Origin of the sequence: Pseudomonas sp. NPDC086112 (assembly GCF_044746425.1) — a bacterium.
In the GTDB taxonomy this organism is placed as follows: Bacteria; Pseudomonadota; Gammaproteobacteria; order Pseudomonadales; family Pseudomonadaceae; genus Aquipseudomonas.
In genome coordinates this window covers 22,768-80,438 of record NZ_JBIVCD010000023.1, presented here as the reverse complement: position 1 = coordinate 80,438, position 57,671 = coordinate 22,768, and the positions used below count along the sequence as shown (strand labels likewise).

Sequence of the window (57,671 nt, the reverse complement as noted above, 5' to 3'; positions counted from 1 at the left end):
GAAGGCCAGTTGCGTGCCTTGCAGACCGAGCTTGCCTTGTGGCGCTTTGAGCGTGCCGGCGACATCGACCCGACCATTGAGCTGACCGCGCAGTTGCGGCCAGAGCTGGGCCAGACGCGGCAGCTTGATGTCGAGCTGGCCGGTGAGCTTCTGTTGCAGGCTGCCTTTGCCGTTGATGCTGTTGTCGCCGAGGCGAATCTGCAAGGTATTGAGGTTCCACTGCTCGCCGTCGCCATCGGCCTTGGCTTGCAACACCGCCGGTTGCCCGCGCAGCTTGCCTTTCAGGTCCAGGTCGGCGGTCAGGCTGAGTTGTTCATTTTTCATCTCGCCTTTGCTGCGCAATGGCCCAGCCAAGGTGCCCGGCAATTCCGCGAGCCAGTACGCCGGGTTGATTGCCGAGAGGTCCAGCGCCGTATCCCAGGCGATACCGTCGGCGAACTGCAGATTCAGGTGCCCTTCGGCCTTGCCCTGCCCGGCTTCGAGTTTGAATTGCGGCAGGTGGATTTTGGTCAGATCGCCGCTGAACGGGCTGTTCAGACTGAACGCTCCGGCCGGGCCATCCAGTGCGGCTTTGAAGTTACCGATGTAGTTGCCGTCGGTGTAGGAGACCTCACCGTTGAAGCTGCGCAGCGCCACTTGCGGCTCGTCGATCAGCGGATAGAGACGGTGCCACGGGAAATCCAGCCAGTCGATTTTCGCTTCAGCACTCAGGCCTTTGCTCCAGTCCACTTGCCCGGTGAGCTTGAGGCTCTGTTTGTCGTTGGCCGTCAGGTCAAGGCCGGCGATTTGCGCGCCCTTGGCGTCGACCTTGCCTTGCAGCAACAGCGCAACCGGGCCTTGCTCTGCGGGTAACGTGGCTTTGCCGAGCAACTGGTAGCCGTTTTTCAGGTCGCCGTCGCCGGTGAGTTCCAGTTGATTGAGTTGCAGGGTGTCCGGTAGATCGGCGCTGGCCTTGAAGCCGTCAGCGGTGATGCGCACTTTGGCCGGCAAGTTTTCCGCCAGCGGTTGCAGCTCGCCAGTGAGTTGGCCGTTCAGGTAGCCGCTGCTGTCGGCTTTCAGGTTCAGGGTTTTCAGCAGATCGCCGTCGACCTTCAAGGCCAGTGCCCATGGTTCGGTACCCGGCGCTGGCAAGGTCAGTTTGCCTTCAGCAGTCAGCGGCCAGTTACCGCTCGGTTGCAACAGACCAGACAGGTTCAGGCTCAGTTCATCACGCTGCAAATGCACCGAGTCGATCTGCAAACCCTTCTCGGTCCAGTGCGCCGCCAGTTGCAGCCCCTTGAGTTCTTCACTGCCGTTGAACAGCAGGCGGCCGATTTTGACGTCGCCCAATTCGATGGCCAGCGGCAATTTCAAGTCCGGCAGACTGATCGGCCCGCTGCTTTCCTCTTCCACGCCCGGCGGGAATTGCAGGCTGACCTGCTCGGCCTGCAATTGCTCGATGCACAACGTCATGCGCATCAGGCACAGCGGCGACCAGGCGAAAATCGCTTTGTCCAGCTCGACCCGGCTGCTGTCCTGCTGCCACTCCAGATGATCGGCGCTCCACTGCCCCCCCAAACGGCCCTGGAAATTCTCCACGGTCAAACCCGGCACAAACCCGAGCGCCCAGCGACTGCCCGTCGGAGTACCCAGCACGGTGACCAGTGTCAGCACGATCAGCATCAGCAGCGCCGGGATCGCCAGCAGCGTTATTTTCAAACCACGCTTCACAGCTCAGGCCCCATGGAAAAGTGCAATCGAATGCCGCCGTCGTCGTCCATCGCGTGGGCCAGGTCAAGGCGAATCGGCCCCACCGGCGAAACCCAGCGCACACCAATACCGACCCCGGTTTTGAGGTTCGGCAGTTCGAGTGTATTGAAGGAGTTGCCCTGGTCGATGAAGGTAGCGACCCGCCATTTTTCGGCGACCGAGTATTGATACTCGACGCTGCCGGCCACCATGTAGCGGCCACCGATACGGTCGCCATCGGAGTTTTCCGGAGACAGGCTCTGGTAGTCGTAACCGCGCACGCTCTGATCGCCACCGGCGAAGAAGCGCAAGGACGGCGGAACGGATTTGTAGCCGTTGGTGGCGCTGCCGCCGACCTGCACCCGACCGAGCAAGCGGTGTTTGTCGAAGACCGTGGTCAGGCCTTTAACCAGCGCCGTGCCGTAGAGCAAGTTGGTGTCCGAACCCAACCCTTCCTTGGCGACTTTGGTTTCGAATTGCAGGCGATAACCGTTGTGCGGATCGATGCGGTTGTCACTTTTCAGGTACGAATAGCTCACGCCGGGCATCAGCAAGGTGCTGAGCCCCGAATCGTCACCGAGTTGGTATTCCTCACGCTGCCATTTGAGTGATACCACCCGCTGCCAGCCGCTGGGCAACTTGCTGTGCCATTCGGGGCCGAGGGTCAGCAGTTTGCTGAGGGTATCGGTGCCAGCGATTTCTTCATATTGATAACCACCGGCAAAACGCAGTTTGTCGGTCAATGGTGGGTCCAGCGGAACGTCGTAAAACAGCCCGACGTTCTGCCGTGGCGCCGAAATCTCGGCCTCCCAGCCGTAACTATGCCCTTGAGGATTGACCCAATGCCGCGTCCAGTTGGCTTTGACCCGTGGACCGACGTCGGTGGAAAAGCCCAGACCGAGGCCCATGGTCCGTGGCTTGCGGGTTTCCAGTTTGACCGCCACCGGGATCACGTCATCCTTGGACGCGGTCGGCGCCGCGTCGACGCGCACGCCCTCGAAATAACCGCTCGATTGCAGCGCCTGATTGAGTTCGGCGATCAGTTCGGAGTCGTAAGGCGTACCGGCCTTGAACGGCACCATGCGTTGCAGCAGGTCTTCGTCGAACGGCGTGTCGCCTTCAAAACTGACCTTGCCCAGCGCATAGCGTGGGCCGCTGTCGTAGATCAATTCGATGTCGGCGACGCCGGCGCGCGGGTCCACCAAGAGTTTCTGGCGGGTGAAGCGCCCACTGAAAAAGCCGTAGCGTGAGGCCTGGTTCTGGATCAGCCGCTTGGCGTCTTCGTAACGGCCATGGTTCAGCACCGCGCCGGGTTTGAGTAGATCGCTTTTCGGTACTCGAAAGGACTTGAAGGAGGCCGCCGGGCCGTCGATGCGCACCGTGACGTTGCGCAAATGGATCGGCTCACCGGGGTCGATGTTCAGCACCAGGCGCGGCGTCTTGCCGCCCTTCACGTCGCTGTCGATTTGCGGCTGGTAATAACCCAAGGCCTGGGCGGCCTTGCGCGCCTGTTCTTCGGCGCCGCGACTGAAGCGCAGCAAGGCTTCTTCATCGCGATCGCCGAGGCTACCGATATAGCCTTCTATATTGGCCTTCAGTTCATCGTTGGACGGTTTGATCCGCACATCCAATTCACTTTGCGCCAGCGCCGCGCAGCTGGAGATCAGCATCAACACGCCACTGGTAAATCTTCCGGGAAACTTCATAGCGCGGATGCTATCACGAGCTTGGGAGCCTGATAGAGCCTGACCTGCCGCGAAAGTTCTACCCTTATGCCGTTGCTGTTTGTAACACCTGCGGGTTGGCGTGGAAAAACACGTGCTCACGAATCGGTCCTACGGCCACTTCGCCGATTTCCTCGTAGCCCTGACGCTTATAGAACTCCAGATAACGAGGATTCCCGGTGTCGAGGATCACACCCTGTGAGTGCTCATCGACCGCGCACCAGTTATGGACCGCCTGTAGCAATTGTTCGCCGAAGTGCTTGCCCTGGAATTGCGGATGAACCCCCAGCAGCGGCAGGACATGCACCGAGTCAGACGGCACGCACGCCATCACGGCGGCGTGGTAATCGAGGTAGCGGCGGGTGCAGCGAAACCCGGTGCTGAGTACCATCCGCAGACGCCAGGCCCAACTTTCGGTGATGCCCAGGCGGCGTTGTGGCGGTGCGATCAGGGCGATGCCGATCAAGCGGTCATTCACTAGCAGGCCGATGGCTGGCAACTCCTGAAGAAAGTGTTGCTTGACCAGTTCGCGCACCGTGGCCCGTACTCGCTGTTCATAACCGGGGCGTTCGGCTTCGAACAAGTAGCCGAATGTCGGCTCGTGCCGGTACGCCTGATACAACAGGGAGCGTGCTTCGCGGGAATAGCCGCTGTCGAGCATGTGAATATCGGCGATGGCGGTCGAGGTTTCGGGCATAGCGGTAGATCTCCCCTGGGCGCGGCTCAGAAGGCCGCGTTCTTATTGGTACGAGCCTTTGGGTGGCTTCACAGTTCCCCAGACAGGTATAGACCAAGCCGGGAGCTTCATCGACCGGGCTGACGCCTTCGCGGGCAAGCCTCGCTCCTACAAAGTTCGCGTCGAGCCACGATTAAATGATCAACACCCAATTTGTAGGAGCGAGGCTTGCCCGCGAAGAGGCCCGATCTGCCAACACATCTCTGACAGAACACAACGAATCGCCTCACCCCAAGGCTGGCCCCATTCCTACATGTCAGCTAGCATCGCATTTTTGCCAGGACTGCCGACCATGAAGATCGTCTCCTTCAACATCAACGGGCTGCGCGCTCGCCCGCATCAGCTGGCGGCGCTGATTGAAAAGCATCAACCGGACGTGATCGGCCTGCAGGAAACCAAGGTCCACGACGACCAGTTCCCCCTGGCCGAGGTTCAAGCACTGGGTTATCACGTGCATTTCCATGGGCAAAAAGGCCATTACGGCGTGGCCCTGCTCTCGCGCCAGGCACCGATTGCCTTGTACAAAGGTTTCACCACTGACGAAGAAGACGCCCAGCGACGCTTCATCTGGGGCACTTTCGCCGACGCCAATGGCGTGCCGGTGACCATCATGAACGGCTATTTCCCACAGGGCGAAAGCCGCGATCACCCCACCAAATTCCCGGCCAAGGAACGTTTCTACAGCGATTTGCAGCAATTGCTGGAAAGCCAGTTCAGCAACGACCAGCCGATTGTGGTGATGGGCGATGTGAACATTTCCCCGGAAGACTGCGACATCGGCATCGGCCCGGACAACATGAAACGCTGGCTGAAAACCGGCAAATGCAGCTTCCTGCCGGAAGAACGCGAATGGATGGCCCGCTTGAAGAATTGGGGCCTGGTGGACAGCTTCCGTCACCTGAACCCGGACGTTGCCGACCGTTTCAGCTGGTTCGACTACCGCAGCCGCGGTTTTGAAGATGAACCCAAGCGCGGGCTGCGGATTGACTTGATCATGGCCTCCCATGGATTGTTGCCGCGAGTGAAGGATGCCGGCGTGGATTACGATTTGCGCGCAATGGAAAAGCCCTCCGATCACGCACCGATCTGGCTTGAGTTGAGCTGATCCTACAAAATCTACACAAAACCAATGTGGGAGCGGCGGTGCGACGATTCGACTTGCTCGCGAAGGCGCTGGGTCAGTCGACATCAATGTTGAATGATTGACCGCATTCGCGAGCAAGCCCGCTCCCACATTTGTTAATTGTCATCGTTCAGCAACCTTACTGACTTATTCTCCCGGCACTTTCCCAGGCTTATAAGGTGCCGGCATGACGCTGCGCGTGTTGTTTGTGTCGATGCTCGCCGCCCTGCTGCCGTTAACAGTGTCGGCCAGCGATTTGCCGACGCCCGAACGTGGCCCGGTGTTGCGCATCCAGGGCTCCAACACCATTGGCGCAGCATTGGGCCCGGCGCTGGTCGAGGGCTTGATGCGTGAACAGGGCCTGCTCAAGGTTCATCGCGAAGCCCCGGACAAAGCCAACGAACAACGCATCGTCGGCGAAACCGTTCAGGGACGCCGAGTCGAGGTGGAGATCGCGGCCCATGGTTCCAGCACCGGGTTCAAAGCCCTGAGAATCGCCTCTGCCGATCTCGCGGCTTCGTCGCGCCCGATCAAGGACAACGAACGGCTGGATCTTGAGCCGCTGGGCGACCTGAAAAGCCCGATTGCCGAGCAAGTCATCGCCATCGACGGGCTGGCAATCATCCTTCATCCGCACAATCCGCTGAAGCAACTCAACACCGTACAACTGGCGCGAATCTTCAGCGGCGAAGCGAAAACCTGGGAAGCACTCGGCGGCACCGGTGGGACGATTCATCTCTATGCGCGGGATGATCAATCAGGCACCTATGACACGTTCAAGGAACTGGTCCTCAGCCCGCGTGGGAAAACCCTGAGCGGCAACGCGAAACGCTTCGAATCCAGCGAGCAATTGTCCGACGCCGTCAGTCTGGACCCGCAAGGCATCGGCTTCATCGGTTTGCCTTATGTGCGCCAGGCCAAAGCCGTGGCGATTGTCGATGGCGACTCCCAGGCCATGCTGCCGGTCAATAGCCTGATCGCGACGGAAGATTACCCGCTATCCCGTCGGCTGTTCTTTTACCTGCCGCCGAATGGGAAAAATCCCTGGGCCAAGGCCTTGGTGAAGTTCGCGCAAAGCAGCAAAGGCCAGGCGATCGTCGCAGCCAATGGCTTTATCGCACAGACTGTGCAGGCCATGGCCGTCACGCCGAATGCGTTGATGCCCGAGGGTTATCAGGCACTCAGCCGTCATGCCCAGCGGCTGACGGTGAATTTCCGTTTCGAAGAAGGCAGCGCGACGCTGGACAACAAGGCCCGACAAGACCTGTCGCGGGTACTCGACTATATAAAGCAGCACGACAAAACCAATCGGCAGGTGACGCTAGTGGGGTTTGGCGACGCCAAGAGCGACCCGGCGCGGGCCGATCTGCTGTCGAAACTGCGGGCCATGGCGGTGCGGCGAGAGCTGGTGAAAAGCGGCGTGGTGTTTCGCGAGATTCGCGGGTTCGGCGCCGAGATGCCGGTGGCGACCAACAGCGGGGATGAGGGGCGGATCAAGAATCGGCGGGTTGAGGTTTGGGTGTATTGAACCAGATACCCTCGCGGTGAAAGGTCTGACGCATTCGCGAGCAAGCCCGCTCCCACAGGTGACCGAGTTCTCTCAAGGGAGTGCGGTCAAATGTGGGAGCGGGCTTGCTCGCGAATGGCAGGCGCCGCGGATTTACTGACCGCTACGCATCATTTCCTTCGGCACATATTTGCCGATCTCGAACTTGCCGATCGCCGCGCGGTGCACTTCGTCCGGGCCGTCGGCCAGGCGCAGGGTGCGTTGCATGGCGTACATGTAGGCCAACGGGAAATCGTTGGAAACCCCTGCCCCGCCATGGATCTGGATCGCCCGGTCGATCACCCGCAACGCCACGTTCGGCGCGACGACTTTGATCTGCGCGATTTCGCTCTTCGCCACCTTGTTGCCGACGGTGTCCATCATGTACGCCGCTTTCAACGTCAGCAGGCGCGCCATGTCGATCTCCATCCGCGAGTCGGCGATTTTATCGATGTTACCGCCCAGACGCGCCAGGGGTTTGCCGAACGCAGTGCGGTTGACCGCACGTTTGCACATCAGCTCCAACGCACGCTCGGCCATGCCGATCGAACGCATGCAGTGGTGAATCCGGCCCGGGCCGAGGCGACCCTGAGCAATTTCGAAGCCGCGTCCTTCACCCAACAGGACGTTTTCGTACGGCACCCGGACGTTTTCGAACAGTACTTCGGCGTGACCGTGAGGCGCGTCGTCGTAACCGAACACCGGCAGCGGACGCACAATCTTCACGCCAGGGGTATCCACCGGCACCAGAATCATCGAGTGCTGCGCATGGCGCGGTGCATCCGGATTGCTCAGGCCCATGAAGATCAGGATCTTGCAGCGTGGATCGCAGGCCCCTGAGGTCCACCATTTCTTGCCGTTGATCACCCATTCGTCGCCATCACGCACAGCGCGGGCGGCCATGTTGGTGGCGTCGGACGAGGCCACGTCCGGCTCGGTCATGGCGAACGCCGAGCGAATCTCGCCGCGCAACAGCGGTTCGAGCCAGCGTTGCTTCTGTTCTTCATTGGCGTAACGCACCAGCACTTCCATGTTGCCGGTGTCCGGCGCGGAACAGTTGAACGGCTCAGGACCGAGCAGCGAGCGGCCCATGATTTCCGCCAATGGCGCATATTCGAGGTTGGTCAGGCCGGCGCCGAGTTCGGATTCAGGCAGAAACAAATTCCACAGGCCTTCAGCTTTGGCCTTGAGTTTGAGTTCTTCCATGATCGCTGTCGGCTGCCAGCGATCGCCCTCGGCGACCTGGCGTTCGAACACCGCTTCAGCGGGATAAACGTAGGTGTCCATGAACGCGGTCACGCGCTCACGCAGTTCTTGCACTTTGGGCGAATAAGCGAAATCCATGGGCAGCTACCTTCTAAAGGGAGGTTGTTCAGGTCATGCAATCGATGCTAGAACAGCGTTGATAATTTACCTAGCCTATTCTCGGCGTGTATTAACATTCATCACCGATATATGATCGACTGATCGAGCCACCTTCCTAAAACAAGAAGCAGAGAGCGCAGCGCAATGAATCTGAGCAAGGTCGACCTCAACCTTTTCATCGTCTTCGACGCGATCTACACCGAAGCCAACCTGACGCGCGCCGGGCAGATTGTCGGCATCACTCAACCAGCCGTCTCGAACGCTCTGGCCCGCCTGCGCGAGACCTTCAACGATCCGCTTTTCGTGCGTACCGCCCAAGGCATGGTGCCCACACCGATGGCGCAGAACATCATCGGCCCCGTGCGCAACGCCCTCTCCTTGCTGCGGGTGTCGGTGCAGGAAAGCCGCATCTTCAACCCGTTGCAGGCGGTCAAGACTTACCGCATCAGCATGACCGACCTCACTGAAGCGGTGATCCTGCCGCCGCTGTTCCAGCGCCTGCGACGCCTGGCGCCGACGGTAATCATCGAAAGCTTCTTGTCCAAACGGCGTGAGACCACCAAGGAACTGGCAGCCGGTCGTCTCGATTTTGCGGTGGATGCGCCACTCAACACCGACCCGCAGGTGCGTCACGTCAAGTTGATGGAGGACCGTTACGTGTGCGCCATGCGCAAGGGCCATCCGTTGGCGGGCAAGGAGAAATTCACCCTCGACGATTATCTGTCACTGACCCACATCCATATCTCCAGCCGGCGCAGCGGTCTGGGTTATGTCGACCTGGCCCTGGGCAAAATGGGCATCCAGCGCAAGATCGCCCTGCGCTCCCAGCATTACTTGATGGCGTCCCAGGTGTTGCAGCAGACCGACATGGTCATGACCGTGCCAGAACGCTTCGCCCGTCGCCATGACTTGTACGCGGTGAACCTGCCGGTTAAAGAGGTTCCGCCGGTGGAAACTCACCTCTACTGGCACGAAAGCACCGACCAGGACCCGGCCAACCGCTGGATGCGCGAGCAGATGATCGAGTTGTGCCAACAGGTTACGGCGCATGAGAAGAAGCTCGATAAGGTGTAGGGCTTTGGACCGCGTCATCGTTCTTCGCGAGCAAGCCCGCTCCCACAGGTGATCGCATTCCCCTGAGAGAACGCGGTCACCTGTGGGAGCGGGCTTGCTCGCGAAGAGGCCGGTGATAACAACGAAGATCCATGCCCCTTGACGTAAACGTCAACCTGCCATTAGCTTAGCGCCATGACCTTTTTCGAGCGCTTCCATGAGCAGCCAGACCTATAGCATTTCCGACCTCGCCCGCGAGCTCGACATCACCACACGGGCCATTCGCTTCTATGAAGAGCAAGGCCTGCTCAGCCCCGAGCGCCGCGGCCAGGAACGCATTTATTCGCCCCGTGACAAGGTAAGCCTGAAGCTTATTCTGCGGGGCAAGCGCATTGGTTTTTCCCTGGCCGAATGCCGCGAGCTGATCGAGCTCTATGACCCCTCCAGCGGTAACACCAAGCAACTGCACAGCATGCTGGCGAAAATCGCCGAGCGTCGGGAACAACTTGAACAGCAATTGCTGGACATCGAACAGATGAAACTGGAACTCGACACGGCCGAAGAGCGCTGTACCCAGGCGCTGGAACAGACAATCAAGAGCCAGCAGGCCGTCCAATAACCGTACAACAATTTAATGTGGGAGCGGGCTTGCTCGCGAAAGCGGTCTGTCATTCAACACGGATGTCGGCTGGCCCGACGCCTTCGCGAGCAAGCCCGCTCCCACAGTAGATCGTCGTTCGCCCACTACTACAGGTGAATCCTCCATGTCCCTACCCACCCACGTACGCCTGGTCGAAGTCGGCCCCCGCGACGGTCTGCAAAACGAAGCCCAGCCCATCAGCGTTGCAGACAAGGTGCAACTGGTCGACGCGCTGACCGCCGCCGGCCTGGGCTATATAGAAGTCGGCAGTTTCGTCTCGCCCAAATGGGTGCCGCAAATGGCCGGCTCCGCCGAGGTCTTCGCGCAGATCCAGCGCAAGCCGGGCGTGACCTATGGCGCCCTCGCCCCCAACCTGCGGGGCTTTGAAGATGCCATCGCCGCCGGGGTCAAGGAAGTCGCCGTGTTTGCCGCAGCGTCCGAATCGTTTTCCCAGCGCAACATCAATTGCTCGATCAGCGAGAGCCTCGAGCGCTTCGTGCCGATCATGGACGCCGCCAGACAACATGGCGTCAGCGTGCGCGGTTACGTGTCCTGCGTGCTGGGCTGCCCTTACGAAGGGGACATCGCACCGGAACAAGTCGCCCGGGTTGCTCGTGAGCTCTATGCGATGGGCTGCTACGAGGTTTCGCTGGGAGACACCATCGGCACCGGCACCGCTGGCGCGACCCGCAAGATGTTCGAAGTGGTATCGGCCGATGTACCACGTGAAAAACTGGCCGGGCACTTTCACGATACTTACGGCCAGGCCATGGCCAACATCTACGCCAGCCTGCTGGAAGGCATCGCGGTGTTCGACAGTTCCATCGCCGGCCTCGGCGGCTGCCCATATGCCAAGGGCGCCAGCGGTAATGTCGCGACCGAAGACGTGGTTTACCTGCTCAACGGCCTGGGTATTGAAACCGGAATCGACCTGGACGCCTTGATTCGCGCCGGTCAACAGATTTGCGCGGTGCTGGGGCGCCCTACCGGTTCGCGCGTGGCCAAGGCCCGCAGCGCACAGTGACAGTGTGAATGTGTCCGGGTGTTACCGCACAGGCTGAAACGTGGGCGGAAACGAGTAACACGGAAACAAATTGTCGGGTTTGGGTTGGATGAAAAACCCCACGAAAAACTCAAGGCATTGAATTTAAAGGGTTTTTAAAAGTTGGCACGGCTTCTGCTATCTCTATGGCATAACAAGAATAAAAACTGCAAACCAATAAAAATAAGACGTAACGACTCTGACATAACAAGAACAACACGGCAGAGACGCAGCTAACAGATTTTTTTGGAGAGGATGTGCTTTTCAGGGTGCTTTTCGAAGTAACCCGCAACCGGGCAGAGAACAATAAAACTACCTTCAGGTAGCTCCCGAACTGGTTGGATCGCTTAGCGAAAAAGTAGATCAGCGCTCAAAAAAATACGTTTGCTCTTGATCCCGGATGGGGATCGACAAAAACAGCGGTAAAGGGCCACGGTTGCCAAAAACAACAACAGACCGCCCCTCAATAATAAAAAAAGAGCACGTACGACAAAATTAAAGGGGAGCTTCGGCTCCCCTTTGTGCTTTCTTGCCTTCCGGTTTTTCTCGATCCAAATGTGGGAGCGGGCTTGCTCGCGAATGCGATGGATCAGTCACCATTAGTATTGACTGACACACCGCATTCGCGAGCAAGCCCGCTCCCACACTGGTTATGTGTCAGTCTTTGTTGATGCGCAGCTCCTCAATGCTGATCTCACGCATCCGGAATTTCTGGATCTTGCCAGTCACCGTCATCGGAAACTCCTCGACGAACTTGAAGTAACGCGGCGTCTTGAAGTGTGCGATGCGCTCCTTGCACCAGGCTTGCAGTTCCTGCTCGGTGGCGCTGTGGCCGGGGTGGAATTTGATCCAGGCGACGATCTCTTCACCATAACGGGAACAAGGAATGCCGATCACCTGCACGTCGGCTACCGCCGGGTGGGTGAAGAAGAACTCTTCCAGTTCCCTTGGGTAAATATTCTCACCGCCGCGGATGATCATGTCTTTGTTACGCCCGGCGATGCACACGTAGCCTTCGTCGTTCATGCTCGCCAGATCGCCGGTGTGCATCCAGCCCGCCTCATCGATAGCCTCGGCGGTGCCTTGCGGGTTATTCCAGTAGCCGAGCATCACGCTGTAGCCCCGAGTACACAGCTCTCCGATAGTGCCGCGCGGTACCAGGTTGCCCGCCTCGTCGATGATTTTGCTTTCCAGTTGCGGCTGGGTTCGGCCAACGGTGGTGACGCGCAATTCCAGCTCGTCTGACGGACCGGTCTGCAAAGACACAGGGCTGGTTTCCGTCATGCCGTAGGCAATCTGCACTTCGCTCATGTGCATTTCATTGATAACCCGGCGCATCACCTCGATCGGGCAGGTCGCCCCGGCCATGATCCCGGTGCGCAGGCTCGACAAATCAAACTCGGCGCGCTTGGGCTGATCGAGCATGGCGATGAACATGGTTGGCACGCCGTAAAGCGCGGTGGCTTTTTCTTCGGCGACGGTGCTCAGCGTCAGCAATGGATCGAAGGCGTCGTTGGGGTAAATCATGGTGCTGGCGTGGGTGACGCAACCAAGATTGCCCATGACCATGCCGAAGCAGTGGTACAGCGGCACCGGAATCACCAGCCGATCATTGGCCGTCAGCCCGAGGCTTTCGCCGACCATGTAACCGTTGTTGAGAATGTTGTAGTGGCTGAGGGTCGCGCCCTTGGGGAAACCGGTGGTGCCGGAGGTGTATTGGATGTTTACCGCTTGATCGAAATGCAGACTGTCCTGACGTTCGCGCAATTGCTCGATTGACACGCTGGCCGCCAGATCGGTCAGCTGCGACCACGGCAGGAAACCCGATGGCGGTTGCGTATCCAGGCTGATCACCCCACGCAGTTCCGGCAGGCGTTCGCTCTGCAACTGGCCGATGGATTGCTCCGTCAGTTCCGGAACCAATCCTTGCAACATGCCGTGATAGTCGGAGGTTTTGAAGGCCCCGGCACAGACCAGCCATTGGCAACCGGACTGCTTCAACACGTATTCGAGTTCGGAACTGCGATAAGCCGGATTGATGTTGACCAGGATCACGCCGATTTTCGCGCTGGCGAACTGGCTGATGCACCACTGGGCACAGTTCGGCGCCCAGATGCCGAGCCGGTCACCGGTCTGCAAGCCCAGCGCCAAGAATGCTCTGGCGTGCAGGTCGACGGTCTCTGACAGCTGCTGCCAGGTGCAGCGCAGCTGCTGATGGCGCACGACCAGCGCCTCCCCGTTCGGATATTGCGCGACCGTGTTATCGAACGCCTGCCCGATGGTTATCGCCAGCAAGGCTTTGTCCTGGGAACCACGGGTATAGCTGCGCTGCGGGCTTGCACTGGGTTGATCCATGACGACCCCTATTGTCTTTATTAGTGGGTTGCCGAACGTCACCTGTGGGAGCGGGCTTGCTCGCGAATGCGGTGGGTCTGTCGACATGAATGTTGAATGACAAACCGCTTTCGCGAGCAAGCCCGCTCCCACAGAGTCGGTCCGCTTTACCGTGTCGAAACTGGCTCTACTCTCGCTCAAGTTGACGTTAACGTAAAGGGTCATTGACAGCCATTCGCCACAGGCTTACGTTAACGTAAAGGTGAGAGCCGAATCACTGCCCTCCCCACCCTACAAAAAAGCCAAAAGGTGCCCCATGAGCTACCCATCCCTGAACTTTGCCCTCGGTGAAACCATCGACATGCTGCGCGATCAGGTTCAGTCCTTCGTCGCCAAAGAGATCGCCCCGCGCGCAGCTCAGATCGACATCGACAACCTGTTCCCCGATGACCTGTGGCGCAAATTCGGCGACATGGGCCTGCTGGGTATCACCGTGCCGGAAGAGTACGGCGGTGCGGGCCTGGGTTACCTGGCGCACGTCGTCGCCATGGAAGAAATCAGCCGTGGTTCGGCCTCGGTCGCCCTGTCCTACGGCGCCCACTCCAACCTCTGCGTCAACCAGATCAACCGCAACGGCACTCACGAACAGAAAAGCAAATACCTGCCGAAGCTGATCAGCGGCGAGCACATCGGTGCCCTGGCCATGAGCGAACCGAATGCCGGTTCCGACGTGGTCTCGATGAAACTGCGCGCCGACAAACGTGGCGACCACTACGTACTCAACGGCAGCAAAACCTGGATCACCAACGGCCCTGACGCCAACACCTACGTGATCTACGCCAAGACCGACCTGGAAAAAGGGCCGCACGGCATCACCGCGTTCATCGTTGAACGTGACTCCAAAGGCTTCAGCCGCAGCAACAAATTCGACAAGCTCGGCATGCGCGGTTCGAACACCTGTGAGCTGTTTTTTGATGACGTGGAAGTGCCGGAAGAAAACATCCTCGGCGTGCTCAACGGCGGCGTGAAAGTGTTGATGAGCGGCCTCGACTACGAGCGCGTTGTGCTCTCGGGTGGTCCGACCGGGATCATGCAGGCCTGCATGGACCTGATCGTTCCGTACATCCACGACCGCAAACAGTTTGGCCAGAGCATTGGCGAATTCCAGCTGATCCAGGGCAAAGTCGCCGACATGTACACCCAACTCAATGCCAGCCGCGCCTACCTGTATGCGGTGGCCCAGGCGTGCGAGCGCGGCGAAACCGCGCGCAAGGACGCCGCCGGAGTCATCCTCTACAGCGCCGAATGCGCGACCCGAATGGCCCTCGACGCGATCCAGATTCTCGGCGGTAACGGCTACATCAACGAATTCCCCGCCGGTCGTCTGCTGCGTGACGCCAAGCTGTACGAAATCGGCGCCGGCACCAGTGAGATCCGTCGCATGCTCATCGGTCGCGAACTGTTCAACGAAACCCGCTAAACGGAGCTGCACATGGCTATCCTGCATACCCAGCTCAACCCCCGCTCAGCAGAGTTCGCGACCAATAGCGCGGCGATGCTCAAACAGGTCGACGCCCTGCACACTCTGCTCGCGCAAGTGCAACAAGGTGGCGGTCCGAAGGCTCAGGAGCGGCATACATCGCGGGGCAAACTGCTGCCCCGTGAACGGATCAATCGCCTGCTCGATCCCGGCTCGCCATTTCTCGAAATCAGCCAATTGGCGGCCTACGCGGTGTACGGCGAAGACGTTCCCGCCGCTGGCGTGATTGCCGGAATCGGCCGGGTGGAAGGCGTCGAATGCATGATCGTCGCCAACGATGCCACCGTGAAAGGTGGCTCGTACTACCCGCTGACCGTGAAAAAACACCTGCGCGCGCAAACCATCGCCCAGCAAAATCGCCTGCCCTGCATCTATCTGGTGGACTCCGGCGGCGCCAACTTGCCGCGTCAGGATGAAGTGTTCCCGGACCGCGAACACTTCGGGCGGATCTTCTTCAACCAGGCCAACATGAGCGCCATGGGCATTCCGCAGATTGCGGTGGTCATGGGCTCGTGCACCGCCGGTGGCGCTTATGTACCAGCGATGGCCGACGAGGCGATCATGGTTCGTCAGCAGGCAACGATTTTCCTTGCCGGCCCACCGCTGGTGAAAGCCGCGACGGGTGAAGTGGTCAGCGCCGAAGACCTCGGCGGGGCCGATGTCCACTGCAAGATTTCCGGGGTTGCTGACCACTACGCCGAAAGCGATGAACACGCCCTCGCCTTGGCCCGGCGCAGCGTCGCCAACCTCAATTGGCGCAAGCTCGGTGAACTGCAACAACGCACGCCGATCGCGCCGCTGTACAGCAGCGACGAGTTGTACGGCGTGGTGTCGGCGGACGCCAAGCAACCCTTCGACGTGCGCGAAGTGATCGCGCGGCTGGTGGATGGCTCGGTGTTCGATGAGTTCAAGGCATTGTTCGGCACTACGTTGGTCTGCGGCTTTGCCCACCTGCACGGTTACCCGATCGCGATCCTCGCCAACAACGGCATCCTGTTCGCCGAAGCCGCGCAGAAAGGCGCGCACTTCATCGAACTGGCCTGCCAGCGCGGCATCCCGTTGCTGTTCCTGCAAAACATCACCGGTTTCATGGTCGGTCAGAAATACGAAGCCGGCGGCATCGCCAAGCACGGCGCGAAACTGGTGACCGCCGTGGCCTGTGCCAAGGTGCCGAAATTCACCGTGATCATCGGCGGCAGTTTCGGTGCCGGTAACTACGGTATGTGCGGTCGGGCTTACGATCCGCGCTTTCTGTGGATGTGGCCGAACGCCCGGATCGGCGTGATGGGTGCCGAACAAGCGGCAGGCGTACTGGTGCAGGTCAAGCGCGAGCAGGCCGAGCGCAGTGGTCATGGTTTCAGCGCCGAGCAGGAAGCCGAGATCAAGCAACCGATCCTCGATCAGTACGAAGAACAGGGTCACCCCTACTACTCCAGCGCCCGGCTGTGGGACGACGGCGTCATCGACCCGGCGCAGACCCGCGACGTGTTGGCCCTGGCCTTGTCGGCGTCGCTGAACGCGCCAATCGAACCGAGCCGCTTCGGCGTGTTCCGGATGTGATTTTTTGTGGGAGCGGGCTTGCTCGCGAAGGATTCACCGCGGTTTACCTGATGCACCGCGTTATCGTTCTTCGCGAGCAAGCCCGCTCCCACATGAGTTGTGGAGACGTAACACATGAGCGACTTCAACACCCTCGAACTGCTGACCGACCCGCGGGGTTTTGCGACCTTGTGGCTCAGCCGTGAAGAAAAAAACAACGCCTTCAACGCCGAAATGATTCGCGAACTGATCCTCGCGCTGGACAAAGTGTCGAGCGATGCCAGTCTGCGTTTTCTGTTGATCCGCGGACGCGGCAAGCATTTCAGCGCCGGTGCCGATCTGGCCTGGATGCAGCAATCGGCCGAACTCGATTACCACACCAACCTCGACGACGCCCGGGAACTGGCGGAATTGATGTACAACCTCGCCAAGCTGAAAGTCCCGACCCTGGCGGTAGTACAAGGCGCGGCCTATGGCGGCGCACTCGGTTTGATCAGTTGCTGCGACATGGCCATCGGTGCCGACGACGCGCAGTTCTGCCTGTCGGAAGTGCGCATCGGCCTGGCGCCGGCGGTCATCAGCCCGTTCGTGGTGCAAGCTATCGGCGAGCGAGCGGCACGCCGCTATGCGTTGACCGCAGAACGTTTCGGCGGGCAACGGGCTCGGGAAATCGGCCTGTTGTCGGAAAGCTATCCGATGGCTGAGCTGGAGCAGAAAGTCGATCAGTGGATCGACAACCTGCTGCTCAACAGTCCGGCGGCCATGCGCGCCAGCAAGGACTTGCTGCGTGAAGTCGGCCATGGCGCGCTGACTCCGGCGCTGCGACGCTACACCGAAAACGCCATCGCCCGAATCCGCGTCAGTCCCGAAGGCCAGGAAGGCCTGCGCGCCTTCCTGCAAAAACGTCCGCCGAACTGGCAAGCCGAAACCACCCTCAAGGAGCCGCGTTGATGAGCGCACCTGTTCTCACCACCTTGCTGGTGGCCAACCGCGGCGAAATCGCTTGCCGGGTGATGCGCACCGCCAAAGCCCTGGGCCTGACCACTGTGGCCGTGCACAGCGCCACCGACCGGGATGCCCGACACAGCCGCGAAGCCGATATCCGCGTTGACCTGGGCGGCAGCAAAGCCGCCGACAGTTACCTGAAAATCGACAAACTGATCGCCGCCGCGAAGGCCAGCGGCGCTCAGGCGATTCATCCCGGTTATGGTTTTCTCTCGGAAAACGCCGGGTTCGCCCGCGCAATCGAAGCGGCCGGCCTGATCTTCCTCGGCCCGCCCGCCTCGGCCATCGACGCCATGGGCAGCAAGTCCGCGGCCAAAGCCCTGATGGAAACTGCAGGCGTGCCACTGGTGCCCGGTTATCACGGTGAAGCCCAAGACCTCGAAACCTTCCGCGACGCCTGCGCACGCATCGGTTATCCGGTGCTGCTCAAGGCCACGGCGGGCGGCGGTGGCAAAGGCATGAAAGTGGTCGAGGACGTCAGCCAACTGGCCGAAGCCCTGGCCTCGGCGCAACGTGAAGCGCAATCCTCATTCGGCGACTCGCGGATGTTGGTGGAGAAGTACCTGCTCAAGCCACGCCACGTGGAAATCCAGGTATTCGCCGACCAGCATGGCAACTGCTTGTACCTCAATGAACGTGATTGCTCGATCCAGCGTCGGCATCAGAAAGTCGTCGAAGAAGCCCCGGCTCCGGGTCTGAGCCCGGAACTGCGTCGAGCCATGGGCGAAGCCGCTGTGCGCTCGGCACAGGCCATCGGTTACGTCGGTGCCGGCACCGTGGAGTTTTTGCTGGATGCGCGCGGTGAGTTCTTCTTCATGGAGATGAACACGCGCCTGCAAGTTGAACACCCGGTCACCGAAGCCATCACCGGTCTTGACCTGGTGGCCTGGCAGATTCGCGTGGCCCGCGGTGAAGTGTTGCCGATGACCCAGGCTCAGGTACCGCTGATCGGCCATGCGATCGAAGTGCGACTGTACGCCGAAGACCCGGGCAACGATTTTCTGCCCGCCACCGGGCGTCTCTCGTTGTATCGCGAATCCGCCGCAGGACCGGGGCGTCGCGTCGACAGTGGTGTCGAAGAAGGCGACGAGATTTCGCCCTTCTACGACCCGATGCTCGGCAAGCTGATTGCCTGGGGCGAAGACCGTGAGCAGGCGCGGCTGCGTTTGCTGAGCATGCTTGATGAGTTTGCCATCGGCGGGCTGAAAACCAACATCAACTTCCTGCGCCGAATCATCGGCCACCCTGCATTTGCCGCGGCGGAGCTGGATACCGGTTTTATTCCGCGTTATCAGGAACAACTGCTGCCAGCACCTTCAGACCTCAGCGATGAATTCTGGCAAGCGGCCGCGCAGGCATTTGCCCAGAGCCAGACGAGCACGACCCGCACTGATGACCTGAGTTCGCCTTGGGGTATTGGCAACGGATTCCGTGCCGGACTGCCAACAGAAATCACCCTGCATTTGAGTTGCGAAGGACAAGACCGGGCACTGACCCTGGGCGATGCCGACGCTCATACCGCACAGCTCAAGGGTGAATACCTGCTGACCGAACACAACGGCTTGCGCCGCCAGCACCGGGCAATCCGCCGGGGCGATACGCTGTATCTGCAATGGGACGGTGAGCTGCGCCGCATCGAGTCGTATGACCCGATCAGTGCCGTCGAAGCCAGTCACAGCCATCAGGGCGGACTCACCGCGCCTATGAACGGCAGCATCGTGCGAGTGCTGGTGGAGGCCGGGCAAACGGTCGAAGCAGGGGCGCAATTGGTGGTGCTGGAAGCGATGAAAATGGAGCACAGCATTCGCGCGCCCCACGCTGGGATTATCAAGGCGTTGTATTGCCAGGAAGGCGAGATGGTCAGCGAAGGCAGTGCGTTGGTGGAGTTGGAACACGCGTGAAATGAAGATCGGTCCTACGCGTTACGAGGACCGATCTGATTAGAATTTGGCAGTCGCCTGAACCACTACGCCGATAATTCGGCATTCCTCGGTGAAAAGGGCTTTCGGATAGGTCGGATTGAGCGGGACCAGGTAACGCTGCCCGCCCTCTTCGATCAGTTTGCGAAAAACCGCCTCGGCGCTGCCGGGCCATTGGGCGATCACCAGTTTGCCAGGCTCCGGCACGATGGCCGGGTCCACCAGAATCAACATGTCCGCGGCAATGCTCACCCCCGTGGGTGCGGTCATCGCATCGCCAACCACCACCAACCAGAACGCTGCGCCCTGGGCATGGTAATCGGACAACTCGAAGCGCGGCTTGCTGACAGTCGATGAGGCGCCGTAAGCCGATAGTTCTCCATCGCGCACCTCTCCGGTTTCCCGCCAGTCACTGACCGGGTAGCGAAAGTACGGGTTGTACTTTTGCGTCAGAGATATCTCCTCATCCTGTGAGACCTGCGGTTCCCTGATCACCATCGCGACTTCCAGATAGTCCATCCCCAGCGCCTTCAAGACACGGTTCATCTCTTGGATGCGGGGCTGACGACGTTTATTCAGCCAATGGCCGACGCCGCCCTGGGACATTCCGATGCGCTCGGCGAGTATTTCTTGAGTGACTTTGAGTTCACTCATTTTGGCCTTGACCAATTCAATCCATTTATCCATGTGCGGCACGATACGTGGGGTACTCCGACCAACAAAACACAAATTGTAGTATTTAAATTCAAGACACAAATACAGTACGTACTAAGCTGGGCTCACGGATTTGAATTTCTCACGGAGCTTGCCATCGCCATGACCATCCCCAGCATTACCCTGCCCGACATGCAATTCGACACCACACTCAACTCGCCAAAAGGCTCGGCTGCCGCGCAGCGGGCACTGGACTATTACTTGAAACCAGCTGTGTCAGAACAGGCCGGCGAAGAACGTTTCTTCGATGTGAACCGTAACATCAGCAGCGAAGAGGCATTGGTCCATGCTTCAGATCTGTTGCGATGTGCCGCCGCCACCGCGCATGAATCAGCCAACCAGCTGCAGGGCGCAAGCCGGGATCTGGCGTTTTCGACGGTGCACATGATCGACATGGCCAAGGCGATGGTTGATCGATCCCTGGAAGGGGCACAGCAGGGCTGAGGCGAATACGCAGGAGTAGAAAGGAAAGAATTTTCCAATCACGGAGATAAAAACATTTGACTTGCAAATGATAATGATTATTATTGCAAGCAACTGGTCGCGAGATCAGTCGATGGACCAGGGACCTTAGGTCGGTCTCCTGGACTATCTCCTCATCAGGCTAATCACGGTTTTTGACCCGGCTTTTTGCCGGGTCTTTTTTTGCCAGTTATTCTGGCTTTGGCTTCAGGCTAATGAAGTCTGTGGGTGCTGCAAAATCCGATTGGCGCGGATGATATCAAAAGAATATCTGTTGGCAAGAGAGGCCCGGTAGCATTGGGCCAAACTAACGCAAAATAGCACTTGAGAATCACTTGCACAGTCTCTAAGCTGCATCGGCGTCAAGGAGGACGCCCCCCTTTTCACCCTCGCAATTTCCCCCGGTTTTTCCCTCCCTTGCGTGTAAAGTAGCAGCCATAAAAAACATACTCAGGAATTGATTATGGCCGTGGCTAGATCTTCTTTCGACATCAACGCGAACTTCGACAGTGGCAACATCGAAGTGCTGGACATCAGCAATCCTTTGCAAGCACTGCTGGCGATCAAGCCAGACACTCGCAGCCAGCATTTCCAGTGGTTCCACTTCAAGGCCAGCGGTCTGCACGTCGGACAGGAGCATTGGTTTCGCCTGAACAACGCCAGCAAATCCTCGTACAACAAAGCCTGGGATGGCTATCAGGCGGTAGCGTCCTATGACCACGTCAACTGGTTCCGGGTGCCGACCATCTTTGAAGGCGACTGCCTGCGTTTCAGCCTGGAAGCCACGGCTACCCATGCCTGGTTCGCCTACTTCGAACCTTACAGCCGTGGCCGCCATGACTGGCTGATCGAACAGGCATTGACCAAAGCCGGCACCGAACTGCTGGCCACCGGCAAGAGCGTTGAAGGTCGTGACATCCAGTTGTTGCGCAAAGGGACGGGGGCCGAAGGTCAGCGCAAGGTCTGGATCATCGCCCAGCAACACCCCGGCGAACACATGGCTGAATGGTTCATGGAAGGCGTGATAGAGCGTCTGGAAAAACACGACGACCCCGTGCTGAAAAAACTCCTGGCCAGCGCCGACCTGTACCTGGTGCCGAACATGAACCCGGACGGCGCTTTCCACGGTCATTTGCGCACCAACGCCATGGGCCAGGACCTGAACCGCGCCTGGCAGAACGCCAGCCAGGAAGTCAGCCCGGAAGTGCTGTTCGTTCAGCAACAGATGGAAAAGTATGGCGTCGACCTGTTCCTCGACATCCATGGCGATGAAGAAATCCCCCACGTGTTCACCGCCGGTTGCGAAGGTAACCCGGGCTATACGTCGCGGATCGAAAAACTCGAAGAACATTTCCGCAGTCATCTGAAACATCAGACCAAAGACTTCCAGACCAAGTACGGCTACACCCGCGACGAGCCGGGCAAAGCCAACATGACCCTGGCCTGCAACAGCGTCGGTCAGAAGTTCGACTGCCTGTCGCTGACCCTGGAAATGCCCTTCAAAGACCACAACGACGCACCGAACCCGCTGACCGGCTGGTCCGGCAAACGCTCCAAGCAATTGGGCAAGGACGTGCTGACGACCATCGCCGACATGGTCGATACCCTGCGCTGATTGTCCTTTAACGTCAAAAGATCGCAGGCTTCTGCCGAAGGCTGCGATCTTTTGACGTTTTCACTGGGCAGCGATCCGCACACAATCCTCCGGTCCCAACAAACGCCCATCCTCGGCACGCAACTCCAGCGGCCGCACCGGTCGACCGTTCTCACGATCGACAACCCGCGAATGCGCCTCCCCCGCCTCAAAGAAAAACGCCTCGCCCCACTGCCGCAATCCGATGATCAACGGGAACAGGCCCTTGCCTTTCTCCGTCAGCACATATTCCTGATACGCGCTGCCGTCCGACGCTGGCACCAGATCGAAAATTCCGTGAGCCACCAATGTGCGCAGGCGTGCCGAGAGAATGTTTTTGGCCATGCCCAGATTGCGCTGGAACTCACCGAATCGCCGCAAGCCATCGAACGCATCGCGCACGATCAATAACGACCACCAATCACCAATCGCGTCCAGTGAACGAGCGACCGGGCATTCGGCGCCTTCCATGCTTGTACGTTTAACCATGACCGCGTCCGCCGGCAAACAAATGTGGTTGCAATATAAAACCAGATTACCTACCGTACAACTGGTTTTATTTTGAAACCACACAAGGAAGCCCGTGATGAAGCCTGACCATCCGTTAAGCGGCGCAGTGGTGCTGCTGTTTGCCCTTGCCTGCGGCCTGGCCGTCGGCAATGTGTATTACGCACAACCGCTGCTCGATGCCATGGCCGAAGCCTTCGCCATGGACCCGGCAACCATCGGTATCGTCGTCACCCTTACCCAGATCGGTTATGGCGTGGGTCTGTTATTGCTGGTTCCGCTAGGGGATCTGCTCAACCGCCGCCGGCTGATCGTCGTGCAAACCCTGCTGTCGGCGCTGGCTTTATTGATGATCACGTTTGCCTCGAACAGCATGTGGCTGTTGCTCGGCATGGCGCTGACCGGGTTACTGGCGGTCGTGACACAAGTCCTGGTGGCCTACGCAGCGACTCTGGCCATCCCGGCGCAACGTGGACGTGTGGTGGGCGTGATCACCAGCGGCATTGTCGTCGGCATTCTGTTGGCACGAACGGTGGCGGGCGGCATGGCCGATCTGGCCGGTTGGCGTTCGATTTATCTGCTGTCCGCCGGGTTGACCCTGGTGATGGCGCTGCTGTTGTTTCGTGTGCTGCCCAAGCACGAAGAGGCGCGACCGGATAGCGCTTACGCTGCGTTGATCGGATCGGTATTCACGTTGTTCAAGGAAGAACCGGTATTGCGTCAACGGGCCATGCTCGCCCTGCTGACCTTCGCCAGCGCCATGGTGTTGTGGACACCCTTGGTGCTGCCGCTGAGTGCCCCGCCGCTTTCACTTTCCCACACCGAAATCGGACTGTTCGGCCTGGCCGGAGCCGCCGGTGCGCTAGCCGCTGCCCGTGCCGGGCATCTGGCCGATCGCGGTCTGGGTCAATGGACCAGTGGCCTGTCGTTGCTGCTGATGCTCGCCTCATGGCTGCCCATCGCACTCACCCAATCCTCGCTATGGGCGCTGCTGCTCGGGGTGATTACGCTGGATCTGGGTTTGCAAGCCGTTCATGTCACCAGCCAGAGCATGATCTACAGCGTGCGCCCCGAAGCGCAAAGCCGACTCACCGCCGGCTACATGCTGTTCTACTCGATCGGCAGCGCCTTGGGTTCCATCGGTTCGACGGCGATGTACGCTTGGGTGGGATGGATCGGGGTGTGTTGGCTGGGTGCTGGCATCAATGCCGTGGCGTTGATTTATTGGTGGCTGACGCTCGCCGCCAAAACACCCAACACCTGTGGCGAGGGAGCTTGCTCCCGCTCGGCTGCGCAGCAGTCGTAAATCAATCAGACGCAGGAGCGTCTGACTAACTGCATTTGGGGGCTGCTTCGCAGCCCGACGGGAGCAAGCTCCCTCGCCACAATGCCGTGCCAGCCTCCTGATCACCCGCGATCCTTACCCCGCAGCATGCTGTTCAGCACGTCATCGCGGCGCACCCAACCGTGAAACAACGCCGCCGCCAAGTGCAGCAGCACAGTCAGAAACAGCAGATACGCCAGATACCCATGCGCCTTGCGCAGGAACGCAAACACCTGCGCATTCGCCGGCAGAATCGACGGCAACTGCAGCGAACTACTGAGCATCACCGGATCGCCGGCCGCCGAAATCATCGCCCAGCCCAGCAGCGGCAAAATCAGCATCAAGGCGTACAGCAAGGCATGCGAGGCCTTGGCCGCGACCACTTGCCAACCCGGCAGGTCCGCCGGCAGCGGTGGTTGCCGGGTCGAAAAACGCACGGCCAGACGCACGATCACCAGCAACAGAATCGCAACGCCCAAAGGTTTGTGCAGATGGATCAGCCACTGATGGCGCTCAGACACCGAGGCCGCCATACCCGCGCCGATAAACAGCATCGAGAGGATCATCAGCGCCATCAGCCAGTGCAACAGCCGCGCCAATGGCGCGAAATGGTTCGGTTGAGCGCTCATTATTGAGACTCCTGTTTGGCGTTGGGCAACTGCTTCACTTCGCTGGTGCGGCGCAGGTAGGAACGGGCGTAACCCGCTGAGCGAGCGGCGAGCAGCGGGTCGTCGGAGCCTTCGATACCGCTGGGCAATACCAGTGGGTCGTAGTTGATGTCACGGCACTCGCCATTGAGTTGCGGCTGGGTGCTTTCGAGCACCAGCGTGCCGGCGTTCAGCACTTTTCGGCCGTCGGGCCAGGCTTTGCTCGCGTCGTTGACCGGGTCTTCGGGGTTCGCCAGAGTAATGTTCAACTGCCAACGCAGCGGTCCGGCGGACAAGCGCTGCACCAGATCTTTCTCTAGGAAATCACCGCCCTCGGGAGCCGTCGCGCCTGCCGCGTCCTGAGCAACCGGCGTCATGCTCCAACGCACCGCCTGCCGTTGCCCGGCCGCGTTCACCAGGTAAAACGCGTTGACGCTGTTATAGGTTTGCGTCGCGTAACTGGCCGACGGTTTGGCGGTTTTGATCCAGGCCAGAAACGGCGCGGCTTCCGGGTGAGAACCGAAAAACGCTGGAACAGCCGCCGGGTTTGGTTTGCCGGTAGACGGATCCGGTGACTGTGCTTGTTGCAACTGATAGAACGCCTCGGGCGTGCCCACCGGGAACACCGGCATGCTGTTCATCCCGGTGCGCCACTGCTGGCCGTTAGCCTGAGTAAAACGCAACGCCAGACTGCGGATCGGCACGCTGTTGTCCGGCGCGTAAGGATTGCCGGCGGGCAGCGCGAAACGCCCGACCACCGGGGTCCGCGCTTCGCTGAACACCTGGGCACTGGAATACTCGCGCGCCTGGCTGCTGCTCTCGAAATGCCCGATCACGCACACGCCTTTGGCGTGGTTACGACGGAACCCCGGGTGTACGCCGTTGTTTTTCTCCAGCACATTGACCAAGGCTTTCGGCGTCAGGCGCTGTGGGTCGAGTGTGCCGTTGACGTAGGCAAAAGCCCCGGCCAGCGCGGCGACCACCACGGCAATGCCGGTCAGGCGCAACGTCAGGCTCGCGGCACTCAGCGGTGGCCGGTCAGGCCCCGTTGGCGGTGATGAGCGATCTACCATGAATGACTCCAGGGCCATCGGCCACAAGTGAGAAGAATCAGGCAGACGAACCGCGCCAAGGTTTATTCCATCGCCCGGTGTTTATTTTTCCGGGCGTGGAATAACCTCGAATGCCGGGCGTCTTCCTGAACACTCACCACAGCGTAGTGACTGGTCAGAACTTCATGAACGATATCGACGAACAACTCAGGGAAGTCATTCCCAGGCTGCGGCGTTTCGCCGTATCGCTGACGCGCAACCCCAGCAGCGCCGACGATCTGGTGCAGGCCTGCCTTGAGCGCGCGCTGTCGAGTTGGGGCGACAAACGTCCCGAGGGCGACTTGCGTGCCTGGCTGTTTTCGATTCTTTATCGGCAGTTTCTCGACGCTCATCGCCGCTCCCGGCGTTATGCGCGCATGCTCGAGTTCTTTACCGGCCGTGATGATGCGCAGCCTTCGGCAGAACGCACGGTGATCGCCCAATCGACCCTGCAAGCCTTCGATCAGCTCAGCACCGAACAGCGCGCACTGCTGCTTTGGGTATCGGTGGAAGGCTTGAGTTATAAGGCGGTCGCCGAGATCCTCGACGTCCCCACCGGCACCGTGATGTCGCGCCTGTCCCGCGCACGTCAGGCCTTGCGCCAGCTCAGCGACGGCGAAATCAGCCCCCCTTCCCTGCGGAGACTCAAATGATCAGCATGCCTCCCAGCGAGCGTGACCTGCACGCCTATGTCGATCACCAACTCAGCGATGCCGACCGACATCGGGTGGAAACTTATCTGGCCAACAACGCCGAAGCGGCCGCGCAAGTACGCGCCTGGCAACACGATGCCCAACAGTTGCGCGCGGCCCTGAGCGGCGCCTTGCAGCAACCGGCCAACCCGCAACTCGACCCGGCAATGATTCGCCAGCGAGTCAAACGCCAGTCACGCCGCCATCTGGCCAGCGCCGCGATGCTGCTGATCGCAGTCAGCGTCGGCGGATTGGGCGGTTGGCAGGCGCGACAAATGACCCTGGCCAGCGCCCCGCTGCCGATGACTGATGCGATGCAGGCTTACCGGCTGATTGCCCAGCAAGGCATCCTGCCGGCGGATTACAAAGTCAGCGATGACGGCGATATGCAGGGCTGGCTCGACCGTTATTTCAGCCAGGCCCAACGCCTGCCGAACCTGACCGCTGCCGGATACACACCCGTCAGCGGGCGACTGCTCAGTACCGAACAAGGGCCGGCGGCGATGGTGGTTTATGAGGATCAGGCCGGCCACAAAGTCAGCTTCTACGTCCGCCCGCCAGGACCTAAAAACTTCCTCCTGCCTCGAGGGAGCCGCAGCGATGGTGAGTTGCAGGCCGAGTATTGGTCCGGGGCTGGGTACAATTATGCGATGGTCAGCCCAAGTGACACGCCGGCGGCGCAGATGCTCAAGCAAACTGCGCAGTTCTGATCACCACCGCCAATCCCTGTGGGAGCGGGCTTGCTCGCGAAGGCGATTTAACATTCAACGTTTATGTTGACTGACCCGCCGCCTTCGCGAGCAAGCCCGCTCCCACAAGGGGTCGGTGGAGGCCTGAGGTTGTGCTTACCCCTGCCCAAACACCTGCGAAGGCCTGCGCAACAGCGGATCGAACGGATTGATCCGCGGCCCGATCAGCGCGGCTTCGCGTTTGAGCATCTCCACCACTGTCGGCAAGCGATCCGGCCCCAGGCGATCGCTGACCGTGGCCACACTCAACGCCGCCACCGCCCGACCTTCCCGATCAAGAATTGGCACGGCCACACCGGCCATGCCTTGCAATACGCCGGTGTTGCGCCCGGCGTAGCCGAGGGTGCGCACATTCTCGACTTCCGAGCGCAGGAACACCTCGTCATACAGGTGAAAATCCTTGAGCCGCGGCAAGTTGTAATGAATCACCGTGTCGCGCTCCTCTTCCGGCAGAAACGCCAGAATCGCCAGACTGCCTTGCCCTACGCCGAGCGCCACCCGTCCGCCGATGTCACCGGTAAACGTGCGGATCGGAAACGGCCCTTCACTACGGTCCAGACAGATCGCATCAAAGCCGCTGCGCGCCAGCAAAAACAACGAGTCCCCCAACGACGCCGACAGCCGCAGCAATGCCGGCCGCGCCAGCTCGCGCAAATTGCCGGTGTTGCCGGCGCGGGCTGCCAAGGCAAAAAACTCCAGGCTCAGGCGATAGCGTTTGCTGCGCGCGTCCTGCTCGACCATGCCCTCGTCCATCAGGCTGCGCAGCAAGCGGTGGGTGGTCGGTTGCGACAAACCGATGCGTTGCGCCAGTTGGGTGACGCGTTCTCCACCTTCGACGGTGTCCCCCAGACTGCGCAGCACTGCAAACAGTCTTGAGACGGCACCAACACCGACTTCATTTTTATTTTCATTCCGCTCAATGGAATCAGGCATGTGATTTCTCGACAATAAATTTACTCACTGAATGAAACTGAAAATAGTCATCGCTTCAGTGAAATAGGCCATTGAGCCCATCCTATTCTTCGTCCTACTCTGCGTCCATCAGGGGCGATTCGAACAACAGCGGCAGCCGACAGAAGTCGAGCGCCAACGCACCCCGGCAACACCCTTTTCGTATCTGCCCATACAAAAAAGCGCGCCTTTGGCGACGCATAACAATCTCAGGTGGAGCGCAGTCATGGCCTTCGTGCAACTTGAAAACCTCGGCAAACGTTACGGCGAAATCGACGCGGTCGTCGCCACCAACCTGTCGGTGGAAAAAGGCGAGTTCGTTTCCTTGCTCGGCCCCTCCGGCTGCGGCAAAACCACCACCCTGCAAATGATCGCCGGCTTCGTCGAAGTCAGCAGCGGGCGCATTGTGCTGGACGGTCGCGACATCACCCACGCCAAACCCGCCAGTCGCGGCCTCGGGGTGGTGTTCCAGAGTTACGCGCTGTTCCCGCACATGACCGTGCAAGACAACGTCGCCTTCGGCCTGCGCATGCGCAAAGTGCCCAATGGCGAGTTGCAGCAACGGGTGGATCGGGTGCTGAAACTGGTACGTCTGAACCAACACGCCGAGCGTTATCCACGAGAACTCTCCGGCGGTCAGCGCCAACGTGTTGCGCTGGCCCGGGCGTTGGTGATCGAGCCGCCGGTGCTGCTGCTCGACGAACCGCTGTCCAACCTCGACGCCAATTTGCGCGAGGAGATGCAGTTCGAAATCCGCCGCATCCAGCGCGAGGTCGGCATCACCACGCTGATGGTCACCCACGACCAGTCCGAAGCGCTGTCGATCAGCGACCGGGTGGTGGTAATGCAGGCCGGACGCATCACCCAGATCGACGCGCCCTACACCCTCTACGAACACCCGCGCACCGAGTTCATTTCCGGCTTCGTCGGCAAGGCCAATCTGCTGCCCGGCGAACGGGACAGCGCTGGCGTTGTGCAGGTCTGCAATCGTGGCGACGGCGAACTGACCCTGAGCCTGCGCCCGGAAAAAATCGATCTGCGTGATGTTGGCCATGGTCGTTTGCAAGGCAAGATCGTCAGCCGCTTCTTCCTCGGTAGCCAATGGCTGTACGGCGTATCGACATCGTTGGGCGAACTCAGCGTGGTGCGCCGCAACGACGGTTCGGCTCCCTTGATCGAAGGCACGGCGGTCGGCCTCGACTGGGACTCGGCGCTGCTGCGGGTGCTGAGAGTCGATGAGGTGTCGGCATGAGTACGCTTGTCGTCATTCGCCAGGGACGCCAGGGTTATTGGCTGTCAGCACCGGCCCTGGCCTTGTACCTCGGTTTACTGGTCATCCCGTTGGGCCTGACGCTAGTGCTGTCGTTCAACGTCTTCGACTACAGCTCGGGAATTAACAGCGACGCCTACACCCTCGATCACTACAGCAGCCTGCTGGGCGATCCGTACTTCTACGAGATCTTTCTGCGCACGTTCTGGATCAGCGCCCTGACCACCCTGCTCTGCGTGGTGATCGGCGTGCCCGAGGCCTACATCCTCAGCCGCATGGGCGCGCCGTGGCGCTCGATCTTCCTGATTCTGATCCTCACGCCGTTGCTGATTTCGGTGGTGGTGCGCGCCTTCGGCTGGAGCCTGTTGCTCGGCGCCGACGGCCTGGTCAACCAGACCCTGCAAGCCTTCGGTGGCTCGCCGATGAAGTTGCTTTATACGCCGTTCGCCGTGGTGATCGCCCTGGTCCACGTGATGCTGCCATTCATGATCATTCCGGTCTGGACCTCGCTGCAGAAACTCGACCCGGCCGCCGAACAGGCCGCGCTGTCACTGGGCGCCAGCCACCTCACGGTGATGCGCAAAGTGGTGCTGCCTCAAATCATGCCCGGTGTGCTCTCCGGCACATTGATCGTGTTCGGCCTCGCGGCCAGTTCATTTGCCATTCCCGGACTACTCGGCGGACGCCGGATAAAGATGGTCGCCACGCTGATCTACGACCAGTACCTGTCGGAACTGAACTGGCCGATGGGCGCGGCCATCGCCGTCGCGCTGCTGTTGCTCAACCTGCTGATCATGCTGTCGTGGAACCGAATGATCGAAGGCCGCTACAAGAAGTCATTGGGATAATTCGTCATGTCCAGAAACGGTCCTTTCGCCCTGCTGTTCCATACCCTGGTGGTGCTGTTCATGCTCGCGCCGCTGGTGGTGGTGTGCCTCGTCGCCTTCACCCCGGAAAACACCCTGAGCCTGCCGACCACGGAGTTTTCCCTGCGCTGGTTCCGTGCAGTGTTCGAGCGTGCAGACTTTGTCGATGCGTTCTACAACAGCCTGATCCTGGCGTTCTGCGCCGCCACGCTGGCGACGCTGATCGCGGTGCCGGCAGCCCTGGCGATCACTCGATTCGAGTTCCCCGGCCGGGACTTTTTCAACGGGCTGTTCCTGTCGCCGATCATCATTCCGCACCTGGTACTGGGCGTCGCATTGCTGCGCTTGTTTGCGCTGATGGGTGTCAACGGCAGCTTCGCCTGGCTGATCTTCGCCCATGTGCTGGTGATCACGCCGTACGTGCTGCGACTGGTGTTGGCCTCGGCCATCGGTCTGGACCGCAGTGCCGAACACGCCGCGCAATCCCTGGGCGCCGGACGCTTCACGTTGTTCCGGCAAATCACCTTGCCGATGATTTAGCCGGGGGTCGCCGGTGGCTGGCTGCTGGCGTTCATCAACAGCTTCGATGAGGTCACGTTGTCGATCTTCGTCACCTCGCCGGCCACGCAAACCCTGCCGGTGCGCATGTACGTGTACGCCACCGAATCCATCGATCCGATGATGGCGGCGGTGTCGGCCCTGGTGATTGCGCTGACGGCGTTGACGATGATTCTGCTCGATCGGGTCTACGGCCTGGATCGGGTGCTGGTGGGTAAACAATGAGGTCGCCATGGCTCTGCTGAAACGACTGGCCGAAGGCGACCGCCCGGCCCTGGACTTTACCCTCGACGGCAAGCCTGCCCGTGGCTTGCTCGGCGACACCCTGCTGACCGCCGTGCTGACCTGCAGCGAACACCTGCGCGGCAGCGACTTCAGCGCCGAACCCCGCGCCGGCTTCTGCCTGATGGGCGCCTGCCAGGACTGCTGGGTACGCCTGGGCGATGGCCGCCGGGTGCGGGCTTGCTCGACGCTGCTCGAAGCCGGTCAACACATCAGTCGCGAACCGGGGCGCTCCCTATGAACACCAACTTCCCCTGCAGAAACCCAATCCCCTGTGGGAGCGGGCTTGCTCGCGAAAGCGTCGTGTCAGCCACCACACCTATTGAATGTGCCGCCCCCTTCGCGAGCAAACCCGCTCCCACAGGATTGCAGTGTCGATCACTTATGAGGTGGGCATGAAACCTGTAGTCATCATCGGCGCAGGCCCCGCTGGAATCCGTGCGGCGCAAACCCTCGTTGCCCACGGCGTGCACCCCGTGCTGCTGGACGAAGCCGCCCGCGGTGGCGGGCAGATTTATCGGCGTCAGCCGGCGAATTTCAAGCGTTCGGCGGTCAAGCTGTATGGCTTCGAAGCACGCAAGGCCAACGCGCTGCACCAGACAATCGACGCACTGCGCGAGCAACTCGATTACCGTCCCGACACGCTGGTGTGGAACGCCGAAGCCGGGGCGCTCGACACCTTGCATGAGGGCCGCGCCGCACGGCTGGAATTCTCCCGGGTGATTGTCGCCACGGGCGCCACCGACCGGATTCTGCCGGTGCCAGGCTGGACGTTGCCGGGGGCATACAGCCTCGGTGCGGCGCAGATTGCCTTGAAGTTTCAAGGCTGTGCCATCGGTGAACGGGTGGTGTTCGCCGGCAGCGGGCCGTTGCTGTACTTGGTGGCGTACCAATATGCCAAGGCCGGCGCCAACGTGATCGCCGTGCTCGACAGCTCGCCCTTCAGCGCTCAGGCCCGCGCCCTGCCCGGTCTGCTGGCGCAACCGACCACGTTGGCCAAAGGCATTTATTACCGCACCTGGCTGACCGCCCATGGCATCCCGGTGCACCAGGGCGCTACCTTGAAACGCATCGATGGCGAACACCGCGTGCAATCGCTGAATTGGTCCAACTCGAAAGGCGAGCATCAGCTGGATTGCGACGCCATAGCCTTCGCCCACGGCCTGCGCAGCGAAACCCAACTCGCCGACTTGCTGGGCTGTGAATTCACCTGGAACCCACTCAACCGCGCCTGGCTGCCGCAGCGCGACAGCGCCGGTCGCAGCAGTGTCGCCGGGGTGTACCTGGCCGGTGACGGCGCCGGCATCATGGGTGCCGACGCCGCGGAAATGGCCGGTGAACGGGCTGCCCTGGCGCTGCTTGAAGACATCGGTTACCTGATCCCGCCGCAACGTGCCACCCAGCTGGAACAGTCGCTGAACACTATCGTCAGATTCCGCCAAGGCCTGGAGCGCGCCTTTATCTTTCCCGAAAGCTGGGCCACCGACGCCGCGGATGAACTGATGATTTGCCGCTGCGAAGAAGTGCGCGCCGGCGACATCCGTCAGGTGGTGCGCGACGGCCATTGGGAGATCAATCGGGTCAAGGCCCATTGCCGGGTCGGCATGGGGCGCTGCCAAGGACGGATGTGTGGCGCCGCCGCAGCGGAAATCATCGCCTGCGAAAGCCAGCGCAACCTGTCCGACATCGGCCGGTTGCGAGCTCAGGCGCCGATCAAACCCTTGCCGTTCGGTCTGGAGGTCGAGCCATGATCGAGGTCGATGCAATCATTATTGGTGGCGGCATTGTCGGGGCCTCCGCCGCCCTGTTCTTGAGCAAGGCCGGCCGTCGCGTCGCATTGCTGGAGCGGGACTTTTGCGGTTCGCACTCCAGCGGTGTGAACTACGGCGGCGTGCGTCGTCAGGGCCGGCCGCTGTCGCAATTGCCGCTGTCGCAACGGGCTCACGAGATCTGGGGGCAACTGCCGCAGTTGATCGGCATCAACGGCGAGTATCAGCGCAGCGGTCACCTGAAGCTCGCCCGCAGTATCAATGACTTGCACGCCTTGCAGGATTACGCCGCCAGCAGCCAGGGGTTCGGCCTCGATTTGCAGGTACTCGACCGCAATCAGTTGCGCGCACGGTTTCCGTGGGTCGGCGAGGTCGCGGTCGGTGCTTCGTTGTGCCCGGACGACGGCCACGCCAACCCGCGACTGGTGTCTCCGGCCTTCGCGCAGGCGGCGCGTCGGCACGGTGCGCAAATCCATGAACAATGCGCAGTGACGGCGGTGGAGCATGACGGTCAGCGCTTTCACGTCAGCACTCAATCCGGCCTCGAGCTGCACGCCCCCTGGCTGCTGAATTGCGCCGGTGCCTGGGCCGGAAACCTCGCCGCGCAATTCGGCGAAGCGGTGCCAATGCATGCCGGTCACCCGGCGATGCTGGTCACCGAACCCTTGCCGCTGGTGATGAATGCCAGCACCGGCGTCGAGGGTGGCGGCATCTATGCCCGTCAGGTCGCTCGCGGCAATTGTGTGTTGGGCGGCGGCCAGGGCTTTGCCCTCGATGACGCCCGCGCCCGGCCTGGTCAGAACGCCGTCATCGAGATCTTGCGCCAGGCCGTCGAACTCTACCCGTTTCTCGAAGGCGCCCAGGCGATTCGCACCTGGAGCGGCACCGAAGGTTATTTGCCCGATCGCCAACCGGTGATCGGCCACAGCAGCACCCAACCCGGTCTGTTGCACGCGTTCGGCTTTGCCGGCGCAGGCTTTCAGATCGGGCCTGCGGTGGGCCAGGCGCTCACCGAGATCATCTGTAGCGGCGCGTCAAAGACGTCGCTGGATGCGTTTTCCATCACCCGGTTTCACTCCATCTCCGTTGCTTGATAGAGGAAGGTCGCGCCATGAATCATTTCAAACGCAGTGCACTGCTCGGTTTCTCTTGCTTGGGCGCCATGCTCACGGTCAACCAGGCCCAGGCCGAACCGACGCTTTACCTGGGCATGAACGGCGGAACCATGGAGCGGCTCTACGCCGACAAGGTGCTGCCGGCTTTCGAGAAAGCCAATAACGTCAAAGTGGTGATCGTGCCGGGAACCTCCGCCGATATTCTGGCCAAGGTCCAGGCCAGCAAAGGCAACCCGCAGATGCACGTGATGTTCCTCGACGACGGCATCATGTACCGCGCTATCGCCATGGGCTTGTGCGACAAACTCGAAGACAGCCCGCCCCTGGCGCAGATTCCGGCCAAAGGCCGCATCAAGGATCAAGCCGTGGCGGTCAGCCTTGGGGTCACCGGGCTGGCGTACAACACGCGGCTGTTCAAGGAAAAAGGCTGGAGCGCACCGACCTCATGGATGGACATGGCCGACCCGCGCTTCAAGGACAAACTGGTGTTTCAGTCGATGGCATCTTCGACCTTCGGCCTGCACGGTTTTCTGATGTTCAACCGGATTCAGGGCGGCAGCGAAACCGACGTCGAACCGGGGTTCAAGGCATGGCCGAACACCGTCGGGCGTAACGTGCTGGAGTACATTCCGAGTTCGGCGAAGATCTCCGAAATGCTCCAGACCGACGAAGCGGCGCTGTTCCCGCTGACCCCGACCCAGGTCACCGCGCTGAAACTCAAGGGCATGCCGGTGGAATATGCACAGCCCAAGGAAGGCTCCGTGGTGCTCAACGTCGCCGAATGCGCCATCGCCAACAATACCCAACCGGAACTGGCGCAGAAACTCGCGGCCTTCCTGCTGACGCCCGAAGCGCAAGCCGCCGCGCTTGAAGACGGCGATCAGATTCCGTCCAACCCGAATACGCCAACCACCGACAAGACCCGCGGTCAGGTCGAGGCGATGAAGCAGTATCTGACGACCGCGATCGCCATCGACTGGGATCAGGTCAACGAACAGCGCCCGGCGTGGAATGCCCGGTGGAATCGCAGTATCGAGCGCTAACCTCGAAGATCAAAAGATCCATGTGGCGAGGGAGCTTGCTCCCGTTGGGCTGCGAAGCGGCCCCAAAAAAGGAACTGCTGCGCAGTCCAACGGGAGCAAGCTCCCTCGCCACAAAAGCTCTCTCACCACAGTAGCTTCACCAACACCAGTGGAAGGCAAATTCCCCATTTGGTTAAACTACGCCGCCGCAGCTTGGGAGCGGCCTGAAGACTACGGGGTGACTTCACAGTGGCCATTCGACCACCCAACCGTCCGCGACTCACACCACGCTGGCCCGCGCTACGCCGTTTCTTCGGCAAGGCATCTGCGACGCCGGCCAGTGGCAGTACGCAGGGCCGGGTGATCCACGACTACTTCCACCGCAAGGCCCATAACCAGGGCTACACCCTCAGCCATAGCCAGCAACGAGTGATCGACTGCATGGCGCAGCACGCTTCGGCGCTGCTGGGCACATCAGCGCCGACACTCCCCGGTCTTTACCTCTTTGGTGCAGTCGGGCGCGGCAAGAGCTGGTTGCTCGACGGTTTTTTCCAGGCCATCCCCATCGCGGAAAAACAACGCCTGCACTTCCATGAGTTTTTTGCGCAACTGCACCAAGGCATGTTCATCCATTGCGATCAGCCCGATGCGCTGGCGGTCACCCTCGACGAACTGCTGCAAGACTGCCGGGTGCTGTGTTTCGATGAATTCCACGTGCATGACATCGGCGATGCGATGCTCATCACGCGGCTGTTCAAGGCGCTGTTTCGCCGGGGGATTGTGCTGCTGGTGACCTCCAACTATCCGCCGGAAGGTTTGCTACCCAACCCGCTCTACCACGCCCGTTTCAAACCGGTGATCGATCTGGTCAACACGCGCATGCAGGTGATGGAAGTCGGCGGCCCGCATGATTACCGCAGTCAGGCGCGCACCCACGCACAGCAGTTGTTCACCCAGGGCCGGTACGTCTGGCCGGCCACGGTGGCCCAGCGTCAAGTGTTGCAGCTGCTCGAACACGACGCACCGGCCATCCAGCTGCCCGTCGGGACACGGCACCTGCAAGCCCGATACTGTGAAGGGCGAAGCGTCGGCTTCACCTTCGCCGACCTGTGCGAACACCCCACCGCGGTCATGGACTACCTGGAACTGTGCCGACGGTTCGACCGCTGGATCATCGACAAACTGCCCAGCCTCGCCGACTGTTCAATCGCCGCCCAACAGCGTTTCATCAACCTGATCGACGTCTTGTACGACCAGGACAAGCACCTGATCCTGCTCGGTCACCAGTCATTGCGCGAAAGCCTGGGTGGCGATGCTATCGACCTGGCGCGTACGCGCAGCCGGTTGGGGCAGTTGGTGGAGGTCAAGGAAGAGGTTTGATCAAGACTCTTGTGTTGGGCGACCGGCCTCTTCGCGGGCAAGCCTCGCTCCTACAACGGTTTTGTGTTGTACCTCGATCTCTTGTAGGAGCGAGGCTTGCCCGCGAAGGCGGCCTGACAAGCACCACAACTTTCCCGCTATCATGTCGCCCATTTCCAGGCCCCCACGCCCTCCTCCTGATCAATAGCGAACCTGCCCATGGATACCCTCGCCCAACTGCGCGCCGGCCAACTGTCGGGCATCACCCGTCTGGATCTGTCCTGCGGACTGACCGAGTTCCCCCGGGAAATCTTCGACCTGGCGGACTCGCTGGAAGTGCTCAACCTCAGCGGCAACGCCTTGCGCAGCCTGCCAGACGACCTGCACCGCCTGACCCGTTTACGCGTGCTGTTCTGCTCGGACAATCAGTTCACCGAACTGCCCGCTTGCCTTGGCCAGTGCACCGCGCTGACGATGATCGGCTTCAAGGCCAACGCCATCGAAAACGTGCCGGGCGCCGCCCTGCCGCCGCTGTTGCGCTGGCTGATCCTGACTGACAACCGCCTCACGGAACTGCCGACCGAACTGGGTGAATGCCCGCATCTGCAAAAGCTCATGCTCGCCGGCAACCGGTTACAGCGTCTCCCCGAAAGCCTGAGTCATTGCCATCGACTCGAGCTGATCCGCATCGCCGCCAATCAGCTCACCGAGCTTCCCGAGTGGCTGCTGACCCTGCCGAGCCTGACCTGGCTGGCGTACGCCGGTAACCCGCTGGAAACCGAAGCCGACGCGGCTGCGCTTGAAGCCACGGCGAGCATTCCCTGGTCCCAACTGAACCTGGAGAAAAAACTCGGCGAAGGCGCGTCGGGGGTTATCCATCAGGCGTTGTGGGAACAGACGAAACAGGTCGCGGTAAAGCTCTACAAAGGAGAAATGACCAGCGATGGCTCGCCGTTGCACGAAATGAACGCCTGCATCACCGCCGGCATCCACCCCAATCTGATCCGGGTCGAAGGGCGAATCGTCGGCCATCCGCAAGCGCAGGCCGGGCTGGTGATGCAACTGATCGATCCGAGTTATCGCAACCTGGCCGGGCTGCCGAGCCTGGCGTCCTGCACCCGCGACGTCTACACCGACGACACCCGGTTCAGCGCTGGCGCGGCACTGCGCATCGCCAGTGGCATTGCTTCAGTGGCTGAACATTTGCACCGCCAAGGCATCACCCACGGCGACCTCTATGGTCACAACATCATGTGGAACGAGCATGGCGATTGCCTGTTGGGCGACTTTGGCGCGGCGTCTTTCCATGCCACTTCGGACAACCTTGAAAGCCGCGCGCTGCAACGGATCGAAGTGCGGGCGTTCGGGGTGCTGCTGGGGGAATTGCTGGAGCGCATCGACTCGGGGTTGAGTGATGAACAGCGGATCGCGTTAGAGGGTCTACAGCAGCGTTGCTGTCAGCCGGATGTGCTGGCGCGGCCGGGGTTCAGCGAGGTTGTGCGGGAGTTGAATGGACGGTGACCGCTGCGCGGTCATTCGCGAGCAGGCTCGCTCCCACATAGGATTTGTGAACGCCACAGATCGAAGTGGGAGCGGGCTTGCTCGCGAAGACGGCCTGCCAGGCAACAAAAGCCGTCAATGACACACAGACTTAACCCGCCAACCCGACAAACATATCCTGCACATCATCATGGTTATCGAGGCCTTCGAGGAACGCTTCGACTTCTGCCATCTGCTCATCGCTCAAACCACTGACCGGGTTCTTCGGCTGGTAGCCCAACTTGGCCGACAACACGGTGAAACCCTGCTCCGGCAGCGCTTTCTGTACCGCATCCAGGTCTGCAGGTTCGGTCAGGAACAGCGTCGCGCCGTCTTCACCCGGCTCGAAATCCTGGGCACCGGCTTCGATCGCAGCCATTTCCGGGTCGGCGTCAGGGCTGTCCGGGGACGCCTCGATCATGCCGACGTGGTTGAAGTCCCAGGCCACCGAACCGGAAGCGCCCAACTGGCCCTTACGGAACGCGACGCGGATTTCAGCGACGGTGCGGTTGATGTTGTCAGTCACGCATTCAACGATCAGCGGCACCTGATGCGGTGCGAACCCTTCATACGTCACGCGATGGTATTGCACGGTTTCGCCGAGCTGGCCGGAGCCTTTCTTGATCGCGCGTTCCAGGGTTTCGCGGGGCATCGAGGCTTTTTTCGCCTGTTCGACCACCAGACGCAGGTGTGCGTTGGTGGTGGTATCGGCACCGTTGCGGGCAGCGATGGTGATTTCTTTCACCAGTTTGCCGAAGATCTTGCCTTTGGCGTTGGCTGCCGCTTCTTTGTGTTTAACCTTCCACTGTGCGCCCATTACTCACTCTCTTGATCTGTGGCGCCGAGACATCTATTGGCCGACGCGTTGCGCAAGTTTATACGGCCTAAAGACGCCAATCGACCAAAAATTCCAAGATCTTCACCCCGTGACGAATCGACATCTTCATCAGTGTTTGTAGGGCGATTCTGAAAAGTCGATTTGCGGTGACGCTTCAGGGCTGTGGTTTCGTACCCTCTGCGCCCATCCTCCCTGGCAGAAGCGCGTTCGATGCACAACGACAAGGAAAGCCCCTTTACCCTGACACTGCTCGACGGCGGTTTGAGTCTGCAGGTGTTGCAGTTCAGCGGCCGTGAAGGTCTCAACCAGCCCTATCGATTCGACATCGACGTGATCGGCCTCGCTCCGGCGATGCACCTCGACCAATGGTTACAACAACCGGCGTTTTTGCGGCTGGCGGATGACCAGGGCATTCACGGCGTGATCCACAGCATCAGTCGCGAACATCGCGGCCCGCACCGGGTCGGCTATTCCCTGGTGCTGACGCCCCATCTGCAACACTTGGATCGACACAGTTTGCGTCGAGTGTTTCATCGTCTCAGCGTCCCCGCGATCGTGCGCCAGTTGCTGGAGGAGCATCAGTTGCCCGAGCACAGTTATCGTTTCGAACTGGCAAACGGCGGCTACCCGCCCCGGCCTTTTTGCATTCAGTACGATGAGAGCGATCTGGCCTTCCTGCAGCGGCTGTGTGAGGAAGAAGGCATCCACTATCACTTCGAACATCAGCCCGATGGACACGTACTGGTGCTGGCCGATGACAGCTTGAGTTTCCCCCAGGAGCCACTGTTGATGCCGTTCCAGGACGACGTATTCAACGACTCCGTCTTGCCGGTCATCAGCGAACTGTTCCAGCGCCATGAGCCGGTCCCCGCCCCGGCACGATGGGAAGCCAGAAACCGCGGCGCGCCGGTGGTCGGCGATGGAGCGGCTAATCATATGCTCGCCAGAACGGGCCCGGTCACGGCACGCCCTGCACCTGCACAGCTTCATCACGACCAGCTCAGCCGCCGACGGCTGGAACGCCTGCGTTGCCCGCAACGGCAGATCCACGGCCAAAGCAACCAGAGCGAACTGCGCAGTGGACGGATCCTGCAAGTGGCGCAGCATCCGCTCTCGAGTTTCAACGATCAGTGGCTGCTCACCGATATCCGGCACCAGGGGCAGCAGCCCTCGATTCTCGCCGAGGATCAGCCCGGCAGTGCCCGGCGCTATAGCAATCAGTTCACGGCCATTCCCTGGTCAACGGTCTTCAGGCCGGCGCTTAAACAGATCAAGCCGAGCATCCCGGGCTATCAGATCGCCCGGGTACTCGGCCCCGCCGGGCAACCGGCGGCACTCGATGATCAAGGCCGGATACAGGTCAGGTTATGGCCGACGCCGGCGTTCGAGGCGGATGAATCCGTCGGTCTCTGGCTACCGATCGCCCTCGCGGCGCCGGACAGTCGGATCGATCCGGCCAGGCTGCCCACGGCCGGCTCCGACGTGCTGATCAGTTTTCTCGACAGCGATCCGGACCGGCCAGTGCTGTGTGCCGGCATGGGCCATCCAAAGTCTTCCCGGCCTGCTTCCGAGCCACGCCGCGATGGCCGTCTGCTACTCGATTGGCTGGTCAACCGCCCGGATCTCGCCCCTTGAGTTTTGTCGGCGCACCGGGAGTCTGGTGTAGGCAGGTCCGGCCTCTTCGCGGGCAAGCCCGCTCCCACAGTGGATCTCTGTCGTACACACAATTTGTGTCTGCTGAAGATCAAATGTGGGAGCGGGCTTGCTCGCGAAGGCCGCACCTCGGTTTATCTGCCAGGCGCCAACCCAAAAAACGCCTGGATCAAGCGCAAATCCCGCCGCCGCTCCATGCACCCGATCATGTGCCGATTGACCAGACCCTCGCCAATAATCGGCACCGCCGCCACCCGCGGGTCATGGCTGACTTCCACCGACGACACCACGCCCACGCCCAATTCTGCGGCCACGGCCTCGGTCACTGCCTCGCGACTGTCCAACTCCAGTAACACCCGTGGATTGACCCTGGCCTGAGCGCATGCCTCGTCGAACGTGCGTCGGGTAATCGAACTCGGTTCACGCAAGACCATGATCACCTGGTCCAGCTCCTTGAGCTGCACCCCTTTCGACTGCTGCGCCCACGGATGTCCAGCAGGCACCAACGCACAAATCCTCGACTCGCTCAACGCTTGCAGGTGCAGCCCCTTGCGCGGCTCGACCTCGGTCAGCACCGCCACGTCGGCATGCTCCGACAACAACGCCGCCAATGTTTCCTGAGCATTGCCCAACCGCAGGTTCACGGTGATCCCCGGATAACGCGCACGCAAACTGGCGAGCATCGGCATGACCATGTGCGGCCCGTCCGCCGCCACTTCCAGGCGCCCGGTCAGCAGCTGCCGGTTGGCCTCCAGCATCACCTGCGCTTCTTCGGCCAAGCCAAACATCGCCCGGGTGATTGCTGCCAGTTTGGTGCCCTCTTCCGTCAGCTCGACGCGCCGCGCGGTACGTCGCAACAAGGTGATCTGGTAGTGCTCCTCCAACGCCTTGATGTGCCCGGTGACCGCCGGTTGGCTGATAAACAGGCGCTCGGCGGCGCGGGTGAAGCTGCCTTCCCGAGCCACAGCGTCGAAGGCACGCAGCTGAAACAGATTCATGAATAACTCTCACTGATGGCTGGCATAACAATAAACAATTTGATTGATAGCTCACCGAATTGCAATTTATGTCCCGTAGCTTCATCCCACTGAGCTTTTGCGAGGACACAAGAATGAGTACTGCCGAGCCCATCCTGCTCACCCCCGGCCCATTGACCACATCGAGCCGCACCCGTCGGGCAATGATGGTCGACTGGGGCTCATGGGATGACCGCTTCAACCAACTGACCGCCAGCCTCTGCGAACAACTGCTGACAATCATCAACGGCGACGACAGCCATCACTGCGTGCCGTTGCAAGGCAGCGGCACGTTCGCGGTCGAGGCAGCCATCGGCACATTGGTGCCTCGCAACGGTAAAGTTCTGGTGCTGATCAATGGCGCCTACGGCAAGCGTCTGGCGAAGATCTGCGAAGTGCTCGGCCGCCCGTTCAGCACCTTCGAAACCGCCGAAGACGAACCGACCACCGCCGTCGACGTCGACCGCCTGCTGCGGGCCGATGCCAGCATCACCCACGTCGCGCTGATTCACTGCGAAACCAGCACCGGTATCCTCAACCCGCTGGCTGAAATCGCCCACGTTATCGAGGAACACGGCAAACGCCTGATCATCGACGCCATGAGTTCGTTTGGCGCCCTGCCGATCGACGCCCAAGATGTGCCGTTCGATGCGCTGATCGCCGCCTCGGGCAAATGCCTGGAAGGTGTGCCAGGGATGGGCTTCGTTTTTGCGCGAAAAGAAGCGCTGGCCAATGCCGCCGGCAATTCGCACTCACTGGCAATGGACTTGTTCGACCAGCACACCTACATGGCCAAGACCGGCCAATGGCGCTTCACCCCGCCGACCCACGTGGTCGCGGCGCTGCACGAAGCGCTGCTGCAATACAACGAAGAAGGTGGCTTGCCCGCACGGCATCAGCGCTATGCCAATAATTGCCAGGTGCTGCTCGATGACATGGCCCAACTGGGGCTGCGCAGCTTCCTGCCCGCCGCGATCCAGGCGCCGATCATCGTCACCTTCCACGCGCCGAAAGACCCGCGCTATCAGTTCAAGGAATTCTACGAACGGGTCAAGGCCAAGGGTTTCATCCTCTACCCCGGCAAACTGACCCAGGTCGAAACCTTCCGCGTCGGCTGCATCGGCCACGTCAACCAGGCCGACATGCACGCCGCGGTGGCGGCGGTCGCCGAGGTGCTGCGCGAGATGGAAGTCATCGACATCTGAATTAACAGACACCGCCGTCCCTGTAGGAGCGAGGCTTGCCCGCGAATGCAGACGACACGGTCCGTCAGTTAAACCGAATTATCGTTCTTCGCGGGCAAGCCTCGCTCCTACAAGGGACACCTCACATGAACTACAGCAACCCAACCAAACTCCAAGCCGCCATCCTCGACTGGGCCGGCACCGTGGTCGACTTCGGCTCTTTCGCCCCGACGCAGATTTTTGTCGAAGCCTTCGCCGAGTTCGACGTCCAGGTTTCCATCGAAGAGGCCCGCGGACCGATGGGCATGGGCAAATGGGATCACATTCGTACCCTGTGCGATCAGCCGCAAGTCGCCGAGCGTTACCGCAACGTGTTTGGTCGCACACCGACCGACGATGACGTCACTGCCATTTACAAACGCTTCATGCCGCTGCAGATCGAAAAAATCGCCGAACACTCGGCCCTGATTCCGGGCGCCCTGAACACCATCGCCAACCTGCGCCAACAAGGGATCAAGATCGGCTCCTGCTCCGGCTACCCGAAACAGGTCATGGACAAAGTCGTCGAACTGGCCGCCACTAACGGCTACGTCGCCGATCACGTGGTCGCCACCGACGAAGTGCCCAACGGACGCCCATGGCCGGCTCAGGCACTGGCCAACGTGATTGCCCTGGGCATCGACGACGTCGCGGCCTGCGTGAAGATCGACGACACGGTGCCGGGCATTCTCGAAGGTCGCCGCGCCGGCATGTGGACCGTGGCGTTGATTTGCTCCGGCAACGCGCTGGGTCTGGACTACGAAGGCTATCGCGCCCTGAGCAGCGATAAACTGGCCAGCGAACGCAAGCGCATTCACGCCATGTTCGAAGGCTCGCGGCCGCACTACATGATCGACACCCTCACCGACTTGCCCGAGGTGATCGCCGACATCAACAAGCGCCTGGCCAAGGGCGAGATGCCGCAAACCAACTGATTGCATCCCTCTCCCCACAAAAAAGCGTCAGTTCCTTTAACGGAACTGACGCTTTTTTGTGGTCGATTACTTGATTCAGAGCATTGAACAGCCCATTGGTCTCAGGTAAATCCCTCAAACAGGATTACAGTTAACCCACGCCGTCGAACAAGAACGGTGACTTCAGACCAGACCTGTGAGGAAACACCGTATGCCCTGGAAGAATTCCGAATCACGCTACAGTACCGTATCGATCGCGCTGCACTGGTTGATGCTGGTTCTGCTATTAGTGGTTTACGCCTGCATCGAATTGCGCGGGATATTCCCCAAAGGCAGTGGCGGCCGGACGCTGATCAAGGAAGCCCACTTCATGCTCGGCCTGACGGTGTTCGTGCTGGTCTGGTTGCGGCTGTTCGCCCGCAGCCTGGGGCCGGCGCCGCAGATCTTCCCCGCCTCGCCACGCTGGCAGACCCTGCTCGCCAAACTGATGCATTGGGCGCTGTATATTTTCATGATCACCATGCCGATTCTGGGCTGGCTGATTACCAGCGCCGAGGGGCATCAGGTGATGTTCTATGGCATTGATCTGCCGTTGCTGATCGAAGAAAACAAACCGCTGGCCAAGCAGCTTGAGGGCTGGCATGTGCTCGGCGGGACGATCGGCTATTGGCTGATCGGACTGCACGCCGTGGCCGGGCTTTACCACCACTATGTGGTGCGCGATAACACCCTGCTGCGGATGATGCCCAAGCGAGGTTGAGTTCGGGGTGGTAAATCAAGACACAAAACCTGTAGGAGCGAGGCTTGCCCGCGAAGAACGATGACGCGTGATACCTGAAAAGCCGCGGTGCATTCTTCGCGGGCAAGCCTCGCTCCTACAGGATTTAGCCCTCTCGCCGTGAACTGAACCCCCGGCGGCCCTGCAAGCCGCCGGTATGGACGAAGATCAGTCGCGTTCCCCGGGCAAATTTACCCGCCTCGACTTGCTGCTTGAGCGCCAGCAGCGCTTTGCCGGTGTACAGCGGTTCGAGAGGAATGCCACTGGCCTGTTCGGTCTGCTCGATGAACGCAAGCAACGGCGGATCGACTTTGGCAAAACCGCCACGGCTGGCGTCCAGCAGTTCATAGGCGGGATCGATCAGTCCGGCGTCCTGCACAATCATGTCGACCTGCTGCGCCACGCCATGGTCGTCAGGCACCGCCAGCGCGCCATACACCGGATGTTCGCCCGCCTCGGCCAGAACCAGACCGGCCAGGGTGGTGCCCGTTCCGCAGGCCAGCCACCAGCCATCATAATTGCTCCACCCCAAAGCACTCAGTTGCTCGCAAGCCATCTCCTTCAGCCGCATGCAGCCCTTCGCTCCAAGCAAGCCGCCGCCACCTTCCGGCACTGGATGTAGTTCGGGGTATTGCTCGCGCCATGGCTGCCAGAAGCCCGGTTCATGTCGCGCGCGATAACCGCCATAACCCAACCAGTGCAAGTGCATGCCGAATGCCTGCAAGTCCTTTACCGTCGGAGTGTCTTGCGGATGCCCACGCAGCAGTCCGACCGTGGTGAAACCAAAGCGTTTGCCTGCAGCGGCCAATGCATGGAGATGGTTGGAATGGGCACCGCCCAGGCTGATGATGCCTTGGGCGCCATTCTGGTCAGCGGCTTTGAGATGTTCGATGAGTTTGAACCACTTGTTACCGCTGATCAGCGGGTCGATCTGGTTCAGACGAAGGATCGCGACGTCGATGCCGGCGGTGGTGAGCCAGTCGAGGTGAAGGGGGTCGAGGGGGGCTTGGGGTAGCCAGTCTGTTGGTGGGGAAAGCATTGATGCCGGCTCGGGGTAAAGAGCCCATATCTTAGCAGCAGACAGGACGCCTTCGCGGGCAAGCCTCGCTCCTACAGGTTTCAGGTTGCTCACCCAATGGTGCTTTAACTCGAAACCCTGTAGGAGCGAGGCTTGCCCGCGAAGGCTATTGGCAAGCTAAGCCTGCCTACTCCATTACAACTCAGCCGCCAACCGCGAACCCTGGTTGATCGCGCGCTTGGCATCCAGCTCCGCCGCCACGTCCGCGCCGCCGATCAAATGCACGTTCTGCCCGGCCGCGAGCAAACCGTCCTGCAACTCACGCAACGGATCCTGTCCGGCGCAGATCACGATGTTGTCCACCGGCAGCACCTGCGGTTCGCCGCTTTCACCGATACGGATGTGCAGGCCTTCATCGTCGATCTTCAGGTACTCGACGCTGTTGAGCATCTGCACCTGCTTGTTCTTGAGACCCGTGCGGTGAATCCAGCCGGTGGTCTTGCCCAGGCCATCGCCGACCTTGGATGTCTTGCGTTGCAGCAGGAACACTTCACGGGCCGGCGCATGGGGCTCAGCCTTGATACCCGCAACGCCGCCGCGCGCTTCCAGGTGTGTATCGATGCCCCACTCCTTCCAGAACGCTTCGCGGTCCTGACTGGTGGCCACACCCTTGTGAACGAGGAATTCCGACACGTCGAAACCGATACCGCCGGCGCCGATCACCGCGACGCGCTTGCCCACCGGTTTGCGCTCGAGGATCACGTCCAGGTAGCTCAGCACCTTGGCATGCTCGACGCCCGGTATCGCCGGCACCCGTGGCGCAATGCCGGTCGCCAGGATGATTTCGTCGTAACCGCCCTCAACCAGCTGCGCCACGTCCACACGGGTGTTCAGGCACAGTTCGACGTGGGTGGTCTGCAATTTGCGGTTGAAGTAGCGCAGGGTTTCGAAGAACTCTTCTTTGCCCGGCACGCGCTTGGCAATGTTGAACTGGCCGCCGATTTCGCTGGCCGAATCGAACAACGTCACCTGATGACCACGTTCAGCAGCCACGGTCGCGACAGACAGTCCCGCAGGGCCTGCGCCGACCACAGCAATTTTCTTGATCTGCTGCACCGGCAGGTAATTGAGTTCGGTTTCATGGCAGGCCCGTGGGTTCACCAGGCAACTGGTCAACTTGCCGCCAAAGGTGTGATCCAGGCACGCCTGATTGCAACCGATGCAGGTGTTGATTTCATCGCCACGACCGGCCGCAGCCTTGTTGACGAAATCCGGATCGGCGAGGAACGGCCGCGCCATGGACACCATGTCGGCATCGCCTTCGGCCAGAATCTGCTCGGCGACTTCCGGGGTGTTGATGCGGTTAGTGGTGATCAGCGGAATACTGACCGAGCCACGCAGCTTGGCCGTGACTTTGCTGAACGCCGCACGTGGCACCTTGGTGGCGATGGTCGGAATCCGCGCTTCGTGCCAGCCGATGCCAGTGTTGATGATCGTCGCACCGGCCTGCTCGATGGCCTTGGCCAATTGCACGATCTCTTCCCAGCTGCTGCCGCCTTCCACCAGATCGAGCATCGACAGGCGGAAGATAATGATGAAGTTCGGGCCGACCGCTTCGCGCACCCGGCGGACGATTTCCACCGGCAGGCGCATGCGGTTTTCGTAAGCACCGCCCCAGCGGTCAGTGCGATGGTTGGTGTGGGCCGCGAGAAACTGGTTAATGAAATAACCTTCGGAGCCCATGATCTCGACGCCGTCGTACTCGGCTTTTTGCGCCAGGGTCGAGCAGGTGACGAAATCGCTGATCTGCTTCTCGATGCCTTCTTCGTCCAGCTCTTTAGGCTTGAACGGGTTGATCGGCGCCTGAATCGCGCTCGGGGCCACTTGTTTCGGGCTGTAGGCATAACGCCCGGCATGAAGAATCTGCATGCAGATCTTGCCGCCCGCCTCGTGCACTGCTCGGGTGACGATCAGGTGTTTGAGTGCTTCTTCCTCGGTGGTCAGCTTGGCCGCGCCGGAATAAACCCCGCCCTCATCATTCGGGCCGATACCGCCGGTGACCATCAGGCCAACGCCACCACGGGCACGCTCGGCGAAGTACGCGGCCATGCGCTCGAAACCGCCGGGCTTTTCCTCAAGCCCCGTGTGCATCGAGCCCATCAGGGTGCGGTTGCGCAACGTGGTAAAACCCAGGTCCAGCGGGGCCAACAGGTGCGGGTAATGAGCGGCGGCCATCGGTAACTCCACAACGAGCGATCACGGAAAAAATGCAGGAGCTCTTCGGCCCCGTCAGTCATGTTCGACAGACTAAGAGTCGCACCGCTGTCACTCAATGACCGTAACTGACAACTTATTGATCCAAATGTGCAGCGCCCCTTGGCAAGCGCGGGGATGGGCCCTACCCTAGTCGCGAACCCTGCACACGGCCGTTGACTGTTTCCCCATGCGCAAACTTTTGTACCTGACCTTCTCCATGGCGTTGATCGCCGTCCTCACGACCTACGCCATGTGGGCCGCGGACCGTCCGGTGGGTCATTACCTGTCGGATTTGCGTATCAGCCTTGCGGTCGATCAGGGCACCCCCGCCGATCGCGGCAATCTGCTGGGTATCCAGCCCGAGCTGTTCCCCACCGATTATCAAAGCCCCGAACGCCTGCACCGCAAGCTCGCGGCTTACTTGCAGAAGGCTCAGGATCAGGGCCTGCTGAATGAAAAGACCATCGTCGTACTGCCCGAACATGTCGGCACCTGGCTGATGATCAGCGGCGAAAAAGACGAGTTGTACCAGGCCACTACGCTCAAGGAAGCGATGAACTGGCTGGCGGTGAGCAACCCGTTGCAGTTCATCCGCGCCCTGATCAGTGCCGAGGGCGGTAGCCGTCTCGACGATGCGCACTTGCGGATGAAAGCCAAGAAAATGGCCAAGAGTTACCAGGCGCTGTTCGGCGGCTTGGCGAAAGAATTCCGCATCACTCTGGTGGCGGGTTCCATCGTGTTGCCCGAGCCGAGTGTCAGCGATGGCACCCTGAAGATTGGCCGCGGTGCCCTGTACAACAGCAGCGTCGTGTTCGGTCGCGACGGTTTGCCGATCGGCCAGCCGCAGCGGCAAATGCACCCGACTTTCGCTGGTCACGACACCGTCGATGCCAATTCCGAACACACGATCAACGTCGTCGACACACCGGCCGGACGCTTGGGCGTGTTGATCGGCAGCGACAGTTGGTATCCGGAAAACTATCGCAAACTCGACGATCAAGGCGCGCAACTGGTGGCGGTCCCGGCGTTCGTCGTCGGGCGCGGGTCTTGGGACCAACCGTGGCGCGGCTACAAAGGCCAGTCCACGCCTAGCTCTGTCAGTCTCAAGGCTGGCGAACTCAGCGAAGGTCAGGCCTGGCATCGGCTGACGCTGATTGCCCAACCGTCCGGCAGCCAGACCATCGCCGGCATGAGCGTGTTCCTGCGCGGTCAGTTCTGGGACAAGGGCAGCGCCGGTCAAAGTTTCCTCAGCAGCAACGGGCAACAATTCGCCGACGGCGATGCCCGGGGCGCGCGTTTGCTGAACCTCTGGCTGTAAGCCGATGAAACCGCAGCCGATGCGCCTCGGGGATTTGTCGGTGGGCTTCGTCCATAGCCTGGCCGACGCCGTGCGCAGCCATGGCCTGGACCCACAACCGCTGCTCGAACAGTACGGCCTCGACGCCGCACGACTGGCCGAGGCCGGCGCCCGCCTCTCGATCCCGCGCTACATGCGCCTGGGTCACGGGGCCATTCAACTGACTGACGACCCGGCACTGGGTTTGCGTATGGGCCAGCTCAGCCGTCTGAGCCAGGCCGGCCTGGCCGGAGTCACCGCCGCCCAGGCCCCCACCGTGCGGGAAGCGGCGCGCTGCCTGATACGCTTTGAAGCGCTGTATGGCTCCAACTATCGCGGCCAATCGAGCTTTCATGAAGACGCCCAGGGCGCCTGGCTGCGGTTCTATTCGATCAGTCCCTACAATGCCTACAATCGCTTCGTGGTGGATTCGATCATCGCCGGCTGGTTGCAGCAATTGTCCAGCGTAAGCCCTGCCCCGCTACGCGCCGAACGGATCGAGATCGAGTTTGAAGCGCCGGATTACCGCGAGGCCTACGCCGTGTTGGGGGATTGTCCGATTCAGTTTGGCGCCGAACAGAATCAACTGCGCCTGAACCTGGACAGCCTCGCCCAGCGCAATCCGCAGCACTGCCCCAGTACCTGGCGGCACCTGCTGCAATTGTGTGAACGGGAACTGGAGCAACTGACACGCACCCGCAGCCTGCGTGAACGCATCACTCAGTTACTGGGGCCGTTGCTCAATGGTGGTCGGGAACCCGACCTGGAAGAAGTGGCGGCACGCCTGAAGCTGCCGACCTGGACCTTGCGTCGCAAACTCGCCGAGGAAGGCACGCAATTTCGTGCAATTCTCAACGACACGCGCCGCGACCTCGCCATGACTTACATCCGAGACACCGAACTGGCGTTCGGGGAAATCGCCTACCTGCTGGGATTTGCCTCTGCCGAAGCCTTTCAACGGGCTTTCAAACGCTGGAACGGCCAGACCCCCGGCGAGTTTCGCCGCAGTCATCGCCAATCCGCGTAAGGTTAGGGGGCGTTCTCAATAAGTTTCCCCGCTGCTCCCCCTAAAGCTCGGTAGCGTCTTCGGCTGGTTCCAGCGGGTCCAGTTCAAACGCCTGGTATTCGAGCAGTTCTTCCTGATAATCGTCCATTATTAAACCCCCATCGCTTGTTGAAAAAATCGCTTGAATAAATGACCAGCGCCCTGAGCATAAAGTGCCCGCATGAAAGAAAAATGACGCGGGCATTACACTACGTCGCTATCAATAAAACGTAGCAGGTGGTCAGGAATTTATCACAGGATTTTTTCGATACGAGCGGTGGGAATACGGCTCGACTTGATGTGGATCAAACTTGGAAGGTGTTGCGGGACGGAGTCGTCTGACCCGATCCCGTAACATCAGCCCATTACTGGCCGGAGACAGGCATGGCCGAAATTGGCTCGGTCGGTGCCGGCATGGTGCTTGAATCCGCCGGTGGAGCCACTGTTTCGGTGGACGAAGTCGGCTCGCTGCTCTGCACCGGGGTAATCGGCGCCGTTTCAGCAGGTGGCACAACAGGCTCCGAACTGGCTGGAGCGGTTTCAGCGGGTACAGGTTCGGCTGCCGGCGCTGGAGCAGGCGCAGGTTCTGCCGCTGGGGTCGAGGTCGGCGCCAACTGAGCCGGCGCAGCCTTGGCTTCGGGCACACCCAGATCAGTCTTCGGCTTCTCGGTAATGTGTGCCGCCTTCTTCGCCTCCGGTGGTAGGAACAACTCGACCAAGGCAAAGAAACGCTCGTAGAACTTGGCCGAGGACACGGTTTCACTGGCGACCTTGACCATCGAATCGTCAGACGAGCCGATCGGCATCGATACCGAGCCCAACACACCGACACCGAGGCTGGCGGAGTTGTTGGTCTTCTTCAACGCATAACGGTCCTGCAGGGCGTTGGCGAACATTGTCGCGTGATGCCCTTCGCTGCCGTCATCGGCACAGACCACGCTGAAGCTGATCTCCATGTGGGTCTCGCCAGTCTGCTGGAAGCTCTTGTGTCCACTGACCAGCTTCGGATCGGCGCTGGTGATGATGTAACCCTGGCTGAGCAAAGCCCGACGGGCGGCCTCGCAGGTTTGCGCATCGGTCACCGGGTAATTGCGCGAGAACGTTCCGGAGTCGTCGAAGTTCTCATGCTCGTAGATGGCGGCTTTCTTCGACGAACAACCGGCAGCGGCGGCCAGCACCAAGGCCAGCCCGACAACACGCATGGGAATTGATTTAAACATTGAACATCCTGAGGAAAACGGTTCGGGGCGTATTGTGCAACAGATCGATGCTTAGCGTCGCACCGTTTGGTGTCTTGAAACAGTTACAAGTCTACTGACTGTTACTGACAGGAAAAAGTCGCGCGGTAAATAAGCAGGCGACGGGTAGCTCATGCCATTTTTGTTTCACCCATAAAAAACCCCAGCCTTACGGCCGGGGTTTTTGTGTCGCGCAAAGCTCAGTCAAGCATCAGAAACGCTTGATCTCAGCCTCGCTTTCCAACAGTTTTCGGTAAGCCGCGAAGTCTTGCTGGCCAATGCGCGAGGCGAGGAAGCGACGGTATTGAACCTTCTCTTCTTCGGTCGGCGCCGCAGCTTCGTTCACGCCGTTCAGACGCACGATCACCAGGCTACCATCGGCCAGGGTCACGCTGCTGAAGGTCGGCTTGTCTTTGGCAACCGGCTTGGGCATGCGGAACAGCGCTTGCAGCACAGTCGGGTCGACCCCTTCCTGAGCACGCGTCGCAGCTTGAGTCACTTTCCAGTTCTGGCCATCGATCGCCTGGTCCAGTGCAGTCTTGCCATCGCGCAGGCTGACGATCAGTTGATCAGCCTTGGTCTTGGCGGCAGCACTGGCATGCTCCTTGGTCAGCTGCGCACGGATGCTGGCAGCCACGCTTTCCAGCGGCAGTTGCTCAGGCTTGCGGTGTTCCTTGGCGCGCAGCACGATCACGGTTTCCGGGTCCAGCTCGATGGCGGTGCTGTTGGCACCCTCATCCAGCACTTCAGGACTGAACGCAGCGGTCACTACGGCACGGTTGGCCGCAATTCCTTCGCCACCTTCCCGGCCGAATGGCGCGGACGTGTGGACAGTCAGCTTCAGGTCTTGTGCCGGCTGGGCCAGATCGGAGGCTTCGAACGACGAGTCTTCCAATTGTTTGGTCGCCTCGACGAAACGCTGCTCGACCTGCTGGGTTTTCAGCTCGCGGGTCAGCTTGTCTTTCAGGCTGGCAAACGTCGGCACTTCAGGGGCTTCAACGCCCAGCAGCTTGATCAGGTGGAAACCGAAGTCAGTGCGAACCGGCTCCGAAACCTGATCCTTGGCCAACGAATACAGGGCTTTTTCAAACGCTGGATCGTAGACGCCTGGACCTGCATAACCGAGGTCACCGCCGTTGTTCGCCGAGCCTGGATCCTGGGAGAACTCCTTGGCCAGAGCCTCGAATTTCTCGCCTTTGGCCAGACGCGCCTGCACTTCTTCGATTTTGGCCTTGGCTTGCGCCTCGGTCACCTTATCGTTCACTTCGACCAGAATATGCGCAGCCCGGCGTTGCTCGGACAGGTTCGCGGTTTCTTTCTGATACGCCGCTTGCAAGTCTTCGTCCTTGACGCTGACCTGATCAAAGAAGGACGCCTTCTTCAATTCGAGGTAGTCGATGACCACCTGATCCGGCGTCATGAATTCCTTGGCGTGTTCGTCGTAGTAGGCTTTGACTTCGTCGTCAGTCAGTTTCACCGCCGCAGGATCTGCCTTGACGTTCAAGGTGGCGAAATCGCGGGTCTGTTTTTCCAGACGGGCGAAGGCCAGAACCTGTGCATCGGTGACAAAGCCGCTACCGGCCAAGCCAGCACGTAGCTGACCGATCAGCATTTCCTGAGCCAGCATCTGGCGAAATTGCAGACGGCTATAGCCCAGTTGACGGATCACCTGATCGAAGCGATCGGCGTTGAATTTGCCTTCCACCTGGAATTCAGGCGTTTGCAGGATCACCTGATCCAAAGCCGCTTCGGAGAAAGCGAATTTCGATTTTTCTGCGCCTTGCAGCAGCAGTTTGCGATCAATCAGGCCTTTGAGGGCCGATTCGCGCAGCATTTTTTCGTCGAGCAAGGAAGCATCGAAATCCTTGCCAAGCTGTTGCATGAGCTGACGGCGTTGCATATCGACCGCCTGGTTCAGCTCGTTTTGACTGATTTCTTCACCATTGACCTTGGCCGCATCCTGGCTGTTGGTCGTCGCCTGGAAAATGGCCTCGATACCGGTGAAAGCCATCAGTACAACGATGATCCCGATAATGGTCTTGGCAATCCAGCCTTGTGAATTGTCCCTGATATTCTGCAGCATGCGTCCCCCAGAAACGGTTGAACTTCAAAATTAGGCAACCGTGGAGCGTGGGTAGAATCCGGATAGAAGAAAGGCGCATCCGAGGATGCGCCTTCTCGTAACTGGCGGAGCGGACGGGACTCGAACCCGCGACCCCCGGCGTGACAGGCCGGTATTCTAACCGACTGAACTACCGCTCCGCTGCCAAGTCAGGAATGACCCCGACCCGGATAGGCAAAAACCTGAATCGAACTTAGTTGACAGCTTCTTTCAGTGCTTTACCGGCTTTGAAACCTGGCTTTTTGGCAGCAGCGATTTCCAGCGTCTTACCGGTCTGTGGGTTACGACCAATGCGAGCTGGACGATCGGTTACGGAGAAGGTACCGAAACCAACCAGAACAACAGAGTCGCCAGCCTTGAGAGCGCCAGTGACGGATTCGATTACAGCGTCCAGCGCACGGCCAGCAGCAGCTTTCGGGATATCAGCGGATGCAGCGATAGCATCAATCAGTTCCGACTTGTTCACTCTAAGTCCCCTTATATCTATTTGAGTTTGATTCTAAGTTTTTTGGTGAAAGCAAAAAAACGAGTGCTGAATGGCCTACAGACACTTAAGAGCCGCTTTATAACAAGGGCTCTAAAAAACTGTCAACAAGCCCCCCAGGCAAATGCGTACTAATGCGTGCTAATTCTTTCCTTAGAGTCAGTCTCGCGTTTTTCATCCTTTGCAACGATCTCCGGAACCACATCCGGCAAGGGCTCCGGCGCGTATTGCAGCGCAATTTGCAGGACCTCGTCAATCCATTTAACTGGTTTAATCTGTAGATCTTGCTTGATATTGTCAGGAATTTCCTTCAGATCGCGTACGTTCTCTTCAGGAATGATCACCGTCTTGATTCCACCACGGTGAGCAGCCAGCAGTTTTTCTTTCAAACCACCAATCGCCAACACCTGACCACGCAAGGTGATTTCGCCGGTCATGGCAACATCTGCGCGTACAGGAATGCCAGTCAATGCTGACACCAGGGCCGTGCACATGCCTACACCGGCGCTAGGGCCATCTTTCGGCGTTGCCCCTTCAGGCATATGGATATGGGTGTCGCGCTTCTCGTGGAAGTCCAGAGGAATCCCCAGGCTCTTCGCACGGCTGCGGACAACGGTCAGGGCTGCGGTGATCGATTCGACCATCACGTCACCCAGAGAACCGGTTTTGATCAACTGGCCTTTACCCGGAACGACCGCGGCTTCGATGGTCAGCAATTCGCCCCCCACCTGAGTCCACGCCAAGCCTGTGACCTGACCGATCTGATCCTGTGACTCAGCCAGACCGTAGCGGAATTTACGCACGCCCAGGAAGTGCTCGAGCATGTCGGCAGTGACCTTCACCGAGAAGCGTTTTTCCATCGCATGCTCTTTGACCGCCTTGCGGCAAACCTTGGCAATCTGGCGCTCCAGCCCACGTACACCGGCTTCGCGGGTGTAGTAGCGGATGATGTCGCGGATCGCTTCGGCGTCGAATTCCAGCTCGCCTTTCTTCAGTCCGTTGGCCGTAATCTGCTTCGGCGAAAGGTATTTGACAGCGATGTTGATCTTCTCGTCTTCGGTGTAACCCGGCAGACGAATCACTTCCATCCGGTCCAGCAGCGCCGGCGGAATGTTCATGGAGTTGGAGGTGCACAGGAACATCACATCGGACAGGTCGTAATCGACCTCCAGATAGTGATCGTTGAAGTTGTGGTTCTGCTCGGGGTCGAGCACTTCCAGCAACGCCGACGCCGGATCGCCACGCATGTCGCTGCCCATTTTGTCGATTTCATCGAGCAGGAACAGCGGGTTGCGGACGCCCACCTTTGTCATTTTTTGAATCAATCTTCCCGGCATCGAACCGATATAAGTCCGGCGATGACCACGAATTTCCGCCTCATCGCGCACACCACCGAGGGCCATGCGCACGAATTTGCGGTTGGTGGCGTGAGCGATCGACTCTGCCAGAGAGGTTTTACCCACCCCGGGAGGACCGACCAGGCACAGCACCGGACCACGAATCTTCTTCACGCGCTTCTGCACGGCGAGGTATTCGAGGATCCGCTCTTTGACTTCTTCCAGACCATAGTGGTCGGCGTCGAGAATGTCTTCGGCACGAGCGAGGTCCAGACGCACCTTGCTCTGGGCCTTCCACGGCACTTGAACCAGCCAGTCGATATACGAACGCACCACCGTCGCTTCCGCGGACATTGGCGACATTTGCTTGAGCTTGTTCAGTTCGGCCTGAGCCTTGGCCAACGCGTCTTTCGGCAGGCCGGCGGCATCGATACGCTTCTTCAGCTCTTCGATTTCGTTGTGGCCTTCGTCGCTGTCGCCCAGTTCTTTCTGAATGGCCTTCATCTGCTCATTCAGGTAGTACTCGCGCTGGCTGCGCTCCATTTGCTTTTTAACGCGGCCGCGAATGCGTTTTTCGACTTGCAGCAGATCGATCTCGGCATCCAGCAACGCCAGAACGTGCTCGACCCGGGCCGACAAATCGATGATTTCGAGGATTTCCTGCTTCTGCTCGATTTTCAGGGCCATGTGCGCGGCCATGGTGTCAACCAGGCGGCCTGGCTCGTCGATGCTGTTAAGCGACGACAGGACTTCAGCGGGGACTTTCTTGCCCAGCTGCACATATTGTTCGAATTGAGCCAGCAAGCTGCGGACAAACACTTCCGACTCGCGCTCAGGCGCGTCGACTTCGTCGATCAGCGAAACTTCGGCACGGCAGTGGCCGTCGACTTCGCTGAAGCGCTCCACGGCGCCCCGCTGCTCGCCTTCGACAAGAACCTTGACCGTGCCGTCAGGCAGCTTGAGCAGCTGCAGAACGGTAGCGATGGTGCCTACGCGATAAAGTGCTTCTTCACCGGGATCGTCGTCAGCAGGATTTCGCTGAGCCAGCAGAAGGATCTGCTTGTCGCCCGTCATCGCTGCCTCGAGGGCTTCGATGGATTTCTCGCGCCCCACGAACAGCGGGATAACCATGTGCGGATAAACCACGACATCACGCAATGGCAGGAGAGGCAATTCGATGGTTGTCTTCATGATTTCGCCTCTACGGCGGCCATAAGGCCGTAAACAGATGGAAGTAAGCTTGAAACCAAGATGGGGGCTGTTTTCAAAAAAAACAAGCGGATAAAAAAACCACTTTAAAGATCGCCGCTTACGGTAGCGCCTGCGTGGGCCCGGACACATCCAAAAAGGTCGGATGTCATGCTGCCTTCACAGCGGTTGGACGATCCGACAAGCCAGCGCCCACAATAGCAAAGGGGCCCGAAGGCCCCTTCTTTATTTCAGCAGTGTGACGCTCAGGCGTCTGGCGCTGCCTTGGCAGCCGGCTCACTGTTTTCGTAGATATACAGTGGCTTGGACTTGCCTTCTATAACGCTTTCATCGATCACTACTTTACTCACCTCGGATTGCGAGGGGATTTCATACATAGTGTCGAGCAATACACCTTCGAGAATCGAACGCAGACCACGGGCACCGGTTTTGCGTTCCAGGGCACGCTTGGCGACCGATTTCAGCGCGTCAGCCCGGAATTCCAGGTCCACGCCTTCCATCTCGAACAGCTTGGCATACTGCTTGGTCAGAGCATTTTTCGGCTCGGTGAGAATCTGCATCAACGCAGCCTCATCAAGCTCGTCCAGCGTGGCAAGTACCGGCAGACGACCAACGAACTCCGGGATCAGACCGAACTTGACCAGATCGTCAGGCTCGACTTCACGCAGGGACTCACCGACTTTCTTGCCTTCTTCCTTGCTGCGCACTTCCGCGTTGAAACCAATGCCACCCTTGGTGGAACGGTTTTGAATAACCTTTTCCAGACCGGAGAACGCACCACCGCAGATGAACAGGATGTTACGGGTGTCGACCTGAAGGAATTCCTGCTGCGGATGCTTGCGACCACCTTGAGGTGGAACGGAAGCGACCGTACCTTCGATCAACTTGAGCAGGGCCTGCTGCACGCCTTCACCGGAAACGTCCCGAGTGATCGACGGGTTGTCAGATTTACGTGAGATCTTGTCGATCTCATCGATGTAGACGATACCCATCTGGGCTTTTTCTACATCGTAATCGCACTTCTGCAGCAGCTTCTGAATGATGTTCTCGACATCTTCACCTACATAACCCGCCTCGGTGAGGGTGGTTGCGTCGGCGATGGTGAACGGAACGTTCAGCAAGCGGGCCAGTGTTTCGGCAAGCAGGGTTTTACCCGAGCCTGTCGGGCCGATCAGCAAGATGTTGCTTTTGCCGAGTTCGACGTCGTCATTCTTTTTGTCACGCTGGTTCAAACGCTTGTAGTGGTTGTACACCGCTACGGCCAGAACCTTTTTCGCACGCTCCTGACCAATCACGTACTGATCAAGGATGCCGCTGATTTCTTTAGGCGAAGGCAATTTATGCGCGCTGCTTTCGGCCT

At 60.0% G+C, this 57,671-nt stretch carries 47 protein-coding genes, 1 tRNA gene and 1 pseudogene (1 of these 49 running past the window's edge); 29 read left to right on the top strand and 20 right to left on the bottom strand.

Features of this window, described 5'->3' with window-relative positions; genetic code table 11:
• From ACIPLA_RS17300 to ACIPLA_RS17290, 3 genes are all read right to left on the bottom strand, one after another.
• Positions 1–1,710, bottom strand: the 5' portion of a protein-coding gene (locus ACIPLA_RS17300; RefSeq protein WP_401174463.1) for a translocation/assembly module TamB domain-containing protein. 1,965 nt of this gene lie to the left of the window's left edge; only the first 1,710 of its 3,675 coding nucleotides appear in the window; it begins with the start codon at positions 1,708–1,710; its stop codon lies beyond the left edge, outside the window.
• The gene (locus tag ACIPLA_RS17295) at positions 1,707–3,434 is read right to left on the bottom strand and encodes an autotransporter assembly complex family protein (RefSeq protein ID WP_401174460.1); all 1,728 of its coding nucleotides are present in this window, start codon (positions 3,432–3,434) and stop codon (positions 1,707–1,709) included. Before ACIPLA_RS17295 ends, ACIPLA_RS17300 begins: the two co-directional genes overlap by 4 nt.
• Positions 3,435–3,498: 64 nt before the next feature.
• On the bottom strand, positions 3,499–4,149 hold the full coding sequence (locus ACIPLA_RS17290) for an N-acetyltransferase (protein WP_218394415.1): 651 nt from the start codon (positions 4,147–4,149) through the stop codon (positions 3,499–3,501).
• A 331-nt stretch (positions 4,150–4,480) separates the two neighbouring features.
• Here ACIPLA_RS17290 and xthA point away from each other — a divergent pair, with 331 nt between their 5' ends.
• A complete protein-coding gene (gene xthA / locus ACIPLA_RS17285; RefSeq protein WP_218394414.1) occupies positions 4,481–5,293 on the top strand; it encodes an exodeoxyribonuclease III in 813 nt (270 codons plus the stop codon).
• 205 nt (positions 5,294–5,498) lie between these two features.
• Positions 5,499–6,839, top strand: a complete 1,341-nt coding sequence (locus ACIPLA_RS17280; protein ID WP_401174456.1) for a substrate-binding domain-containing protein — start codon at positions 5,499–5,501, stop codon at positions 6,837–6,839.
• 132 nt (positions 6,840–6,971) lie between these two features.
• Here the strand turns inward: ACIPLA_RS17280 and ACIPLA_RS17275 are convergent, their stop codons facing one another.
• Positions 6,972–8,201 carry an acyl-CoA dehydrogenase gene (locus ACIPLA_RS17275; protein ID WP_030130892.1) on the bottom strand — a complete coding sequence of 410 codons (1,230 nt, stop codon included), beginning with the start codon at positions 8,199–8,201 and terminating at the stop codon, positions 6,972–6,974.
• Positions 8,202–8,366: 165 nt separating this feature from the next.
• On the opposite strand from ACIPLA_RS17275, the gene ACIPLA_RS17270 reads away from it, so the two are divergent.
• The 3 genes from ACIPLA_RS17270 to ACIPLA_RS17260 all read left to right on the top strand — a co-directional run bounded on the left by ACIPLA_RS17270 (position 8,367) and on the right by ACIPLA_RS17260 (position 10,939).
• Positions 8,367–9,296 carry a LysR family transcriptional regulator gene (locus ACIPLA_RS17270; RefSeq protein ID WP_007904083.1) on the top strand — a complete coding sequence of 310 codons (930 nt, stop codon included), beginning with the start codon at positions 8,367–8,369 and terminating at the stop codon, positions 9,294–9,296.
• A 196-nt stretch (positions 9,297–9,492) separates the two neighbouring features.
• Positions 9,493–9,894 (top strand): MerR family DNA-binding transcriptional regulator, encoded by a 402-nt coding sequence (locus tag ACIPLA_RS17265; protein WP_008068244.1) that lies wholly within the window; start codon positions 9,493–9,495, stop codon positions 9,892–9,894.
• 145 nt (positions 9,895–10,039) lie between these two features.
• Positions 10,040–10,939, top strand: a complete 900-nt coding sequence (locus tag ACIPLA_RS17260) for a hydroxymethylglutaryl-CoA lyase (protein ID WP_063343084.1) — start codon at positions 10,040–10,042, stop codon at positions 10,937–10,939.
• Positions 10,940–11,614: 675 nt separating this feature from the next.
• Here ACIPLA_RS17260 and ACIPLA_RS17255 read toward each other — a convergent pair.
• Positions 11,615–13,312: an AMP-binding protein gene (locus ACIPLA_RS17255; protein ID WP_401174447.1), complete on the bottom strand. Its 1,698-nt coding sequence runs from the start codon at positions 13,310–13,312 to the stop codon at positions 11,615–11,617.
• 295 nt (positions 13,313–13,607) lie between these two features.
• On the opposite strand from ACIPLA_RS17255, the gene ACIPLA_RS17250 reads away from it, so the two are divergent.
• From ACIPLA_RS17250 to ACIPLA_RS17235, 4 genes are all read left to right on the top strand, one after another.
• On the top strand, positions 13,608–14,771 hold the full coding sequence (locus tag ACIPLA_RS17250; protein WP_218394410.1) for an isovaleryl-CoA dehydrogenase: 1,164 nt from the start codon (positions 13,608–13,610) through the stop codon (positions 14,769–14,771).
• 12 nt (positions 14,772–14,783) lie between these two features.
• Entirely contained in the window at positions 14,784–16,391 is a 1,608-nt protein-coding gene (locus tag ACIPLA_RS17245; RefSeq protein WP_218394409.1) for a carboxyl transferase domain-containing protein, read from the top strand.
• Positions 16,392–16,505: 114 nt separating this feature from the next.
• Positions 16,506–17,321 (top strand): gamma-carboxygeranoyl-CoA hydratase, encoded by an 816-nt coding sequence (locus ACIPLA_RS17240; protein ID WP_401174443.1) that lies wholly within the window; start codon positions 16,506–16,508, stop codon positions 17,319–17,321.
• Positions 17,321–19,276: an acetyl/propionyl/methylcrotonyl-CoA carboxylase subunit alpha gene (locus ACIPLA_RS17235; RefSeq protein ID WP_401174440.1), complete on the top strand. Its 1,956-nt coding sequence runs from the start codon at positions 17,321–17,323 to the stop codon at positions 19,274–19,276. Before ACIPLA_RS17240 ends, ACIPLA_RS17235 begins: the two co-directional genes overlap by 1 nt.
• Positions 19,277–19,315: 39 nt before the next feature.
• On the opposite strand, the gene ACIPLA_RS17230 is transcribed toward ACIPLA_RS17235, so the two are convergent.
• Entirely contained in the window at positions 19,316–19,981 is a 666-nt protein-coding gene (locus ACIPLA_RS17230; RefSeq protein WP_218394406.1) for a LexA family transcriptional regulator, read from the bottom strand.
• Positions 19,982–20,110: 129 nt separating this feature from the next.
• On the opposite strand from ACIPLA_RS17230, the gene ACIPLA_RS17225 reads away from it, so the two are divergent.
• Both ACIPLA_RS17225 and ACIPLA_RS17220 read left to right on the top strand, forming a co-directional pair.
• Positions 20,111–20,452, top strand: coding sequence for a DUF6124 family protein (locus tag ACIPLA_RS17225; RefSeq protein WP_123496598.1), 342 nt, complete (start codon positions 20,111–20,113; stop codon positions 20,450–20,452).
• A 481-nt stretch (positions 20,453–20,933) separates the two neighbouring features.
• Complete coding sequence (locus ACIPLA_RS17220; protein WP_401174436.1) at positions 20,934–22,085, top strand: M14-type cytosolic carboxypeptidase; 1,152 nt, start codon at positions 20,934–20,936, stop codon at positions 22,083–22,085.
• A 60-nt stretch (positions 22,086–22,145) separates the two neighbouring features.
• On the opposite strand, the gene ACIPLA_RS17215 is transcribed toward ACIPLA_RS17220, so the two are convergent.
• On the bottom strand, positions 22,146–22,592 hold the full coding sequence (locus ACIPLA_RS17215) for a helix-turn-helix domain-containing protein (protein ID WP_218394404.1): 447 nt from the start codon (positions 22,590–22,592) through the stop codon (positions 22,146–22,148).
• Between the two features lie 97 nt (positions 22,593–22,689).
• Between ACIPLA_RS17215 and ACIPLA_RS17210 the strand changes: the two genes are divergently transcribed.
• Positions 22,690–23,916, top strand: a complete 1,227-nt coding sequence (locus ACIPLA_RS17210; RefSeq protein ID WP_401174433.1) for an MFS transporter — start codon at positions 22,690–22,692, stop codon at positions 23,914–23,916.
• 101 nt (positions 23,917–24,017) lie between these two features.
• Here ACIPLA_RS17210 and ACIPLA_RS17205 read toward each other — a convergent pair whose 3' ends face one another.
• The gene (locus ACIPLA_RS17205) at positions 24,018–24,563 is read right to left on the bottom strand and encodes a cytochrome b (RefSeq protein WP_218394402.1); all 546 of its coding nucleotides are present in this window, start codon (positions 24,561–24,563) and stop codon (positions 24,018–24,020) included.
• On the bottom strand, positions 24,563–25,654 hold the full coding sequence (locus ACIPLA_RS17200; RefSeq protein ID WP_218394401.1) for a catalase family peroxidase: 1,092 nt from the start codon (positions 25,652–25,654) through the stop codon (positions 24,563–24,565). Before ACIPLA_RS17200 ends, ACIPLA_RS17205 begins: the two co-directional genes overlap by 1 nt.
• A gap of 164 nt (positions 25,655–25,818) precedes the next feature.
• Between ACIPLA_RS17200 and ACIPLA_RS17195 the strand changes: the two genes are divergently transcribed.
• Complete coding sequence (locus tag ACIPLA_RS17195) at positions 25,819–26,325, top strand: RNA polymerase sigma factor (RefSeq protein ID WP_401174485.1); 507 nt, start codon at positions 25,819–25,821, stop codon at positions 26,323–26,325.
• Entirely contained in the window at positions 26,322–27,074 is a 753-nt protein-coding gene (locus ACIPLA_RS17190; protein WP_401174429.1) for an anti-sigma factor family protein, read from the top strand. Before ACIPLA_RS17195 ends, ACIPLA_RS17190 begins: the two co-directional genes overlap by 4 nt.
• Positions 27,075–27,209: 135 nt before the next feature.
• On the opposite strand, the gene ACIPLA_RS17185 is transcribed toward ACIPLA_RS17190, so the two are convergent.
• Positions 27,210–28,046 carry an IclR family transcriptional regulator gene (locus ACIPLA_RS17185; RefSeq protein ID WP_007896916.1) on the bottom strand — a complete coding sequence of 279 codons (837 nt, stop codon included), beginning with the start codon at positions 28,044–28,046 and terminating at the stop codon, positions 27,210–27,212.
• Between the two features lie 244 nt (positions 28,047–28,290).
• On the opposite strand from ACIPLA_RS17185, the gene ACIPLA_RS17180 reads away from it, so the two are divergent.
• From ACIPLA_RS17180 to ACIPLA_RS17140, 9 genes and pseudogenes are all read left to right on the top strand, one after another.
• A complete protein-coding gene (locus ACIPLA_RS17180) occupies positions 28,291–29,316 on the top strand; it encodes an ABC transporter ATP-binding protein (RefSeq protein ID WP_401174426.1) in 1,026 nt (341 codons plus the stop codon).
• A complete protein-coding gene (locus tag ACIPLA_RS17175; RefSeq protein ID WP_401174423.1) occupies positions 29,313–30,182 on the top strand; it encodes an ABC transporter permease in 870 nt (289 codons plus the stop codon). Before ACIPLA_RS17180 ends, ACIPLA_RS17175 begins: the two co-directional genes overlap by 4 nt.
• Before the next feature lie 6 nt (positions 30,183–30,188).
• A pseudogene (locus tag ACIPLA_RS17170) lies at positions 30,189–30,983 on the top strand (ABC transporter permease).
• A 7-nt stretch (positions 30,984–30,990) separates the two neighbouring features.
• Positions 30,991–31,281 carry a (2Fe-2S)-binding protein gene (locus ACIPLA_RS17165; protein ID WP_218394397.1) on the top strand — a complete coding sequence of 97 codons (291 nt, stop codon included), beginning with the start codon at positions 30,991–30,993 and terminating at the stop codon, positions 31,279–31,281.
• 154 nt (positions 31,282–31,435) lie between these two features.
• Entirely contained in the window at positions 31,436–32,791 is a 1,356-nt protein-coding gene (locus ACIPLA_RS17160; protein ID WP_401174420.1) for an FAD-dependent oxidoreductase, read from the top strand.
• On the top strand, positions 32,788–33,903 hold the full coding sequence (locus ACIPLA_RS17155; protein ID WP_218394395.1) for an FAD-binding oxidoreductase: 1,116 nt from the start codon (positions 32,788–32,790) through the stop codon (positions 33,901–33,903). The genes ACIPLA_RS17160 and ACIPLA_RS17155 overlap by 4 nt, the downstream gene beginning before the upstream one ends.
• A 17-nt stretch (positions 33,904–33,920) precedes the next feature.
• Complete coding sequence (locus tag ACIPLA_RS17150; RefSeq protein WP_192342590.1) at positions 33,921–34,967, top strand: ABC transporter substrate-binding protein; 1,047 nt, start codon at positions 33,921–33,923, stop codon at positions 34,965–34,967.
• 228 nt (positions 34,968–35,195) lie between these two features.
• Complete coding sequence (zapE, locus tag ACIPLA_RS17145; protein ID WP_218394394.1) at positions 35,196–36,326, top strand: cell division protein ZapE; 1,131 nt, start codon at positions 35,196–35,198, stop codon at positions 36,324–36,326.
• A gap of 198 nt (positions 36,327–36,524) precedes the next feature.
• Positions 36,525–37,826, top strand: a complete 1,302-nt coding sequence (locus tag ACIPLA_RS17140) for a leucine-rich repeat-containing protein kinase family protein (protein WP_401174415.1) — start codon at positions 36,525–36,527, stop codon at positions 37,824–37,826.
• A gap of 130 nt (positions 37,827–37,956) precedes the next feature.
• Here ACIPLA_RS17140 and ACIPLA_RS17135 read toward each other — a convergent pair whose 3' ends face one another.
• Positions 37,957–38,661: a YebC/PmpR family DNA-binding transcriptional regulator gene (locus ACIPLA_RS17135; protein ID WP_007903391.1), complete on the bottom strand. Its 705-nt coding sequence runs from the start codon at positions 38,659–38,661 to the stop codon at positions 37,957–37,959.
• Between the two features lie 231 nt (positions 38,662–38,892).
• Between ACIPLA_RS17135 and ACIPLA_RS17130 the strand changes: the two genes are divergently transcribed.
• Positions 38,893–40,317: a type VI secretion system Vgr family protein gene (locus ACIPLA_RS17130; RefSeq protein ID WP_218394392.1), complete on the top strand. Its 1,425-nt coding sequence runs from the start codon at positions 38,893–38,895 to the stop codon at positions 40,315–40,317.
• Between the two features lie 152 nt (positions 40,318–40,469).
• Here the strand turns inward: ACIPLA_RS17130 and ACIPLA_RS17125 are convergent, their stop codons facing one another.
• A complete protein-coding gene (locus ACIPLA_RS17125; protein ID WP_218394391.1) occupies positions 40,470–41,333 on the bottom strand; it encodes a LysR substrate-binding domain-containing protein in 864 nt (287 codons plus the stop codon).
• 113 nt (positions 41,334–41,446) lie between these two features.
• Between ACIPLA_RS17125 and ACIPLA_RS17120 the strand changes: the two genes are divergently transcribed.
• The 3 genes from ACIPLA_RS17120 (at position 41,447) to ACIPLA_RS17110 (ending at position 44,248) form a co-directional block, all read left to right on the top strand.
• A complete protein-coding gene (locus tag ACIPLA_RS17120; protein ID WP_401174410.1) occupies positions 41,447–42,556 on the top strand; it encodes a 2-aminoethylphosphonate--pyruvate transaminase in 1,110 nt (369 codons plus the stop codon).
• Positions 42,557–42,681: 125 nt separating this feature from the next.
• Positions 42,682–43,509: a phosphonoacetaldehyde hydrolase gene (gene phnX, locus ACIPLA_RS17115; RefSeq protein ID WP_401174407.1), complete on the top strand. Its 828-nt coding sequence runs from the start codon at positions 42,682–42,684 to the stop codon at positions 43,507–43,509.
• A gap of 190 nt (positions 43,510–43,699) precedes the next feature.
• Positions 43,700–44,248, top strand: a complete 549-nt coding sequence (locus ACIPLA_RS17110; protein WP_401174405.1) for a cytochrome b — start codon at positions 43,700–43,702, stop codon at positions 44,246–44,248.
• Positions 44,249–44,372: 124 nt separating this feature from the next.
• Here ACIPLA_RS17110 and ACIPLA_RS17105 read toward each other — a convergent pair whose 3' ends face one another.
• Both ACIPLA_RS17105 and ACIPLA_RS17100 read right to left on the bottom strand, forming a co-directional pair.
• Positions 44,373–45,305, bottom strand: coding sequence for a 1-aminocyclopropane-1-carboxylate deaminase/D-cysteine desulfhydrase (locus tag ACIPLA_RS17105; RefSeq protein WP_401174402.1), 933 nt, complete (start codon positions 45,303–45,305; stop codon positions 44,373–44,375).
• A gap of 174 nt (positions 45,306–45,479) precedes the next feature.
• Positions 45,480–47,519 carry an NADPH-dependent 2,4-dienoyl-CoA reductase gene (locus ACIPLA_RS17100; RefSeq protein ID WP_218394386.1) on the bottom strand — a complete coding sequence of 680 codons (2,040 nt, stop codon included), beginning with the start codon at positions 47,517–47,519 and terminating at the stop codon, positions 45,480–45,482.
• Positions 47,520–47,727: 208 nt separating this feature from the next.
• On the opposite strand from ACIPLA_RS17100, the gene ACIPLA_RS17095 reads away from it, so the two are divergent.
• Together ACIPLA_RS17095 and ACIPLA_RS17090 are read left to right on the top strand one after the other, a co-directional pair.
• Positions 47,728–48,858 carry a nitrilase-related carbon-nitrogen hydrolase gene (locus ACIPLA_RS17095; RefSeq protein WP_218394385.1) on the top strand — a complete coding sequence of 377 codons (1,131 nt, stop codon included), beginning with the start codon at positions 47,728–47,730 and terminating at the stop codon, positions 48,856–48,858.
• A 4-nt stretch (positions 48,859–48,862) separates the two neighbouring features.
• Entirely contained in the window at positions 48,863–49,903 is a 1,041-nt protein-coding gene (locus tag ACIPLA_RS17090) for an AraC family transcriptional regulator (protein ID WP_192342580.1), read from the top strand.
• A gap of 383 nt (positions 49,904–50,286) precedes the next feature.
• Here ACIPLA_RS17090 and ACIPLA_RS17085 read toward each other — a convergent pair whose 3' ends face one another.
• The 6 genes from ACIPLA_RS17085 to clpX form a co-directional block, all read right to left on the bottom strand.
• Complete coding sequence (locus ACIPLA_RS17085) at positions 50,287–51,141, bottom strand: DUF2242 domain-containing protein (RefSeq protein WP_401174398.1); 855 nt, start codon at positions 51,139–51,141, stop codon at positions 50,287–50,289.
• Positions 51,142–51,370: 229 nt separating this feature from the next.
• Positions 51,371–53,242, bottom strand: a complete 1,872-nt coding sequence (locus tag ACIPLA_RS17080) for a SurA N-terminal domain-containing protein (protein ID WP_401174395.1) — start codon at positions 53,240–53,242, stop codon at positions 51,371–51,373.
• A 102-nt stretch (positions 53,243–53,344) separates the two neighbouring features.
• Positions 53,345–53,421 (bottom strand) — tRNA-Asp (locus tag ACIPLA_RS17075).
• Between the two features lie 53 nt (positions 53,422–53,474).
• Positions 53,475–53,747 (bottom strand): HU family DNA-binding protein, encoded by a 273-nt coding sequence (locus ACIPLA_RS17070; RefSeq protein WP_002552737.1) that lies wholly within the window; start codon positions 53,745–53,747, stop codon positions 53,475–53,477.
• A 149-nt stretch (positions 53,748–53,896) separates the two neighbouring features.
• Positions 53,897–56,293 (bottom strand): endopeptidase La, encoded by a 2,397-nt coding sequence (gene lon / locus ACIPLA_RS17065; protein ID WP_008073094.1) that lies wholly within the window; start codon positions 56,291–56,293, stop codon positions 53,897–53,899.
• Positions 56,294–56,556: 263 nt separating this feature from the next.
• Positions 56,557–57,671, bottom strand: a 1,115-nt coding sequence (clpX, locus tag ACIPLA_RS17060) for an ATP-dependent Clp protease ATP-binding subunit ClpX (protein WP_401174392.1), incomplete at its 5' end; no start/stop codon positions are given.

Bases quoted from the DNA above. Each gene is read 5' to 3' on its own strand.
- ACIPLA_RS17140 (WP_401174415.1), top strand. From the start codon at position 36,525: ATGGATACCCTCGCCCAACTGCGCGCCGGCCAACTGTCGGGCATCACC.
- ACIPLA_RS17100 (WP_218394386.1), bottom strand. From the start codon at position 47,519: ATGGCCGCCGCTCATTACCCGCACCTGTTGGCCCCGCTGGACCTGGGT.
- ACIPLA_RS17270 (WP_007904083.1), top strand. From the start codon at position 8,367: ATGAATCTGAGCAAGGTCGACCTCAACCTTTTCATCGTCTTCGACGCG.
- ACIPLA_RS17155 (WP_218394395.1), top strand. From the start codon at position 32,788: ATGATCGAGGTCGATGCAATCATTATTGGTGGCGGCATTGTCGGGGCC.
- ACIPLA_RS17110 (WP_401174405.1), top strand. From the start codon at position 43,700: ATGCCCTGGAAGAATTCCGAATCACGCTACAGTACCGTATCGATCGCG.
- lon (WP_008073094.1), bottom strand. From the start codon at position 56,293: ATGAAGACAACCATCGAATTGCCTCTCCTGCCATTGCGTGATGTCGTG.
- ACIPLA_RS17185 (WP_007896916.1), bottom strand. From the start codon at position 28,046: ATGCCTGATTCCATTGAGCGGAATGAAAATAAAAATGAAGTCGGTGTT.
- ACIPLA_RS17275 (WP_030130892.1), bottom strand. From the start codon at position 8,201: ATGGATTTCGCTTATTCGCCCAAAGTGCAAGAACTGCGTGAGCGCGTG.
- ACIPLA_RS17175 (WP_401174423.1), top strand. From the start codon at position 29,313: ATGAGTACGCTTGTCGTCATTCGCCAGGGACGCCAGGGTTATTGGCTG.
- ACIPLA_RS17215 (WP_218394404.1), bottom strand. From the start codon at position 22,592: ATGGTTAAACGTACAAGCATGGAAGGCGCCGAATGCCCGGTCGCTCGT.
- ACIPLA_RS17195 (WP_401174485.1), top strand. From the start codon at position 25,819: ATGAACGATATCGACGAACAACTCAGGGAAGTCATTCCCAGGCTGCGG.
- ACIPLA_RS17095 (WP_218394385.1), top strand. From the start codon at position 47,728: ATGCGCAAACTTTTGTACCTGACCTTCTCCATGGCGTTGATCGCCGTC.
- ACIPLA_RS17210 (WP_401174433.1), top strand. From the start codon at position 22,690: ATGAAGCCTGACCATCCGTTAAGCGGCGCAGTGGTGCTGCTGTTTGCC.
- ACIPLA_RS17190 (WP_401174429.1), top strand. From the start codon at position 26,322: ATGATCAGCATGCCTCCCAGCGAGCGTGACCTGCACGCCTATGTCGAT.
- ACIPLA_RS17295 (WP_401174460.1), bottom strand. From the start codon at position 3,434: ATGAAGTTTCCCGGAAGATTTACCAGTGGCGTGTTGATGCTGATCTCC.
- ACIPLA_RS17085 (WP_401174398.1), bottom strand. From the start codon at position 51,141: ATGTTTAAATCAATTCCCATGCGTGTTGTCGGGCTGGCCTTGGTGCTG.
- phnX (WP_401174407.1), top strand. From the start codon at position 42,682: ATGAACTACAGCAACCCAACCAAACTCCAAGCCGCCATCCTCGACTGG.
- ACIPLA_RS17280 (WP_401174456.1), top strand. From the start codon at position 5,499: ATGACGCTGCGCGTGTTGTTTGTGTCGATGCTCGCCGCCCTGCTGCCG.
- ACIPLA_RS17130 (WP_218394392.1), top strand. From the start codon at position 38,893: ATGCACAACGACAAGGAAAGCCCCTTTACCCTGACACTGCTCGACGGC.
- ACIPLA_RS17135 (WP_007903391.1), bottom strand. From the start codon at position 38,661: ATGGGCGCACAGTGGAAGGTTAAACACAAAGAAGCGGCAGCCAACGCC.
- ACIPLA_RS17260 (WP_063343084.1), top strand. From the start codon at position 10,040: ATGTCCCTACCCACCCACGTACGCCTGGTCGAAGTCGGCCCCCGCGAC.
- ACIPLA_RS17230 (WP_218394406.1), bottom strand. From the start codon at position 19,981: ATGGATAAATGGATTGAATTGGTCAAGGCCAAAATGAGTGAACTCAAA.
- ACIPLA_RS17150 (WP_192342590.1), top strand. From the start codon at position 33,921: ATGAATCATTTCAAACGCAGTGCACTGCTCGGTTTCTCTTGCTTGGGC.
- ACIPLA_RS17240 (WP_401174443.1), top strand. From the start codon at position 16,506: ATGAGCGACTTCAACACCCTCGAACTGCTGACCGACCCGCGGGGTTTT.
- ACIPLA_RS17125 (WP_218394391.1), bottom strand. From the start codon at position 41,333: ATGAATCTGTTTCAGCTGCGTGCCTTCGACGCTGTGGCTCGGGAAGGC.
- ACIPLA_RS17090 (WP_192342580.1), top strand. From the start codon at position 48,863: ATGAAACCGCAGCCGATGCGCCTCGGGGATTTGTCGGTGGGCTTCGTC.
- ACIPLA_RS17225 (WP_123496598.1), top strand. From the start codon at position 20,111: ATGACCATCCCCAGCATTACCCTGCCCGACATGCAATTCGACACCACA.
- ACIPLA_RS17255 (WP_401174447.1), bottom strand. From the start codon at position 13,312: ATGGATCAACCCAGTGCAAGCCCGCAGCGCAGCTATACCCGTGGTTCC.
- ACIPLA_RS17205 (WP_218394402.1), bottom strand. From the start codon at position 24,563: ATGAGCGCTCAACCGAACCATTTCGCGCCATTGGCGCGGCTGTTGCAC.
- ACIPLA_RS17250 (WP_218394410.1), top strand. From the start codon at position 13,608: ATGAGCTACCCATCCCTGAACTTTGCCCTCGGTGAAACCATCGACATG.
- ACIPLA_RS17200 (WP_218394401.1), bottom strand. From the start codon at position 25,654: ATGGTAGATCGCTCATCACCGCCAACGGGGCCTGACCGGCCACCGCTG.
- ACIPLA_RS17080 (WP_401174395.1), bottom strand. From the start codon at position 53,242: ATGCTGCAGAATATCAGGGACAATTCACAAGGCTGGATTGCCAAGACC.
- ACIPLA_RS17160 (WP_401174420.1), top strand. From the start codon at position 31,436: ATGAAACCTGTAGTCATCATCGGCGCAGGCCCCGCTGGAATCCGTGCG.
- ACIPLA_RS17235 (WP_401174440.1), top strand. From the start codon at position 17,321: ATGAGCGCACCTGTTCTCACCACCTTGCTGGTGGCCAACCGCGGCGAA.
- ACIPLA_RS17165 (WP_218394397.1), top strand. From the start codon at position 30,991: ATGGCTCTGCTGAAACGACTGGCCGAAGGCGACCGCCCGGCCCTGGAC.
- ACIPLA_RS17220 (WP_401174436.1), top strand. From the start codon at position 20,934: ATGGCCGTGGCTAGATCTTCTTTCGACATCAACGCGAACTTCGACAGT.
- xthA (WP_218394414.1), top strand. From the start codon at position 4,481: ATGAAGATCGTCTCCTTCAACATCAACGGGCTGCGCGCTCGCCCGCAT.
- ACIPLA_RS17245 (WP_218394409.1), top strand. From the start codon at position 14,784: ATGGCTATCCTGCATACCCAGCTCAACCCCCGCTCAGCAGAGTTCGCG.
- ACIPLA_RS17105 (WP_401174402.1), bottom strand. From the start codon at position 45,305: ATGCTTTCCCCACCAACAGACTGGCTACCCCAAGCCCCCCTCGACCCC.
- ACIPLA_RS17180 (WP_401174426.1), top strand. From the start codon at position 28,291: ATGGCCTTCGTGCAACTTGAAAACCTCGGCAAACGTTACGGCGAAATC.
- ACIPLA_RS17120 (WP_401174410.1), top strand. From the start codon at position 41,447: ATGAGTACTGCCGAGCCCATCCTGCTCACCCCCGGCCCATTGACCACA.
- ACIPLA_RS17265 (WP_008068244.1), top strand. From the start codon at position 9,493: ATGAGCAGCCAGACCTATAGCATTTCCGACCTCGCCCGCGAGCTCGAC.
- ACIPLA_RS17290 (WP_218394415.1), bottom strand. From the start codon at position 4,149: ATGCCCGAAACCTCGACCGCCATCGCCGATATTCACATGCTCGACAGC.